Annotated in this window: 38 protein-coding genes and 2 pseudogenes; 31 read left to right on the top strand and 9 right to left on the bottom strand. The window is 38.2% G+C overall.

Features of this window, described 5'->3' with window-relative positions; all coding sequences use genetic code 11:
- Positions 1-136 precede the first annotated feature (136 nt).
- Positions 137-1123, bottom strand: coding sequence for an Abi family protein (locus JCM14932_RS10720; protein ID WP_025024851.1), 987 nt, complete (start codon positions 1121-1123; stop codon positions 137-139).
- 213 nt (positions 1124-1336) lie between these two features.
- On the opposite strand from JCM14932_RS10720, the gene JCM14932_RS10715 reads away from it, so the two are divergent.
- Positions 1337-3274 carry an elongation factor G gene (locus JCM14932_RS10715; RefSeq protein ID WP_025024850.1) on the top strand — a complete coding sequence of 646 codons (1938 nt, stop codon included), beginning with the start codon at positions 1337-1339 and terminating at the stop codon, positions 3272-3274.
- Between the two features lie 178 nt (positions 3275-3452).
- Positions 3453-5576: a collagen-binding domain-containing protein gene (locus tag JCM14932_RS16060; protein ID WP_025024849.1), complete on the top strand. Its 2124-nt coding sequence runs from the start codon at positions 3453-3455 to the stop codon at positions 5574-5576.
- A gap of 37 nt (positions 5577-5613) precedes the next feature.
- Here JCM14932_RS16060 and JCM14932_RS15350 read toward each other — a convergent pair whose 3' ends face one another.
- Entirely contained in the window at positions 5614-6507 is an 894-nt protein-coding gene (locus JCM14932_RS15350; RefSeq protein WP_235700592.1) for an acyltransferase, read from the bottom strand.
- On the bottom strand, positions 6504-6680 hold the full coding sequence (locus JCM14932_RS17250; protein ID WP_235700591.1) for a hypothetical protein: 177 nt from the start codon (positions 6678-6680) through the stop codon (positions 6504-6506). Before JCM14932_RS17250 ends, JCM14932_RS15350 begins: the two co-directional genes overlap by 4 nt.
- Before the next feature lie 112 nt (positions 6681-6792).
- On the opposite strand from JCM14932_RS17250, the gene JCM14932_RS10700 reads away from it, so the two are divergent.
- Both JCM14932_RS10700 and JCM14932_RS16610 read left to right on the top strand, forming a co-directional pair.
- The gene (locus JCM14932_RS10700) at positions 6793-7458 is read left to right on the top strand and encodes a CPBP family glutamic-type intramembrane protease (RefSeq protein ID WP_025024848.1); all 666 of its coding nucleotides are present in this window, start codon (positions 6793-6795) and stop codon (positions 7456-7458) included.
- A gap of 125 nt (positions 7459-7583) precedes the next feature.
- On the top strand, positions 7584-7889 hold the full coding sequence (locus JCM14932_RS16610; RefSeq protein ID WP_025024847.1) for a hypothetical protein: 306 nt from the start codon (positions 7584-7586) through the stop codon (positions 7887-7889).
- Here the strand turns inward: JCM14932_RS16610 and helD are convergent.
- The gene (gene helD / locus JCM14932_RS10690; protein WP_025024846.1) at positions 7862-10150 is read right to left on the bottom strand and encodes an RNA polymerase recycling motor HelD; all 2289 of its coding nucleotides are present in this window, start codon (positions 10148-10150) and stop codon (positions 7862-7864) included. The genes JCM14932_RS16610 and helD overlap by 28 nt on opposite strands.
- Positions 10151-10448: 298 nt before the next feature.
- Here helD and trpS point away from each other — a divergent pair, with 298 nt between their 5' ends.
- From trpS to JCM14932_RS10650, 8 genes are all read left to right on the top strand, one after another.
- On the top strand, positions 10449-11465 hold the full coding sequence (gene trpS / locus JCM14932_RS10685) for a tryptophan--tRNA ligase (protein WP_025024845.1): 1017 nt from the start codon (positions 10449-10451) through the stop codon (positions 11463-11465).
- 380 nt (positions 11466-11845) lie between these two features.
- Complete coding sequence (locus JCM14932_RS10680; RefSeq protein ID WP_025024844.1) at positions 11846-12289, top strand: MarR family winged helix-turn-helix transcriptional regulator; 444 nt, start codon at positions 11846-11848, stop codon at positions 12287-12289.
- Between the two features lie 30 nt (positions 12290-12319).
- The gene (locus JCM14932_RS10675) at positions 12320-13819 is read left to right on the top strand and encodes an MDR family MFS transporter (RefSeq protein WP_025024843.1); all 1500 of its coding nucleotides are present in this window, start codon (positions 12320-12322) and stop codon (positions 13817-13819) included.
- Positions 13819-14541 carry a DUF4811 domain-containing protein gene (locus JCM14932_RS10670; RefSeq protein ID WP_025024842.1) on the top strand — a complete coding sequence of 241 codons (723 nt, stop codon included), beginning with the start codon at positions 13819-13821 and terminating at the stop codon, positions 14539-14541. The genes JCM14932_RS10675 and JCM14932_RS10670 overlap by 1 nt, the downstream gene beginning before the upstream one ends.
- A gap of 143 nt (positions 14542-14684) precedes the next feature.
- Complete coding sequence (locus tag JCM14932_RS10665) at positions 14685-14897, top strand: hypothetical protein (protein ID WP_025024841.1); 213 nt, start codon at positions 14685-14687, stop codon at positions 14895-14897.
- 96 nt (positions 14898-14993) lie between these two features.
- Positions 14994-16199, top strand: coding sequence for a C39 family peptidase (locus JCM14932_RS10660; protein ID WP_025024840.1), 1206 nt, complete (start codon positions 14994-14996; stop codon positions 16197-16199).
- Positions 16200-16209: 10 nt separating this feature from the next.
- Entirely contained in the window at positions 16210-17658 is a 1449-nt protein-coding gene (locus tag JCM14932_RS16055) for an NlpC/P60 family protein (RefSeq protein ID WP_025024839.1), read from the top strand.
- A 69-nt stretch (positions 17659-17727) separates the two neighbouring features.
- Entirely contained in the window at positions 17728-19092 is a 1365-nt protein-coding gene (locus JCM14932_RS10650; RefSeq protein ID WP_268870374.1) for a DUF3329 domain-containing protein, read from the top strand.
- A 42-nt stretch (positions 19093-19134) separates the two neighbouring features.
- Here the strand turns inward: JCM14932_RS10650 and JCM14932_RS15340 are convergent.
- The 4 genes and pseudogenes from JCM14932_RS15340 to JCM14932_RS10625 form a co-directional block, all read right to left on the bottom strand.
- Positions 19135-19967: pseudogene (locus tag JCM14932_RS15340) on the bottom strand (2-keto-4-pentenoate hydratase).
- Between the two features lie 551 nt (positions 19968-20518).
- Positions 20519-21256, bottom strand: coding sequence for a hypothetical protein (locus tag JCM14932_RS10635; RefSeq protein WP_025024837.1), 738 nt, complete (start codon positions 21254-21256; stop codon positions 20519-20521).
- Complete coding sequence (locus JCM14932_RS10630) at positions 21204-22973, bottom strand: hypothetical protein (protein ID WP_025024836.1); 1770 nt, start codon at positions 22971-22973, stop codon at positions 21204-21206. Before JCM14932_RS10630 ends, JCM14932_RS10635 begins: the two co-directional genes overlap by 53 nt.
- 207 nt (positions 22974-23180) lie before the next feature.
- Entirely contained in the window at positions 23181-25583 is a 2403-nt protein-coding gene (locus tag JCM14932_RS10625; protein WP_025024835.1) for a hypothetical protein, read from the bottom strand.
- Positions 25584-25901: 318 nt separating this feature from the next.
- On the opposite strand from JCM14932_RS10625, the gene JCM14932_RS10620 reads away from it, so the two are divergent.
- The 4 genes from JCM14932_RS10620 (at position 25902) to JCM14932_RS10605 (ending at position 29349) form a co-directional block, all read left to right on the top strand.
- Positions 25902-26543 carry an ABC transporter ATP-binding protein gene (locus JCM14932_RS10620; RefSeq protein ID WP_025024834.1) on the top strand — a complete coding sequence of 214 codons (642 nt, stop codon included), beginning with the start codon at positions 25902-25904 and terminating at the stop codon, positions 26541-26543.
- On the top strand, positions 26544-27317 hold the full coding sequence (locus tag JCM14932_RS10615; RefSeq protein WP_025024833.1) for an ABC transporter permease: 774 nt from the start codon (positions 26544-26546) through the stop codon (positions 27315-27317).
- A 92-nt stretch (positions 27318-27409) separates the two neighbouring features.
- A complete protein-coding gene (locus JCM14932_RS10610; protein WP_235700590.1) occupies positions 27410-28330 on the top strand; it encodes an aldo/keto reductase in 921 nt (306 codons plus the stop codon).
- A 95-nt stretch (positions 28331-28425) separates the two neighbouring features.
- A complete protein-coding gene (locus JCM14932_RS10605; protein WP_025024831.1) occupies positions 28426-29349 on the top strand; it encodes a Ppx/GppA phosphatase family protein in 924 nt (307 codons plus the stop codon).
- On the opposite strand, the gene JCM14932_RS10600 is transcribed toward JCM14932_RS10605, so the two are convergent.
- Positions 29346-29858, bottom strand: a complete 513-nt coding sequence (locus tag JCM14932_RS10600; RefSeq protein ID WP_025024830.1) for a YbhB/YbcL family Raf kinase inhibitor-like protein — start codon at positions 29856-29858, stop codon at positions 29346-29348. The genes JCM14932_RS10605 and JCM14932_RS10600 overlap by 4 nt on opposite strands.
- 45 nt (positions 29859-29903) lie before the next feature.
- Here JCM14932_RS10600 and JCM14932_RS10595 point away from each other — a divergent pair, with 45 nt between their 5' ends.
- The 15 genes and pseudogenes from JCM14932_RS10595 to JCM14932_RS10520 all read left to right on the top strand — a co-directional run bounded on the left by JCM14932_RS10595 (position 29904) and on the right by JCM14932_RS10520 (position 46923).
- Positions 29904-30860 carry a hypothetical protein gene (locus JCM14932_RS10595; RefSeq protein ID WP_025024829.1) on the top strand — a complete coding sequence of 319 codons (957 nt, stop codon included), beginning with the start codon at positions 29904-29906 and terminating at the stop codon, positions 30858-30860.
- A 39-nt stretch (positions 30861-30899) separates the two neighbouring features.
- Complete coding sequence (locus JCM14932_RS10590; RefSeq protein WP_025024828.1) at positions 30900-31601, top strand: NAD-dependent protein deacylase; 702 nt, start codon at positions 30900-30902, stop codon at positions 31599-31601.
- Between the two features lie 60 nt (positions 31602-31661).
- Entirely contained in the window at positions 31662-33680 is a 2019-nt protein-coding gene (metG, locus tag JCM14932_RS10585; RefSeq protein ID WP_025024827.1) for a methionine--tRNA ligase, read from the top strand.
- A complete protein-coding gene (locus JCM14932_RS10580; protein ID WP_025024826.1) occupies positions 33680-34444 on the top strand; it encodes a TatD family hydrolase in 765 nt (254 codons plus the stop codon). The genes metG and JCM14932_RS10580 overlap by 1 nt, the downstream gene beginning before the upstream one ends.
- Positions 34444-35013, top strand: coding sequence for a ribonuclease M5 (gene rnmV / locus JCM14932_RS10575; RefSeq protein WP_034543246.1), 570 nt, complete (start codon positions 34444-34446; stop codon positions 35011-35013). The genes JCM14932_RS10580 and rnmV overlap by 1 nt, the downstream gene beginning before the upstream one ends.
- Positions 35000-35890 carry a 16S rRNA (adenine(1518)-N(6)/adenine(1519)-N(6))-dimethyltransferase RsmA gene (rsmA, locus tag JCM14932_RS10570; RefSeq protein WP_025024824.1) on the top strand — a complete coding sequence of 297 codons (891 nt, stop codon included), beginning with the start codon at positions 35000-35002 and terminating at the stop codon, positions 35888-35890. Before rnmV ends, rsmA begins: the two co-directional genes overlap by 14 nt.
- 79 nt (positions 35891-35969) lie before the next feature.
- Positions 35970-36257 (top strand): Veg family protein, encoded by a 288-nt coding sequence (locus tag JCM14932_RS10565; protein ID WP_025024823.1) that lies wholly within the window; start codon positions 35970-35972, stop codon positions 36255-36257.
- A 138-nt stretch (positions 36258-36395) separates the two neighbouring features.
- On the top strand, positions 36396-37982 hold the full coding sequence (locus tag JCM14932_RS10560) for an SLAP domain-containing protein (RefSeq protein ID WP_025024822.1): 1587 nt from the start codon (positions 36396-36398) through the stop codon (positions 37980-37982).
- Between the two features lie 136 nt (positions 37983-38118).
- Positions 38119-39762: an SLAP domain-containing protein gene (locus JCM14932_RS10555; RefSeq protein WP_025024821.1), complete on the top strand. Its 1644-nt coding sequence runs from the start codon at positions 38119-38121 to the stop codon at positions 39760-39762.
- Positions 39763-39903: 141 nt separating this feature from the next.
- A complete protein-coding gene (locus tag JCM14932_RS10545) occupies positions 39904-41526 on the top strand; it encodes a bacterial Ig-like domain-containing protein (protein ID WP_025024820.1) in 1623 nt (540 codons plus the stop codon).
- 77 nt (positions 41527-41603) lie between these two features.
- A complete protein-coding gene (locus JCM14932_RS10540) occupies positions 41604-43055 on the top strand; it encodes an SLAP domain-containing protein (protein WP_025024819.1) in 1452 nt (483 codons plus the stop codon).
- A gap of 155 nt (positions 43056-43210) precedes the next feature.
- A complete protein-coding gene (gene purR / locus JCM14932_RS10535) occupies positions 43211-44053 on the top strand; it encodes a pur operon repressor (protein WP_025024818.1) in 843 nt (280 codons plus the stop codon).
- 75 nt (positions 44054-44128) lie between these two features.
- Positions 44129-45516 (top strand): annotated as a pseudogene (gene glmU, locus JCM14932_RS15335) (bifunctional UDP-N-acetylglucosamine diphosphorylase/glucosamine-1-phosphate N-acetyltransferase GlmU).
- Positions 45517-45528: 12 nt separating this feature from the next.
- Positions 45529-46506, top strand: coding sequence for a ribose-phosphate diphosphokinase (locus JCM14932_RS10525; RefSeq protein ID WP_025024817.1), 978 nt, complete (start codon positions 45529-45531; stop codon positions 46504-46506).
- Positions 46507-46731: 225 nt separating this feature from the next.
- Positions 46732-46923: a hypothetical protein gene (locus JCM14932_RS10520; RefSeq protein ID WP_025024816.1), complete on the top strand. Its 192-nt coding sequence runs from the start codon at positions 46732-46734 to the stop codon at positions 46921-46923.
- Positions 46924-46925: the final 2 nt, after the last annotated feature.

The following is a 46925-nucleotide window of genomic DNA, read 5'->3' as shown; positions in this document are numbered from 1 at the left end:
AAGCGTTTTATTGAGTTTTAGCTAAATTTCGAAGTTTCTAAATCCTGTTAAATCAGTATTTAGAGACTTTTTTGTTTTTTAAAAAAAGATCAAATTGAATAAAAGTAAAAGATACTTTGCACGAATTTTGCACGGACTATTTAGGAATATTATTTAAACGTTGAATAAAATCCTGGGGGATTTTTGAATTACTTAGAAATTTTGTGAACAACTTTTTATCGTTAATCGTCCCAGTATTGGTTTTTTCCCATTCTTTTAATTGAATTATTAAATTATCTAGTTGAGTACTTTTCATGGTTATAGATAGTACTACTAGGAATGCGAATGGATCATTTGTACATAATTTGTCTGTGTAGAACTCATTCTTAGTGATGACATTAGGAGTTATAAAAAGTTTCAAGCTCTTATATTTAAGTTTAGTTTTTGAGTTAAAATGAACCATTCTTCTCCCGTGGGCCAAGGTATTTCTAAAATCTGAAATAATTGAAATTATATTACGAGTGAATTCTATTAATTCTTCTCTTTCATTACGATTATTTGAAAATATTTCTTTGTTAGGGGATATCAGTTGTTGAGCCACATAGTCGGATTGGTCAAATTTAAACATTGAAAACAACATTCTAGTTTGTCCCAGTGTTATGTTATTTACTAGCACCCATGGTGGGATATCGTTGTAATGATTTTTATAATATTTAACCGGATCGTCATGGCAATCAATAATCTTTTTATTTATAAATCCTGTTATTTGTTTTGCTTTATTTTTATTTCTATAATTATAAGGATTGAGATAATCGGATGTTCTTATTCCAATATCCTTTGAAAGAGTGTAGGATATGGATTCTTTGAGCTTTTGTTCAAATATAATAGTGTATTTAAAAAGAATATTTCTGAAATCAGTCTCTATTAGTTTATATTTATATAAATCGTTAATAGATGTATCGCGCTCGAAGAGAGATTTGTTAGAAATGTAAAAATCACCTTTGTATCTATTGATTAACGTATAATAACCATTTTCTTTTAGGAGATTTATAGCATCAGTTTCATTTTCTATTATCATATTTTTTGATCTTAAGTTTTTTATCAATGAACCGTATGTTTGAAATTTGGGAATGTTTTTGGACAACGAAAAACACCTCACGGTAATTAATTACCATGAGGTGTTTTCACGACCTGAATATGAATACAGGCATTTCAACATAGTCAAATGATAATTTAATTATTATTTTTTGTCAATTAAGTTGTACATTATTTAGAACCACTCATTAATTGACACGTTACTTTAAATTACGTAACCATTTTCAATTATTTTTAAAATAAATATATAAGAGGTACTAAAATGAAACGCATAGTAGCAGGAATAGTCGCACACGTAGATGCCGGTAAAACAACTTTGTCAGAAGCAATGTTGTACCAAACTGGTGAATTGAGAAAGCTAGGTCGAGTGGATAACGGCGATGCTTTTTTGGATTCTGACAAGTTGGAGAAGCAACGTGGCATCACGATTTTTTCTCACCAAGCTAGTCTAAAATATAACGACTTGGAATTAACTTTATTAGATACACCAGGTCATGTGGATTTTGCATCACAGACTGAACAAGTTCTGAGCGTCTTGGACTATGCGATTTTAGTTGTTTCTGCGACTGACGGTATTCAAGGTTATACGCGCACTCTTTGGCGATTGCTGGAACACTACAATGTACCAACATTTATCTTTGTGAATAAGATGGATGCAACTGGCGCTGATCAAGGTCGTGTGCTGCAACAGTTACAGGATACTTTTTCGGCTGGTTGTATTGCCTTCAATGAAACAATGTCAGAAGAATCTTATGAAGAAATCGCTATGCAAGATGATGATGTTCTAGAAACATTCTTGGATTCTTCACAAGTGTTTGATGATGTTATCAAAAAAATGATCAAGCAACGAAAAGTTTTCCCATGTTACTTTGGCTCGGCACTTAAACTTGAAGGTGTGGAAAACTTTTTGGGTGGCATGGAACAGTGGTCTAGTGAGGACAACTATCAAGCGGACTTTGGTGCACAAGTTTTTAAAATCTCTCATGATGAAAATGACGAAAGATTAACATGGGTCCGTGTGACGAGTGGAGTTTTACCAACTAAGTCGGTAGTTGTCGATGATCAAAAGGCCAATCAGTTACGTGTTTATAATGGTAACAAGTTCACGCTTGTACAAGAGGTAGATGCCGGTGGAGTCTGCGCTATCACAGGGCTGACACAAACTTATCCAGGGCAAGGTCTAGGTAATGCTCAGAATGCTCAATTGCCGGAGATTCAACCAGTTTTAAATTATGCACTCGATCCAAAGGACAATGATATTCATAATTGTCTAACGGCATTGAGGCAATTAGAGGATGAAGATCCGCAGCTGCATGTCTCTTGGTCCAGTCATCTTCAAGAAGCACGTGTTCAAATCATGGGTGAAGTTCAGTTGGAGATTTTGCAACAATTGATGTTAGATCGATTCAATTTAGATATCGGATTTGGTGAAGGCAGCATTCTCTACAAGGAAACCATCACGAAGCCAGTTGAAGGGGTTGGACACTTCGAGCCATTGCGTCATTATGCGGAAGTTCATTTGTTGCTGGAACCCGAGGCACCAGGCACGGGACTCGTATTTGATTCCCAATGTAGTTTGGAGATCCTAGGTAAAAATTGGCAGCATCAAGTTCTAACTAATCTTGGTGCCAAAGAACAATTGGGTGTATTAACTGGCTCACCGTTAACGGATGTCAAGATAAGTTTAGTCAGTGGTAAGTCTAGCAATGTTCATTCAGTAGGTGGCGACTTCCGTGAGGCCACTTGGCGTGCAGTCAGACAGGGATTGATGGAACTAAAAGAACGTAGTGCCTGTCAGTTATTGGAACCTTGGTATCGATTCAGATTAGAGGTTGAACAAGATCAAGTTGGACGAGCAATGAGTGACATTCAGCGGATGAATGGTAGTTTTGATACGCCAGATGGTGGAACGGGAACGACCGTACTTACTGGTACTGCACCAGTTTCTGAGATGCGAGGCTATGCGCAGGAAGTCAATGCTTATACACATGGCCAGGGATTATTTGAAGCGGTCGTTGATGGATATCGACCTTGCCATAATGCACAGGAAATAATCGATGGCTTCGACTATGATCCAGTTTCAGACTTGGACAATACGCCAGGGTCAGTCTTCTGTGCTCACGGTGCTGGTTATCCGGTCCATTGGGATGAAGTTCCACAGATGGCACATATTCCTTATACTTATCCGTTAGGGAGTTAGGATTATAACTATGCAAAATCAAATGAGGACATCACAACTACCGGTTGTGGTGTTTTTTTGATATGAAATTGACGTAAAAAAAAATTAGCGTGATAATGAAAATATTAATAATATTTTATATTCAACACTAATATGCCGGGTCCGGTTTGACGTATTAATGCTTCGAGGGGGATCTATAATGAATACTAAAAAAGGAACTAAGTGGGCTTTGTCGTGTGTGGCAACTAGCGCCGCTGTATTGTCATTCCTTGTTGTTTCAAATAATGTGTTAGCTGATAATACTAATGCTACACAAAATGCTGATGGAAGTAATCAAGTTGCTCAAACGCAAGCTGTTAGTGGCCAGGCTGTAGCTAGTGAAACTGCAACGCAAAATAACCCAAGTACACAACCAGATTATTCTGCTGTCTATGCCAAGATTAATCGTCAGAATAGTGGTCAAGATGCGCAACAAACTGAGGGTAATGTTCAAAATGGTAACCAAGGTAGAATGGCTTTTAGATCTGTTCAAGGTCAACCATTGAGTCAAGCTACTGCTAGTGAACCTGTTACTACAAGTACCGTGCCGGCTAAAAGTCAAACAGTTCAGCAACCTACTACAAAGTCAATAAATAATTACGATGTCAAAGATGGTGGAACATTCGCCAAGGATGTTGCTTCATATAGTAGCAGTAAAAATACCGGATATGATTTACATCCCGAGAATAACGAATTAGGTTATGCTGCATATTTCCATATCTTCGCTAATGAGGCTCATTTGAAAGCTCATACTAATGGTAATGTTGCCGTAGGAAAGCTTGACGGTGGAGTAAACTTCGGTACTAATCTTCAAGAAGAATTAGTAGATTACGATGTTTCTTATATTCAAGCTATTCAAAACATGGCAAATAGTTCGTTTGTTTCTGGTGGAACAACACGTACTAACAAAGTTGTCTTTGGTCAAAATGTTGACGTCGATGTTTCTGACACCAATAGGCCAATGGCTGATGGTATACAGATTGATCATTTAACTGCTGATGAAACTTATCAAGATCATGATGGTAATGTCTATATTGACTTTGCTAAGATATTCAGCGAATTGGATAACAAGTCGAATTCTTTGACGGAACTACCACCAAGTTACTTGGTGGGTTCTGATGAATATGCAGCTGAAATTAATAATAATACATTTAGTGATATGAATAATCGTGTCATTGATTTGAGTGACTATAAACCTAATGCCGATAATCAAATCGTCATTTATCTATCTCCGGAAGTATTGCAAGGTTATACGCCATTGACAATTAAGGGAATCTCAAAGGACGGCGATGGTAGTAACGTAATCATTAATGTTGATACACACGGGATTGATCCTTATGAGATTAATTCTCAAATTAACATCAAATACAGTGATGGCTCTGATAGAAACAGTCAGGAAACTACATACTTTGGTGACAATCATTTACTATGGAATTTTTATGACAGTAATGCATCTGACAAGCTATATAAAGGTATCATTAATACAAATAGAGTATTTCAAGGAAGCTTGTTAGCACCTGAAGCAACCGTAAATGCAAATGCTAATCTCGATGGTAATATCATTGCAAATGAGGTCAATGTTAATGCTGAAACTCACAGATGGGATCTTCAAGATAACAATGATAAAGAAACTGACTACGAATACGAAACAGCAGTTCCAATCCCAGGAGAAGTTCCTGGATTACCCGTTATAGACTATCCAGACCCTGGCGATACAGATGGATGGGAATTACCAACACCTCCAGATCCAGATGAAAACAATGGAAATGAAGGCGGCGGTGATAACGAAGGTGAGAATCCTGACACTGAAAACCCAGATACCGAAAAACCTGGTGAACCCGACAAGCCTGTAACAATTCCCGGAGAAGTCCCAGGATTACCTGAAGTTCCCGGAATCGACACAGACGGTGACGGTAAGCCCGATTACCCTGGCATTGATACAGATGGTGACGGCGACCCCGATTATCCTGGTATTGATGTAGACGGTGATGGTAAGCCTGATTATCCTGAAATCGACACAGACGGGGACGGTATCCCTGATACTCCCGAGATCGATACAGATGGCGATGGTATTCCAGATACACCAATTACTTTGCCTGGAACTGAATCACCATTTAAAGGTACTGAAACAACAACCTCAAGTTCTAATTCAACTAATGCAACAGCTTCAAACTCAAACAAAGGTGCATTCCCACAAACAGGTGCAAAGAGCTCTGCTTGGTTAAGTGCTGTAGGTTTGGCATTGTTAGCATTCTTAGGAATTAAGAAACGTAAAGAAGATTAAATTAAAAAGACATCGCAACTAAAAAGTTGCGGTGTCTTTACTTTTTACGACTACCGGTCAATAAATAATTAAGTCCAGGGATCAAACTGATGATCCAAATGATCAATGTCGAAGCAGCTGCGACAGCAATGTAGCGAATAAAGGTTGCGGCCAGTCCACCAAATGGTAGGACTGACATGAACCATGGTTCCATGTAGAGAATCAACAAGTTGTGAATCAAGTAAATTCCAAATACCAGCGGTGATAAGAATTCAAAAGTTCTAATGACACCAGTTGAATTAATGCGTTCACCCCATTTTTGCAATAGAATGAAGGCGGCAACTGACATAATAGGGATGAAAATCGATGTTACATAATAGCCGTTAAAAGCATCGAATATTTTGGGAAATACTTCAGAAACATAATTACCTGCAAAGCCAGCAACTAAGGCTACAATCCATAACCAGATGTTGCTTAATTCGTGAATATCGATTTTTGTCAGTAAATATCCTAGAATGAAGTAACCAGTGAAACCACCGACCAAGTAGAATTGAGCGACTGGATAAATTGTTAGAGCATCGACCCAATTCTTAGGCATGACATTGGCGAGTGATGGTAATAGTGAGTTAGTTACTAGCCAAATCAAGGTTACGTACCAGAGCATTTCTCGATTGGCACTCTCAACAAATGTACGAATTATCGGTGAAAGAATGTAGATACCGATCAATGGATACATGAACCAAAGGGTCGGTGAGGTTGGTTGATAGAGCATCATTTTGACTGATGCAGCAACGTTATGCGCCGATAGTGAGTGTGCATAGATACCCACGACGATTGGTGAGATAATCGACCAAAGTATGAATGGAATCACGACTCTGGGAATTCTTTGTTTCCAAGTATAGCTGATAGATTTAGTCTTTTTGATATTGAGTAAGAGTGAACCGGAGATCATGAAGAATAGTGGAACACTGATGTGTGCAAAATAATTGATGATCTTAGTGATCTGCCACTGAGTACTGCGACATGCAGCGTCGTATCAATGGCGGAAACGTGGATGAAGATAACTAGAAAAATTGCGATAACACGAATAAAGTCTAGATAAAAAATTCGTTTGTGGTTATTCATTATAAAAATCCCTCCGTATACCTAACTAATAATAGATGAAAACATCACAAAATTGAAGTATTCGTATATGATATAATAGCAAAGTAAAATTATTGATTGGAAGATATTAATTATGCGTGTAGGAGAATCTCCGGGAACAGATTTAGTCAGATATTTAATTTGGATTATATTTTCTATAATCACATTGAGTTTGAAGAACATCGCCGCTACTGATAAGGGCTTGAATGTTATTTTAGCAGTAGTCTTTTTTGCAGTCGGAATCGTGTTCTTATTCTTAATGGCAAGACGATACTTACGTGAGAGACGTTCATTCTCTGACAATCCCCGCGGATTCATGAGTTCTTTAGTTTCAAACATTGGATTAGTAACACTGATGATCATCCTTGTATGTGCATTGAGACTTATGATCAGTTATTTGCAAGTAACTGGCAAGTTGCCTCAGTTCAAGAATGATGATGTTGTTAGTTCAGATCAAAAAGTATTTATTTTTAATATAATCGCAAATGTATTTATTATTACTGTCCAACAACAGTTGGTCCAAACAGGATTCTTCTTCAATTATTTCTTTAGAAAGAGCACTCCTTCTAATGCAGTTATAGGAATCATCTTCAGCGGTATCATCGCCGGAGCACTTAGCTTGCCAGGGTCATTGTTACAATTCTTTATGATGATGGCGCTAGGCTGGTGTTACGCATTGACTTATCTATATACACAAGATGAGAAGATGGCGATGTTAGTAGCCATTGTGAGTGCAATTGTTGGAACAATATTAATTTAAAATAAAAGGGTTGCCGATGAATTACAAATTTCATCGGCAACCTTTTTTATTTTACATAAAATTTACACTAAATTTACTGAACATTTACATTGCTCGACTATCATTTTGATAAGAGGGTGGAGTCAATGTTCGATTTGTCTAACATATCAATTGTAATGTTTCTTTTCCAGATTTTTGAAGCAATCTTGATAGTTAATATTTCTCGATCACGAGCCATGATGACATTGTTATTTTTGTTGATGCTTGATTCACTTTTTGTGGACGACGTCTTGATGCCACTCATGGTTATTTTTGTGATGGGCGTGATTTTGACATACCTTGGTTACACTCGGAGGAGTAAGTTACAGTTGATTTTTGGACTATCCACTTGTGCATCGTTAGCTAGTATTTTGTTATACGAAACTTATTTGATTGCAGAAGAAGTGTCGTAGTCTGCTAATTTGACGTTGTCTAGAAGTGGCGAAGGTGTTTTATCAATACAGATCGTCAAGTTGTGCATAGCACGAGTACAAATCGTATAGAGCGTGTCGCGGCTTCTTGCATCAGGATAATTTTGAGCTGAAACATTATGTCCGATAACGGCATCGAATTCCAATCCTTTGGCAAGATAAATTGGCATGACGATGATTCCCTTCGGAATTGAACGGAATCCAGCATCGACTAGTGTAATCAGCGATTCATCACTGAAATGAGCATATACTTGTTCGGCCTGTGCTTGATTTCTAGTTAAGATAGCGACCGTTTCATATTTTTCAGTCAATTCACGGGCAGTTTGTTTCAATCCTTGATAATAGTCGGTGTCGTCATCAAAGACTTTGATAGTAGGAATTTCACCTTTTCTGGAGAAGGATTTGACCTCATCGGCGTTAGGTAATAGTGACTTGGCGAAGTCAGTGATTTCAGCAGTTGAACGATAGCTTTGGTTTAGAGTTATCGTTGTGACCTTTTTGCCTTGATACAATTCACAGATGGCAGTGATAACGTCTTTGTTGCGATATGAACTAGTCAGCACGTCTTGAGCACGATCACCAAGAAGTGTCATCTTAGCGTTAGGGAAAGAGTGAGAAATATACTTCAGTTGGGCCATAGTATAATCCTGAATCTCGTCAATGAAGATGTGTTGGATGTTGTGGTTGATGCCACTTTCGGTGATGAAGTCACGCAAATAAAGAATGGCGACTGAGTCACTCAAGCCGAGTTTGTGAGCTTCAACAGCGTGGTCGATCGACTCGATCATTGTTTGCCAAACGCTGTCAGAGACTAAGTTTTGTTTCATATTTGATAGTAGGAAGATGTATTCCTTGTATGGATCGAAGAAATAATTATTGATCAGAGCATTGTATATCGGAGCATAACGTTCCTTCAAGAATTCTTCAGCGATAATTGAACGCTGATTAGTTGATTCCTCAATGTTGTGATCAGTGATGATTTGTTGGAAGTCCTCGTCATCGAGATTGTCGATTTCGGCTTGAACCCAATCTTCGTCACGATCATTATGGATACGTCTTTTGAGACGCTTGATCAAGGTATTCTTAGTTTTTAAGAATCTATCCGGGATACTGAAGGCTGTATTTTGTTTATCGTAAATTTCAGAAATTTCTTCTTTGGTGAAGAATGGTTTGCCTTCGAAGATGATATCTTCAAAATACAAAGTATGGTCTTTATTTTCTTTTTCAGTTTGTTCCAGTGTTTCAAGGAAATCAGCACTTTCCTTGAATAAGCGAATATCAACAGTTGTTTGGGGAAGATTGCGTTCGTCTTTTTCATAACGTTCGAAGAGGGTCTCAACCTGAATACCGGTCAGACGCAATGATACGAATTCATTGAAGGTTACCTGACGCATATTTCTTTCACCCAAACTAGGCAAGACTTCAGAAATATAATTACTGAAGAGTCTATTTGGTGAGAATAGTACGATCTTGTCAGCGTCAAGAGTTGAACGACTGTGATAGAGCAGATAAGCAACACGCTGCAAGATGGCAGAAGTTTTACCACTTCCAGCAACCCCTTGTACTAATAAGACGTCAGAATGAGTATCACGGATGATAGTGTTCTGTTCATGTTGAATCGTTGCCACAATATTTTTCATATATTCATCACTATATTCACTCAGAACGGATTGAAGAATTTCATCGCCAACGGTTTCGTTAGTATCAAACATATTTCTGATTTTGTTATTGATTATTTGGAATTGGCGCTTTTTCTTTAAATCAACTTCAGCTTTGCCATTAGGTGTAGGGTAGCTGACTTTTCCGAGCATACCATTATAGTAGATTCCAGAAATTGGCGCACGCCAATCGTAGATCAAGAACTCTCCATCGTCATCTTGCAATGTGGAGGTTCCGATATAAAGTGTGTCTTCTTCACCGTCTTCAACGATGTCGATACGCCCAAAATATGGAGAGCCTTGTAGGTTTTCCAATTTGAGTTTATTTGATTCAAGAATATTTTCATTTTCAACGGCTAAGGCAACTAATTGTTTCTGTTGTTGCACAGAAGCATTAGTTTCCATTTGGTCATCGACTTCAAAAGTATTAACTTTGGTATTTTCACCGTAGTTACGGTAAATATTATGTGTTTCAGTATGTGCTTTTTCGAGGTTTTCAGTAGCACGGTTGATTTTATCGTCAATCTTTTGTGCAACTTCATCTACTCGAGCTTGTTCTTGTTCTTTTGTTTCGTTAACGGTCATAAGTTACCTCTCGTTGACAATTTGGTTGTTTTTAATTATGCTTATAGCAATTGAGTACATTAAAGCATAAGCATTTTTGAGTACTAATTCAAGTAAGTTGAATCAGAGAATGACTTCTAGTCTGAAAAAGTCGTCGCTCTTGAGTTAGGAAATGGATATGGCTAGCCGCCTTACAGCTAATGAGTGGTAGAGAAATTCTACAAAACAGGTGGCACCACGTGCAAGCGTCCTATTATATATATTATGATAGGACGCTTTTTTATGGCTTTAATGAATACGTACTTATGGAGGAAATAAAATGAAAACTAATACAATTTTAACAGGTGATCGTCCAACTGGTAAGCTCCACATCGGACACTACTTAGGTTCATTGAAGAACCGTGTAAAATTACAAAACGAAGGCAAGTATAACATGTTTATCATGATTGCGGATATGCAGGCTTTCACTGATAATGCTAGAAACCCAGAGAAGGTTCGTAACAGTTTGATCCAAGTTGCATTAGACTACTTATCTGTTGGTATCGATCCTGCCAAAACTAATATTTTGGTTCAATCACAAATTTCAGCTTTGAATGAATTAACAATGTATTACTTAGATATTGTTAATGTATCTCGTTTGGAAAGAAATCCAACTGTTAAGTCAGAGATCAAGCAGAAGGGCTTCGGTCAAAGTATTCCTGCGGGATTCTTAACATACCCAGTTAGCCAAGCTGCTGATATCACTGCTTTCAAGGCTGACACAGTTCCTGTTGGTGATGACCAGGAACCAATGCTTGAACAAACACGTGAAATTGTTCGTTCATTCAATAGTATTTATAATACTGATACATTAGTTGAGCCAGAAGGTGTCTTCCCTCCTAAGGGCCAAGGACGTCTTCCTGGTACTGATGGTAATGCCAAGATGAGCAAGTCGATCGGTAACTGTATCTACTTGTCAGATCCAGCTGATGTGGTAACTAAGAAGATCATGTCAATGTATACAGACCCTGATCACGTTCACGTTGAAGATCCCGGTAAAATCGAAGGCAACACTGTCTTCACATATTTAGACGCCTTCGCTGATGACAAAGCCAAAGTCGCTGAATTGAAGGAACAATATCAAGCTGGTGGTTTGGGTGACGTCAAAGTTAAGCGTTACTTGAACGATGTCTTGCAAGGAGTACTAGAACCAATTCGTGCCCGTCGTGCTGAGTACGAAAAGGATATTCCTGGTGTTTACCAAATTCTCAAAGACGGTAGTGACCGTGCTAATGAGGTTGCTAATCAAACATTGGCTGAAGTTAGAGCTGCTATTGGTGTTAATTATTTTGACTAGTTTGGCCTCCGGTCGAAAGAGACAAGTCTGCTGTGGGACCGACTTCAGCCGTAAGGCGGTCTGAAGTCTCGCATTTTAAATCCGCACAGATCTGCGGATTTAAAATGTCGTCCAGTTTTATAAGAACGGAAGACCTCCGTTCCTATAAAACTATCACTGCGGACTTATCTCTTTCACCTCCGGCGGTTTTTAACCTGCCGATTTTTATCGTATGCAAAAGATGGAGATATTTTAATATCCCCATCTTTTTTGCGTTTATTTTACGTGGAAACAGTTTCATAAAAATATGCTGTACTTAACTCTTGATTTTATCAACAGTTGGGTATAGCATATTTTTTGTTGCTATTTAGAAATAAATTTTTAATTTTATGAGGAGAACAATGGACGATTACGATTTGGTAGGTTTTGCAGTTAGATTTATGATGCAGCGCAAGCGGCTAATATCAGCCTTTCTTAAAGGAAAGGATTTGAACTTAGCTGACAGCATAATAATGATGATTGTGACGAAGCACTCTGGTTATAATCAGGAAAAAATTGGCGAGGTTACTTTGTTTGATGGAGCAATCATTGCTCGATCGTTGAAGAAACTCGAGGCGCAGGGATTCGTTACACGTGAAGTTGATGAAACCAATCGTCGTCGCAAAATTGTCCAAATTACTGAGTCGGGTAAAGAGTTTGGCAATAAACTCCGAAGCGCGTTTAAAGAATCCAATGAGACAATTTACTCAGGTATCACGGAAGAAGAGTTGAAGCAATTGGATGTAATTATGGCAAAGGTTTATGCCAATCTCGATAAAGTAAAAATTCCCGATAGTAATAAATAGATATAAAAGCGAAAGAAGGAAGTTACTATTATGGCAAATAGTAGTGAACATTTGGATGTCAACGGCAAACCATTCAACCGTAACTTGTTAGTTATGGTTCTGCTTGTCGGTACATTCTGTACTGTTTTGAACGGTACAATTTTAACTACCGCATTTCCAACATTAATGAAAGAATTCAATGTTACAACTTCAGCTGTTCAATGGTTGACGACTGGATTCTTGATGGTTAACGGTATTATGATCCCTGTTACAGCATGGTTGAGTAATAATTTTAGTAATAAAATTTTATACATCATAGCTATGTCAACGTTCTTAATCGGAACAATTATGTGTTTTACAGCTCCAAACTTTGGAACTATTTTAGCTGGACGTTTGATCCAAGCTGTTGGTGTTGGTATCACAATGCCACTTATGCAAGTTATTATGCTTTCGATATTCCCAGCTAATCAACGTGGTACAGCCATGGGATTAGGTGGATTGGTTATCGGGCTTGCTCCAGCCATCGGACCTACATTGTCTGGTTGGATCATCGATAACTTTACATGGCGTGATCTTTTCGGAATGATTATTCCTATCGTCGTGATCGTACTTATTTTGGCCTTTGTTTATATGAGACCAGTTATCCAAACTAAGAGATCAAAGCTTGATGTCTTGTCACTGATCCTTTCAACAGTTGGATTTGGTTCAGTGCTATATGGATTCTCATCTGTTGGTGATAATGGTTGGGGTTCACCGATTGTCTTGAGCACTATCATCGGTGGTGTTATCGTAGTTATCTTATTCGGATATCGTCAATTGAAGATGAAGGTCCCATTCTTGGAACTACGTGTTTTCAAGGAAAAGAAATTCGCAGTCGCAGCTGCTTTGTCATCTGTAACTAATATGGCCATGGTCGGTGTTGAAATGATCTTGCCATTATATCTTCAAATTGTTAAAGGTATGAGTGCTTTCCATTCTGGATTAACACTACTACCAGGTGCTATTTTAATCGGTGTTATGAGTCCTATCACAGGTCGTGCCTTCGATAGATTCGGACCTAAGGACTTAGCTCGTATGGGTATGTTCTTGTTAACAGCTGGAACGATTCCATTCTTATTTTTAACTAAAACAACACCAGTTCTAGATATCGTTGTCTTGTACATGGTTCGTATGTTCGGTATCTCAATGGTCTTGATGCCTGTTACAACTGATGGTATGAACGCATTGCCATTAAGTCTAATGAGTCACGGTACAGCCGTTAATAATACTGTTCGTCAGGTCTTCAGTTCAATGGGTACAGCCATCTTGGTCAGTGTCCTAACTAACGTTACAAACAACTTGAAGCCAGGTAAGAGTATCTTGGCTCAATCACCACTCAATTATCAAGATAAGTTCTTCAACGCCACATTGAGCGGTTATCACGCTGCCTTTGGTGTTGCAATTCTATTCTGTGTGATTGCGTTGGCAATTACCTTCATGGTCAAGAACACTTCAAAATCAAAAGATGTTGATCTAGAATCAATGAACGTTGAAATGGCAGGTGACAAGTAATGATTATCGTATCAATTCTTATTTGTGCCGTTCTTTCATATTACTTTGCAGTTTTTATTAAGAATAAAAAAGTCGGCTATACCTTAGCTGGAATCTTCATCGCTCTCTTCATTGTAAGTATCGTTTTGTTGGTTTCGAATGAATACGGACACTTCGGTATGGAAAAAGTAACGAATGAAAAGACAATGCAGATTCAAACTGTTCAAAAGGGTAGTAATGTTTTGCTCTATAAGAAATTAGGAACTAGCGGCAAGGAGGATGTCTATATTTATCGGACACCTGAAACTGCCAAGACTAAGAATCCTGAGCATACTAAGGCCAAACTTGATGTTACTAATAGTGTTAAGAAGGGTTCAAGTGTAAATACTTTGACTCAAAAGACAACGCGTTGGGAATACAAGAATGGTTTCTATTCATTCTTATTCGGTATTTCTGACAATGACAAAGAATTTGTTAAGCAGGCTAATACATTCCACATTGGGGATGATTGGTTGGTCTTATCAACTACTCAAGCAGCTAAGTTGAGTAAGGAAATGAAGAGCAAGAAGGTTCAAACTCAAATGAAAACTGAGGGTGAAGCCTATGTCAAAGCCGCAGTTACAAAGGCAATGACCGTTAATCCTTCAATGACTGCTGCACAACAAAAACAAGTTATGCAACAAGCTCAAAAAGAATTCAAAGCTCAAGCAATGGCAAAAGTGATTGAAGAAATCACAAAATAGTAAGTAGACAAGTCGGAGAGATCCGGCTTTTTTTGTCGACTTAATCAGTAGTAGCGAGTATAACTAGCCATGAAAATGGAAATAAGGAAAGAATGTACTGAGGGATCTGTTAGTTAATAGGAAGCTCTTAGGAGATAACTATTATGAAAAATAACATGAAATTGTTTTTGTACGGTGGTGCATTATTGGCCACATTGTCAACTGGATTGATAACGACTGTGTCTGCCGCTACCGTGAGTCCTAAAGTTGAGACAGACACTAGCATTCCAGCACCAGAAAAGATTGGTGACAAGGTCGTTGATACTGATGTGAACGTTGCTAACAACGCTATTCAAGCATTGAAAGATTGCAAGTAAAGATTTTAAAATTGGGGGCCGAGCACATCGGCTCTTTTTTGTGTTGAGAAAACGTCTACTTTGCGCGATAATTATTCGTGTGAAGGGGGAGAATAAATGGGGAAAAACAATCTTTTATTAGCGACATTATTTGCTTCAGCAGCTTTATTAACGCCGCAGATCGTCCATGCTGACGCTGTTGATACAGCAACGCAAGCAGATCCTAGTGTTCAAAGTACTCAAGTAGAGCAACAAACGACACCAGATCAGCAAGCAAGCACTGTACAAACACAAGCAGAATCAGCTGATACGACAGCACAAACGAATCAAGATACGCAAGTAACACAAGATTCACAGACTGCACAACCACAAGATACTACCAGAACTCAGGTTGGTTATACCGACCAAGCCGTCGACGGTGTATTCACGGTTAATGGTAATATTGCACACATTTATGATCCAAACGGACAATTGGTTACTAATCGTGCCTTAATGGCAAATACTGATTGGTATACGAATGCTAGACGTTCAGTTCAAAATGGCAAAGTGTATTATCACGTTGCTACTTCGGAATACGTTGATTCAGAGTCAGGAGCTTTTACTAACAATGTTGAATCGTATACTGGAACAGCGGACGTTGTCTATAAGTCCAATTCTAGTATTCATTCATTCAGCGGTTATGGCTCAAAGGCTACATACTTAGGCAATGACTTAGCCACTGGTTCAAGTTGGCAAGTAAATAAGCGTGCCAAGGTCGGTAACAAATATTGGTACCAAATTGCTGCTAACACTTGGATACCTCAAGACAATGTTGTTTTGAACAATACAAGTTATGCTAGTGCCGATTGGGTAACTGGAGTTCCGTTGATCAGTCAGAGACCTGAATTGCCTAATGGCTGTGAGATAACTGCGGTCACAATGATGCTGCAATATGCTGGTGCCAATGTGAATAAGATGCAGTTAGCTCAAGAGATGCCAAGAAGCAGTAATCCTAATTATGGTTACATGGGACAACCTTGGGACAATACAGGTATTACTATCTTTCCACCAGCACTAATGAACTTAGTAGAAAAATATGCCGGTACAGCCAAGAATATGACTGGTGAAACTTTTGATGCGATCAAGTATCAAATCAACATTGGACACCCAGTCGTAACTTGGAACACATTGCATGGATTCCCATATCATGCCTTAGTTGTTACAGGTTATGATGCTAATAATGTTTATTACAATGATTGCTGGACTAACCAAAGTACACAAATGAATATTAACTCATTCATCGCCAACTGGGATACCCAGAACCGACGTGCTATAAGTTATTAGGGAGATTAAGATGAAGAAAAGTACAGGGATTTTTCTATACAGTGGACTGCTATCAGCTGCCTTGTTCGTAGGGGGACAAAACATTGTCCACGCTGATGCAACAAACACTACAACAGCTAGTGAAACAGCTACACAAACTGCACCTGTTGAAGCACCAACAGCTGTAACAAATGCTACAGCTAATACAGATGCCGATGCTACTGCTGCACCAACTACAGATGCACAAGCTGACAATACTTCAGCCGATACAACAACACAAGCAACTGCAGATACTACTACTGCTAATTCTACACAAGACTCACAAACAAGCGTTACACCTATCAAAAATGGTGTCGTAACAACTAATAAGGTAACTTACTTAGTTGATAAAGAAGGAAAATCAATCACTAACCGTGCCTTGATGGCAAATACTGATTGGATCACTGATAAGCAACTATCAATCGGTGCACAAAAATACGACCGTGTCAGCACATATGAATACGCTGATGCTAACGATGTTAAATTGTCATACGGATATGCTGACAAAGGTTCTATCCGTGTTACAAACAACGGTGCTCCTCAATATAACCGTGGTCTAGCTGACTACACTTATACAGGTGCGCAAAACTTGGCCGCAAACTCAATGTGGAAGTATAACCGTAAGGATGAATTCAACGGTGTTACTTATTACCAAATCGCTAATAACCTTTGGATCAACAGTAACGATGCTACAACAGCACCTGCTTACCAAAACCCAAGTGGCTGGCTACAAATTCAAGATACACAAATCAAGCAATCTGAAACACCTGGTTATGATTTATATAACGGTGTTGAAGGTATCAAGACTTGGTTAGTAAGAAGATACTTCGGTTATTCAAATGCTCACACTATCTATGATGGTAATGTTGCTAATTCTGTTAGAGGTCTTCAATCAAGAGTTGGTTTGCCTGTTACCGGAACTGTTAACTTAGCTACATGGCAAGCTATGGGCTTCTCAGAACAATCATGGTATGACTTTGATGCCTACGTTGCTCCACTACAAACAAATGCTACAAGTACTCGTTCAGATCATATTGAAGCTATGATCAACCAAGCATACAAGTATCTTGGCCAACCATGGATCTCTGGTGCAGCTTCAATGCCAGGTTATGGTGTTGACTGTTCAGGTCTAGTTACACAAGCTCTATATGCTTCAGGTGTTGACTCAGCTCCAATTTCAAATATTCAACACGCTTCACCAGGTCACGAATGGAATAGCCGTGACTACTGGGCAGATGGACGTCTCCCACAAATCAGTTTCAATAGTCGTCAAAGAGGAGATTTGATCTTCTTCGCTGACCCATCAACCGGTGTTGTATGGCACGTTGGTATTCTATTGGATCCTCATACAATGATCGAATCATGGCCTTATGCAGTGCAAGTACACTCAATCTATTCAGGTCGTGGTACTATCGTTGGTGTAAAACGTGTATTCCATTAATTTATAAAACTAAAAAAGTCAGTCTCGTGAGAGATTGGCTTTTTTGCTAGATTATTGTGATATTATGTTATGGCAAGCACTTTTAACTGGTTTAGGGGGCAAATTAAAATCAAAAGTAAGGTTAAATTAAATAATGTGTTTTTAGTTTTAGTGTTACTCGGGGTATTCATAGTTATCTTCACGTTGAATCTAAAAACAATGTACACGGCTGACGATTATATTTACAGATTTATTTATCACACAGCGTCACCATTTGGAAAAAAAGAAAAAATCGATGGATTAACCACGATTGCTATTTCACAGTGGAACCATTATTTCAACTGGAACGGAAGATTCGTGGCTCATTCGATAGTTCAGTTCTTTATGCAATATAACAAGATCGTTTTTGATATTTTTAATACCTTTGCCTTTATTGGTTTGGGATTGATGATCAATGGCTTTTCACGCAGACGTAGTGATAAGCATTCTGATGCAATTATTCTCTTTATTGTATTCGCCTTTCTCTGGTTCTTTATTCCGGAATTCGGTAAGAGTGCCTTATGGGTCTCTGGTTCTGGAAATTATTTATGGACTAGTTTGATTTATTTATCCTTCATAATGATGTGTTCACTTAAGAAGGATACGAATGTTCTATTACTAGTGGGATCGATCATAGCGGGCTTCTTAGCTGGTGCTACTAACGAGAATTCTGGTCCGGCATCAGCTTTGATCGTTATGTTGATGATGCTATTAGAATATTTAAAAGATAAAAAGTTTTATTTATGGAAATTATTTAGTGTCATAGCCAGTTTGATTGGATCCATCGTCATGGTTATGTCTCCCGGATCTCAGGCGAGAGGACATATGAGTATGACCTTGGGAGTTCTATTAGGCAATTTCAAGAATTTGGCAAGTCTGTCAATTCACTCATATTGGATTCCCTACGTGGCTTTACTTGTTTTGTACATCTGTGCGTATAGACAAAGAAAACTATTAGACAATAGTACGATCATGAGTTTTATATTTTTGATCGGTCACTTTGCTAGTGTTTATAGCTTGATCTTGTCTCCAGAAGCTCCACCTCGAACTTTGTTTGGTTCAACTGTCTTTTTGGGGATTGCAATTTTTATGGTTGTCTACGATCTTAATAAGTCGACTTATTCGGTTGCTTTGAAGTATATATTGGCAGTTGCTTTGTTAGGTCTATTCTTAAGAAGTGGTTTAACAGCATATCGAGATGTCAACTATACCAACCTGCAAGTTACACAAGAATATAGAACCATCACTGATGCCAAGAAGGTTGGCAAAGATACCGTCACTGTTAAGCTCATTTCTGAGCCTAAGAGTTTGTACAATGCCTTTGATGGTACGGCCTATCTTCAAAAAGATCCTGGTGCTTGGATGAACCTCTGGGTCGCTAATTACTTTGGAATGAAATCAATATCGGGTAAATAATTCAAAAACCAATCTCATTTGAGATTGGTTTTTTGTTTGGAGCTATTTAACATCGAGGTCAACATTGCCAAGGCCATTATCGAATCTTGCTTGCCATGCACCTTTTGTAAGTGATGGTGGTAAAACGAAAGTACCTGACGATACTCGTTGATCCTTCTTCAAAGTTTTATGTTGGGTTGCTAATTTATCGACTAACCACTTTAGTGACTTAAGTGGGTTGCCTAGTACTTCTGTTGATTTACCTGACTTCAGTTCCTCCCCGTCGTGAAGCAAAGTGCAATTAACATTCTCTAGTGCATCAACTGTCTTGAATAACTTAGTATCGAATTCATCCCCATAAACGACTAAGCCTCCTACAGCAGCGTCTGACATGACCATGTACTTCGATAGACTAGGGAACCAGTCCTTGAATCTTGAATCTGGCACCTCTAGTGCTGGCGCAACGGTTGTCTTGTTTAGGAGATCTTCCAAAGTGTCATCTGGACTCAGGTCTTCTTTGGCACGGAAGCAAAGCTCCACTTCAACGAGTGGTTCCATTAGGTCACTCAGATTAACTGTTGTTGGAGCATGCAGGAAGTGACTTGCCAGTTGAGCGCCATACAGTGTTCATCAGAATCGAACATATCTTGAGTTTGCTTGCTGGTAAGTGAAACTTTGTAGCCACCGACTGGCTCATTCTTTAGTCTGGTTAGTTCATCTTGTACACGATAAGCTGTTTCGTCGTCGGTTGCGTAGTTTGACCAATCATCTTCGTTCAGTGGATTTTGAGTTCTCCATGAATTGTAGAGTGCCTGAGTTAGTTCAGCCTCGTTTTCTGATAATCTAGTGTTTGTTAAAGTTTCAGTTGTATTTTGTGTCATAAGTGGAGCCTCCATTTGTTTTTGTAATATTTAAAATTCTAATCTGACCCTTAATCTGAGATTCACTAATATTTGCTTCCATAGAGACTCACCTCTTTTAATTTAATTTTAATTAATAAAAACAAAAAGACGCCCTAAGATGAACTAAATCATCAAAGGACGTCTAGGACGTGTTACCACCTTTATTCGTACGTGCATTGCTGCATGTACCTCAAACAAACTATAATAATTTGCCGGCACGATAATGGGTGCAACCAGTGACTTCTACTACGGTAATACCGATTTGAAGCACGACTGTCAGGTGATAATGATTATTCAGGTAATGTGTTGTCTCGCATCGACCGACAACTTTCTGAGATACCTGGAATAGCCAAGTTCTTGATGAACGTCTTTTTCGTTTGTTATTGATTGGTTGTAAATTTAGACTCTTTTATTAGATATGTCAACCTTAAAATTAAAATAAATTAGTTTATTTTTAATTTTAAAGCATATAAATCCTTTTATATCAGGCAATTGAGAAATAAAAAAACATTATCAGCTTTTTTCTGATAATGCTTATAATCTCATCAATTAGGCACATCTTCCATTGCCCAAGTTAGAGTTCCGGTATATTTACCGGGTTTGGCCTGTGAGTTGACTGCTAATTTCCAATCTCCCACACCGACATAGTTTGTCAGATTAGGTGATGTTGCATTGAAGAAAGTGGATTGAATCGGTGTACCACTTGATGTTATAGGTTTCCAAGTTCCCGGAACGGTTGGATCTGATTCACGTTGTTTGATGAACATTAAGCCATCAGATGAAGGTGGTAAAGTATCGCCAGTTTCATTTTTGATTTTTGTATTGTCGTCGTCATTATCATAAGCAACGGAAACTTGATAATTGGTCGGCGCTGAATGATTGATTAGGAGTTGACCAATAGTTGAAATATTAGTTAAAAGGCGATTTTCTGGACTGTAATTGATTTTTCCAAAGTCTATCAATGATGGAGTTTGGACGAAGCCACTGATATTCGTGTCTTGGACTACTACGTTAGCGATATTGGTGTGGAGCGTGCCGAGGTTTGCACCACCACTAGTAGTTACAGGGGTTATCTTGGCGGTATTGCTAATTGATCCCGAGGCCGTTTTTGTAACGGTAGCAGGAAATTCCATTGTGATGCTGTTACCAGGATCAATTTTTTGAATCCAGGCGGACATGTTCTGAGTGTCTGTGAATGATGTTTGCCCATTTAAAGCTGGATTAGTGTATTCAGTTTTTACGGCTGATCCAATTTCTCCAACTAGTCCCTTTGGCTGATCCAATTTCTCCAACTAGTCCCTTTGGTAGTACCTCGTAAATAAAACTATTTTCATTAAGTGAGTTGGCACTGGCGGGATTGACTGTAAATTGTGTCTTGAATTTAATGGTGTCTCCTGGCTTGGCGTTAGTACTGTCTTTGTAGGTTGTCTCACCATTGGTTACATTTCTGACTTGCTTAGTAAAGACATAGTCAAAGGCTGTTTTTTCTATAGGTATATCGGCTGTGGCTGTGTAACTTCTTTCCTCAGCGTCATCTGATCCGGCATCAATACCGGAGAAGATACCGAGGTTGTGAATCGTAGTACCACCAGCATTGGAAAGTATTGTTGTATCAAATTGAATTGAGGCAGATTTACCATCGGGAACAGTTAGAGCCGGTGGAATCGTCAACGTCTTTGTAGTTGCATCGTAGTTTTCGGAAGGTAATTTACTAGTGGTACCGTCAGTATTTTTGAGGACTAGACTATTGGGGTCAATTTGTAATCCGTCGGGAATTTGGTCGACCAATTTGGTAAAGGACCAGTTACTGTTGTATCCGACGTTCATTATTTTTAAGTCAAAATTTAATTTGTCACCGATGTGATTTTTGCCGTCAGTACTAGTTTTATTTGTGTAAGTTTTAGTGACTTTTGGAACAGCATATTTTGGTTGAGAGACACCGACTGATGATACATAGTGAGCTGTTTCGCCAGGCTTCAAAGTGGTGTAGGGCCACTTCATTGTGTATGAGGTGTCGATACCACCTGAACCGCCCAAGATGAGATCACCATATTTTAAGTTTTTAGTCTCAGTACCGGTACCTGAGAAGTTAGCGGGACTGAAGCCTTTGGTCCAATCCATACTGGCGGAATTATATTGTGATACAACATAGTTTGAAGGTCCATCTGGTAGACTTCGATCGAACAGTAATTTGTATTGTGAACTTTGGATATAAATACCGTTGTTTTTTTCAAGTGCATATATTGGTACGGCATCGTTGCCGTTAAGTTGAGTATCTTCGCCGTACAATATTCCAAAGCTCTGTGTAGATCCAGAGACGTTCTTAACATATAACTCACGTTGGACGATGGCAGCATTACTTGGTGAAGGCCGTAGAACTACTTCCATTCGTAAATCATAGTGTCCAAAATTGTTATTTCGTATAAAATCACCGGCAAACTTATAAGTTGGTTTCCCATTGGCATCAGTTCCTTGATAGTGTTTTTTCCCGGATAAGAAATTAGTCAAAATGGAATAATCAGGAGTTGAGACTGCTGATGATGTTCTGTCAGGGACCAGCATAAAGTCTCCTGAAGAGGGGGAAGTTGATTCGAGTTGTGTCATCTGTGACTTCCAGCCTTGTTGGAACAAAGCACTAACATATTTGTCATTATCATCTAGAAAGGTATTTATTTTAGAATAATAGGTACTTTGGTTGTTTCGAGTTGAATCCCTGATGACGGTATCGTCACCACCGTAGATGACTTTGCCGTTAGTGTCTTGTGCTAACCCAAAAGTATAATCTAGACGAAGATCTTTACTGATATCTAATTTACCGACGTAATTAACTCTAGAATATTTCCAATTATCTATACCATCATTAAAATTCGTATTAGGATCCCAAGTTATTTTTTGTGAATCTGCAATAGTGATAGTTTCATTTGAAATAAGTAAAACGAATATAAGCGAAAAGATGAATAATACAAAAAATAGAATCTTGAATTGCACTTTACCTTTCAAAGTAATATCCCCCAGGTTAGTTAACGCATTTTTTTGATTCGTCAACAACATGGTATATTAATTTCACAGCCATTTCAGTAGTTATAAAAAAGCTTTTAAAGAATGTTTTTGGGATATAAATCAGTGGTATCAAATAATAAAAATAAAAAAATACGTTCAGATTTGTAGCATATAGCTAAAAGTCTGAACGTATTTTTGAATTAAATTTTAAATTGAATCTGCCATTGACCACGTCAACGTACCGTTGTAAGTACCTGGTTTGGTGTTGGAATTAATGTTTAATTTCCAATCACCGACACCAATGTAGTTAGTGAGGTTCTGGGTCCCGTTGAAGGTCCCAGTTTGAATTGGCGTACCGCTAGGAGTTATCGGTGTCCATGTTCCCTTATCGTCAGGAGAGCTGGTACGTGATCTGATGAACATCAATCCATCAGATGTAGGTGATAGGGTGTCACCGGCACTATTTTTCATTTGTGTGCTGGCGTCGTTATCATAGGCTACTGAAACAGTGTAGTTGTTGTCAGTGGGGTGATTGGCAATCAGTTGACCGGTCGTGGCAACGTTCTTTAAGGTTTCTTGTTGTCCGGTAAAATTGATTGATCCGAAATTGATTAGACTTGGTGTTTCGGTGAAACCAACTACGTCAGTTACATTGACAGTGGCTGTATTGGAGACTATGTCACCAGGTGAGGCACCGGAACTTGTTGTGCCAGTTATTGTAGCGGTACTACTAATGATACCAGCAGACGCTTTGGTAACTTTAGCTTTGACATCCATGGTTACAGATTCTCCGGGAGTAATTGCTTTCAAACCCTGACTATCTACGTTAGTACCTATTGAGTATGTATTTCCATCAGGTCCAGTCATTTTTGCACTTACTATTTGTAACCCATTTGGTAAAGGATTTTTCATGTAGCCACCACTAACTAGTGAATCTTTACTATTTGAATTAACCGTGAATTTTGTTTGGTAATTAACTATATCTCCAGCTTTAGCCTTTGTAGACTCGGCGTAATTTTTTTCGCCATTAGTTTCATTTTCTACGAGGTTCGTGAAATTATACGTAAATGAAGATTTTTCAACTGGAATATTTACAGAGGCATTGAACTTCTGAGATTCACTGGTTGTAGTTGTTCCAACGTCTTTACCAGTAAAGTAAGCTGTATTATTCAAAGTCAATCCACTAGCATCATGCGTTATAGTTGCTTCAAATGTGACAGTGGCAGATTGTGCATCGTTAATCGTACTTTCAGGATTTATCGTTAATGTTTTAGTCAAGCTATCATATGAAGCCGGATTGATTGAAACATTTGAGGATAGAGGTGTATTCATTTTTATAGAATTGGGATCAATTTGTAGGCCATCGGGTATCCTGTCTTGTAATTCGTCGAAGCTCCAGCTACTTCCATAACCCTTATTTAGCATTTTTAGATTAAACTTTAGTTTGTCTCCGACACGATTTGTTCCATCGGAACGAGTTTCATTAGTATATGTTTTTGATGGTATTGGTACTGCGTAAGGATCTTTCGTAACACCGATTGCAGTAGCGAAGTGAGCAGTATCACCGGCAGCAAGGGTGGTGTATGGCCATTTTTGTGTGTATGATGAATCAACATTAGATAGGATGGTGTTATTAGCGTATGTTTTTGATTCTGCACCACTTCCAGCAAAGTTTGCCGGTGAAAATCCACTTAGCCAGTTCATCATACTACTACTGAACGGTTGAGCAGCATAACTTGTAGGACCATCAGGTAACTGATTGTTTATAAAAAGTTTGTAATCGCCATTTTGAATTGACATACCACTTTTATCATCCATATCCTTAATAGTTACTCTATCAGCATAACTGCTTCCAGATATGTTAAGTGCAGTGTCTTCACCAAATAGAACACCAAATTTCTGTGTGCTAGATGTCGCATTTTTTACATACATTTCTCTTTGAATTACTGGAGCATTTGTTGGTGACACCCTCAGTAATAATTCAACTTTCAATGTATAAGTTCCAGGGTTATTTGTTCCAGATGATTCTCTATTGAAGTCACCAACGATCTTGAAAGCCTTATTCTCATTAGCGTCCTTTCCAAAATAATATTTTTTATTAGTTAATTTATTTAAAAGAATAGAGTATGATGCGTTGCTAACACCTGCTAGTGGTCCAGAGGAATCTTTTTCAGGTACAATGGCAAAATCTAAAGAAGATAGTGAAACACTTCTAGCAGCTGTTAATGGATTAGATGCAGTATAACCCGATTGTGCAACTGAAGATATATATTTGTTATTATCACTCAGGAATACGTTGAATTTTGAAAAATATGAATTACTTTGACCACCTTGACTGTCGGAAGTGATGGTTGGATCATCCATTTTGGCAACATTTCCACTGGTGTTTTGTGCTAAACCAAAGGCATAACCAATGGATAAGTTACCACCAATTTTTTTCAAACCAATATCATTGTGATCGGTTTGTTGCCAATCAGTGATTCCATCATTAAAGTCGGAACTTGTCGTAGCTGCCTGTGCAGTCTTAACTAAACCAAAAGATAAAATTAAACTTAAAAAACAGAAAAAGATTAAAAAAGCTTTTCTGAAGTATTCTTGTCTCCTCATCATAATATTGCCCCTTGCTAATGTTTTTTAGAATGCTTCTACGTGTTAATTAAGGTGCCGTGGTAGCCCTTAATTGCGTTCAGTGTCATTGTATATAAATATAATGATGTATAGGAGTCAACTTTTGTAAAAATAATTGTTTAATATTATTAACCGTTCACATAATTTGTATTAATTGCCTAATATAGCGGTTATTAGTGGCTTTAGATTTTTGTCTAAATTTGAAGTAAGTTATTGGCAATCTGTCATCAAATGAAAGATAATCATATGAGTAACGTAAACAACGTTAAGGCTTTCAAAAATATTGATGGGGTGAAACATTTGAAAAACATTTTTGAATTAACTGACCTTTCTTATCAGGTAGGGGATAAGAAAATTCTAAAAAATATTAACTTAAATATCGAGCAGGGTAAGTACATTACATTTGTCGGTCCTTCGGGTAGTGGTAAGAGCACTTTGATGCGTATTTTGGCATCGATGATCAGCGCTACGTCTGGCGAAGCACTGTTTAATGGCAAAAAAATAAGCTCATACGAGCCTACAGAATATCGTCGTCGAGTTTCTTATGCTTTTCAGCAACCAACGTTGTTTGGTAAGACGGTCAAAGACAATTTGGAGTTTCCTTATATTGTTCGTGGCAAGGAATTTGATTGGGAGCAAGTGACCAAGTTTTTGAATTATGTCAATTTGGATGAGAGTTACATCGACAAGAGTGTTAATGATGTTTCTGGTGGGGAGAAGCAGCGTATCGCCTTGTTACGAAACCTGATTTTTCCACCAGAAGTATTGATTACAGATGAGGTCACGACTGGTCTTGATGCAGATAATAAAGAAATAGTTCATAATATTTTGAACAAATTCAACCAAGACGACGGTCTAACGATTCTTCGGGTCACACATGATGATTCAGAGATCGAACAAGCAACGGACAAAGTTACGGTCAAGAATGGCGAGGTGATTTAGATGTCTAATTTAACAGTTTCTAATTCAACATTAGCATTAGGATTTATTTTGGTTATCATTGCCTTAGTTATTGGCTATTGGCAAAAACTTCAGATCGACAAAGATATTATTATCGGTGTTGTTCGAGCGATTATTCAACTAACCATTGTCGGCTATATTTTGAAGTTCGTGATCAAGGCAAATGATGTTTGGCTGACGATGGCATTCTTCGTGGTCATCGTCATTAATGCTTCGTGGAATGCTGGTAAACGTGGAAATGGTATTCCTAAGGCATTTCAATTTTCTCTGTTAGCAATTTCAGTCGGGACGATAGTTACGCTAGGAACACTGGTTTGGACGGGTTCGATTCAATTTATTCCGGAACAGATCGTGCCATTCACAGGGATGATTGCCAGTAACATCATGGTTGCCATCGGACTCTGTTATCGTAATATGAAGCAGTCGTTTACCGACCGCCATCAACAGATCCTCGAAAAACTTGCCTTGGGTGCTGACATCAAATTAGCCTCAGAAGATATTATTCGTGAGAGCATCAAGAGCGGTATGCAGCCAACAATTGATTCGATCAAGACACTGGGATTAGTCGCATTGCCAGGAATGATGTCTGGTCTGATCATTGCCGGAGTTGACCCGGTCAAGGCCATTAAGTATCAGATCATGGTTACATTTATGCTGCTTGCTTCGACAAGTATCGGATCATTTATTTCTTGTTATCTCGCTTATAAGCAATTTTATAATGAACAAAAACAACTCAATTCTCATTTGCTTTCGTAATTAATACTATAATTGATTCCATAAAAGTATTAGTTGAGGAGGACAAATAATATGGTAAAACTTGATAATGAATTAAATATTCCACCGATTGCTTGGGTACCTGGTCATGGGGTTCAGGTAATAATGGTGGTGATCAAATCTTTGGTAATCATTTGAACAAGGATAATCTCAAGTCAGTTTTTGACGCTGGGATGAAATGTGGCTTGAACCTGTGGGACACTGCCGCAGTTTATGCGATGGGTGATTCCGAAACAATCTTAGGTGATTACTTACAAAACGTTGACCGAAAAGATGTGATCTTGTCGACTAAGTTCACACCTAGAAGTGCTCAAGATGTAGAACATCCCATGGAAACGATGTTGGACGGCAGTTTGAAGAGATTGCACACTGACTATACAGATATTTATTGGATCCACAATGCCGCTGATGTGAAGAAGTGGACACCGCAATTAGTTCCGTTGGTTAAGTCAGGCAAGATCAAGCACATTGGATTGTCGAATCATAATTTGGCGGACTTGAAATTAGCCGCCAGTATTTTGGCAGAGTCAGGATTGAAGATTTCAGCGGTTCAAAATCACTACAGTCTCTTATATCGTGCCTCTGAGAAAGCTAAGATTATTGATTACTGCAAACAGAATAATATTATCTTCTTCTCATACATGGTGCTCGAGCAAGGTGCTCTGTCTGGTAAATATGATATGAATCATCCCTTGCCAGAAGGAAGCCGCAGGGCTAAGGAGTACAATCCGATACTTCCAAAACTGGAAAAGTTGATTCAAACTATGCGTGAAATAGGTAAGGACAAGAACCTATCAGTTGCACAAGTTGCGACCGCTTGGGCTATTGCTAAAGGAACTGTACCTATCTTGGGTGTAACCAAACCAGCTCATGTTGAGGATGCTTTAGCCGCAAGCAAAGTAGCTTTAACTGAAGACGAATGTCTATTAATGGAAAAATTAGCCTATGAAACGAGTGTCGATACTCGTGGTGTTTGGGAAAAACCAATGATTTAAATAAAAAATCAACTAGTTTTTATAACTTTGTGAAGATAGACCTACTATGTAGGTCTTTTTTTTTATATAATTATCACAATGGGATGTGATGCAATGTGAAGTTAGCAGTGATAGAAATAGGATCTAACTCCATCAGAACATCAGTGTATAGATCTTCAAAGCGGAATCGTTTTAAAACCTTGGATCGATGGCGTGAGCCTGTCCGGTTAGGCAAATCGATTGCACATAGTCGATTATTAACGAATGAACAAATTGAAGAAACAATTGATGTTCTTAAGAAGTTTCAAAATAGGATCCAAAGATATGAAGTAGATAGAATTAGTTTAATTGCCACGGCAGCTGTGCGAATGGCAAAAAATCAAGAACAATTAATTTTTGCGGTTCTAAAAGAAACAGGACTGCAACTGCATATTATCGATGAGCAAGAAGAAGCCTTCTACGATTACGTGGCTGTCCGCAATACGATGCGGGTCAAGGATGCCTTGATCGTGGATGTTGGCGGTGGAAGTAGTGAGATCAGCTTGGCCAAAAAGGGCCGTTTGAAACATGGATTAAGCATACCGATCGGGGCAATATCCATTTCTGATCTCTACTTGAAGAGTGATCCGATCAAGTCACAAGAGTTGAATGCCGCTAAGCGAGAAATTGGCGAGCACTTGGACAGTTTGCAGTGGATGAATGCCAATGCCACGTTTGTTGGCTTAGGCGGGACCCTGCGAGCTGTAACGAGCATTTTGAATCGTGAGGGCAAGCGTAAGAAGACACTCCACAATTCAATCGTGACGATCGATCAGATCGACAAGTTATTCAATCGCTTGGTCCACGCTTCAAATGAAGAACGTAGTCAGATCAAAGAACTGAGTGATGGCAGATATGAGGTCATTCTGGGCGGAATCTTGATAATTTCTGAGATCATCAAAAAAACCCCCTCTAAAGAAATTCGTTTTTCGAATTTCGGCGTTAGAGAAGGTTATGTCTTTAACTATTTCCATAAGATGAATCTACAGGAAAAAGATTAATTAGCACGACTAGGTAGGGTTATTTGAGCTGAATCAAGAACTTTCCCCTCCATCTTGTGGAGAAGTTCGTTCATCCAGAAACCCTCTTTAATATCAAGAATGTCACTCAAGGCGTATACTTTTAATACGTAATCATGTGTTGCATCAGGTGGGTTAGGTCCGTTGTATCCGACCTTAAGATCGTCATCATTATCTCCCAATAGTGGACTTGCGGAACTGTTCTTTCCTTGAACTACAGAAGCCTTAGCTGTACGGCTGAAGTCTTCAGGAAGTTCCAATTGTTCAGGCGAGATATTAGCAGCTGTCCAATGGATCCATTCGAATCCACAAACTGGAATCGAGTCAGGATCAGTGAATGTGAAGGCAAGTGACTTAGTACTTGCGGGAATATTTGATAATTTAATTGGGAAACTAATGACGGGTTTCCCATTTTTAATATCGTTTGTAGGTGCGAATTTACCGTATTTATCTGGCAACAATCCGTTATCCAAATGTACATTTATTTCCATATAAACCCATCTCCTTAAAAATTTATTTATAACGAGGTAATGATAATGGAACAAATAGATAAAAAAGATTTATCTGATATTATTGTAAATCAGATTCGAAAGATTGAACAATTAGTTGGAAGACCGGTAGTTGTTTATAGCGATTATGCTGAACATGAATATTTGACACTTGATCAAGCTAGTCATTCTAACAAAGACGGTGCGATCGAAGTTATTATCACTAATGAGAAATACAAAGATTTTGTTTTATTACATGAACTTTATCATATTGAATTAGAAAACTCTGGTGAACCAATTATTTCTTGCGCTGTTACATCAGGCAAGGAAGATGATGATGGTCGTATCCTTTCAACCGCTAATTCGTTATTTGAAACTTTAGAGCACGCTGAGATCGTTAAGAAACAAATCGCTGACGGCAGTTATACTCCAGAGATCAAGACTGAATATTTGAAGGGTATCGATCATGCCTTGAATCCACACGTAACACTCGATCTTGCAAACATGAGATTCTATCGTTCCTTGATTATCTTTGACGGAATAGTCTTCGGCGAACATGCCAAAGATGCTGAATGGAAGATGGAATTTCCTGTTTCATATAAGGTTGCTGCAGGTTTTGTTGAACAAGTCGAGAAGAATGATATGACGGTGCCATTCCAATTCAGACGTGCGTTGATCCACGTTCTAGAAGGTTACAATGACTTGATTATTTCTAACGGTTACGAAGGGATGCACTATCACGAGTTCTTGAATGTGACACCAGTTGTATCCAGCCGTCAATTGAGATTGACCTTGAATCAATTGTTCCAGATTAAGCACTCACCATATACTAATCGCGCCACTAAGAAGGATGCGTTCATCTTGCTTGGCGTTAATGATGGTCAGAGTGTCGCAACTTTGAATATTGATCCTAAAAAAGTAACACCTGAGTTTTATAAGGCATACTATCAACAAACCGTTGAAAAGGCATTTGCTCAAAGCGGAGTTAAGTACATCACTAGATAGTTTTCAAAAAACATAAGGAGGATTTTTATGACAGACAAGATTTCAGAATTCAAAGATCTGCTTCAAAGGGCTAAGTTTGTAACATTTTTGACTGGTGCTGGTGTATCAACACCTTCAGGGATACCTGACTACCGTTCTAAGAATGGGTTATATAAGCGTGAAAAGTATGATTTCCCACCTGAATACATGTTGAGTCATGACAATCTGGTTGAACATCCTGATGTTTTCCACGACTTCACAGTCCACAATATGTACTTTCCAGATGCAGAACCAAATATCATTCACAAGAAAATGGCTGAAATCAGTAACGAAAAAGGTGCTATCGTCACTCAGAACGTCGATAAGCTCCATACCAAGGCTGGCGCCAAAAATGTCGTGGAATTCCACGGTAACTTGTATGATAATATTCATTGCTTAACTTGTGGCAAGGAATTCGACTACAAGTACTATCTCAAGGATTATCGTCATCATGAGGATAACGGGATCATTCGTCCTGGTACAACAGTTCTATATGGTGAAAATATTAATCCAGATAACGTTGAACATGCGGTCGAGGATGTCGAATGTGCTGATTTACTAGTCGTTGTTGGAACTAGCTTCAAGGTTTATCCTTTTGCTGGCTTGTTGAGATATGCCAAGAACGACGCCAAGTTAGTCGTTATTAATAAGGAAAACTTGGATCTTGATTCTGAGGTTTTGGCTATTTCTGATGACGCAGTTAATGTTTTTTCTCAAATTTAAAATGATATACTAATAACAACTATTGCATAACTATTTATTTGCGGAGGCTTGAAAATATAAATGACTAAAGATAATAAGACTTTTTACATAACTACTCCTATTTATTACCCATCAGGTAAGTTGACGATCGGTAATTCATATACGACCATTGCGGCGGATACATTGGCTCGTTACAAACGTAATGAAGGCTACGATGTATTCTTCCTAACTGGTACTGACGAACACGGTTTGAAGATCGAACAAAAAGCCGAAGCTAAGAATATGGAACCACAAGAATACGTTGATATGATGGCAGCTGACATCAAGAAGCTATGGAAGACACTTGAGATTTCTAACGACAAGTTCATTCGTACAACTGACGATTATCACGTTAAAGCTGTTCAAAAGATCGTTGAAAAATTGATTTCTCAAGGTGACATTTACTTAGGTGAATACACTGGCTGGTACTCAGTTGACGATGAGGAATACTTCACAGAATCACAATTAGCTGAAGTTTTCCGTGACAAAGACGGTAACGTTACTGGTGGTAAAGCTCCATCAGGTCACGAGGTTACATTAGTTAAAGAACCTTCATACTTCTTCAAGATGGGTAAGTACGCTGACCGTCTATTGAAGTATTACGAAGACAATCCAACCTTTATCGAACCAGAGATCCGTAAGAATGAAATGATCAATAACTTCATCAAACCAGGTCTTGAAGACTTAGCTGTCTCAAGAACTAGTTTTAAGTGGGGTGTGCCAATTCCTAGTGATCCTAAGCACGTTGTCTATGTTTGGGTCGACGCATTGTTGAACTATATCACTGCTCTTGGTTACATGAGTGATGACGATTCACTATTCAAGAAGTTCTGGCCTGCTAACGTCCAATTCGTTGGTAAGGAAATCGTTCGTTTCCACACTATCTACTGGCCAATCATTCTTATGGCTCTTGGCATCGAATTACCTAAGCAAGTCTTCGGACACGGCTGGTTGTTGATGAAGGACGGTAAGATGTCGAAGTCTAAGGGTAACGTTGTTTATCCTGAAATGTTAGTTAACCGCTACGGACTAGATTCACTACGTTATTACTTGATGCGTGCAATGCCATTCGGTAATGACGGTGTCTTCACTCCTGAGGATTACATTGATAAAATTAATTATGACCTCGCTAACGACCTTGGTAACTTGCTAAACAGAACCATCTCAATGATCAACAAATATGACGATGGCAAAGTTGTTTCAGTCGCTGCTGTAACTGACTTAGATAAGGATCTTGAGAAGTCATACGCCGACACATTGACGGACTATCGTGATCACATGGACAAGTTTGAATTCCCAGAAGCACTTGCTAGTGTCTGGGCCTTTATCAGTCGTGCTAACAAGTATATTGACGAAACAAAACCTTGGGTCCTTGCCAAAGATGATGCTAAGAAGGCTGAACTACAATCAGTTCTTGGTCACTTAGCTGAATCATTGAGGTTGATTGCCCTCTTGATCAGTCCTGTTATGACACAATCACCAATCAAGATCTTCGCTCAATTAGGCTTAGATTACGATAATGACAAGAGCTTAGAATTCGGTGACACAGTTGTCGGTAAGACCGTAACTAGTGATCCTGAACCAATCTTCCCAAGACTTGATGCCAAAGAAGAAGTTGAATACATCAAGGGTAAGATGGCTGAAGAACAAGCTAAGAATGGTAGCGGCAAGTTGAGCAAGTCTGCTCAAGCCAAAGCTAAGGCTCAAAAAGAAGAAGAGGATGAATATCCTAAGGAAATCAGCTTCGACGACTTCGCAAAAGTTAAGATGGTCGTAACTGAGATCCTAGATTGTAAACGTGCCGCTAACGCTGACAAGTTGTTACAATTCACTCTTGATGACGGTACTGGCGTTGATCGTCAGATTCTCTCAAGCATGTACGAATTCTATCCTAACTATAAGGAACTTATTGGTAAAAAAGTTGTTGCCTGCATCAACTTGAAACCAAGAAAGATCCGTGGTGAATGGAGTAACGGTATGTTGCTATCAACTGAAATGGGTGACGACGTTAAGTTAGTGCTTGTTGATAATTCACACAAAAATGGAGCAATCCTTGGATAATGAAAATTTTTGATACTCACACACATTTGAATGACCCAGCATTTGCTGGCAAAACTCAAGAGTATATCGATCGAGCTGCTGAATATGATGTCGACGAAATGGCAATCATTGGTCAGAATGAAGAGTACAATATTGAAGCTATTCGCTTAGCTCAAAACTACAAACCACTTCATGCTGTGATCGGCTGGCATCCCGAGTTTGCCAAGGAATATAACGAAGAGCAACTAGTCAATCAGATCAAGTTGCCAGAAGTTGTTGCCATTGGTGAAATCGGTTTGGACTATCATTGGGATGAGAATCCTGAACCAGAAGTTCAAAAGGCTACTTTGTTGAAGCAATTAGATATTGCTCAACAGTATGACATGCCAGTCTCAATTCACTGTCGTGATGCGTTCAGTGATATGTACGATATCTTGAAGCAACATGATATGTCGAAGTCAGGTATTATCATGCACAGTTTCAACGGTAATCTTGATTGGTTGAACAAATTCCTAGACTTAGGATTGATGATCTCATACAGTGGTGTGGTTTCATTCAAGAATGCACCCGAAGTTCATGAGTCAGCTATGAATACACCACTTGATCGACTACTTGTCGAAACAGATGCACCATATCTAGCACCAGAACCATATCGTGGTCACCAAAACGAACCAGGATATACGCGCTTCGTGCTAGATGCAATCGCCAAATATAAGGATATGGATCCCGAAGTAGTTGCCAAGCATACGTTTGAAAACTCACATCGGGTCTATAACATTAAATAATGAAAATAAAAGAAATAATTGTAGTGGAAGGTAAGTCTGACACTAATCGTCTCAAAGATTGTTTGGGCGACGTTGATACGATCGAAACCATCGGTTCAGCGATAAATGATGAAACGATTCAACGAATCAAGCTCGCACAACAAAAGCGTGGCGTCATCATCTTCACTGATCCCGACTTCAACGGGAATCGGTTGCGGACGATAATTGCTCAAGCTGTACCAAATGCTAAACAAGCATTCTTACCAAGAGACAAAGCTGTGCCTAAGAAGAGTGACGGCAGTCTAGGAATCGAACATGCTAGAGATGAAGATATAAAAAAGGCGTTGGCAGCCGTTTATACGACCTCAGATCTAGTTGACGATTATAGTACTGATGACATGATCGACCTCGGTTTGATCGGGGATGCTCATTCGCAGAAGCGTCGCGAATTCGTTGGTGCAGAGTTGAAGCTTGGATATACGAATGCTAAACAATTCTTGAACCGCTTGAATATGTTACAAGTTAATCCACAGGATCTGCTTGCGGCAGTTGAAAAATTTGATAAAGGAAGTTCCCATGACACAAAATAGATTAAGTATTGCTGACCCGATCCGCACCAATGATATTCTTCGCAAATATAAATTGCGTGCTAAGAAGAGTTTGGGACAAAATTTTTTAACGAATGAAACAGTCTTAGATGATATCGTCGATGCAAGTGACTTGCACTCAGACGAAATCGCCATCGAAATCGGACCTGGTATCGGTGCTTTGACTGAGAAATTATCACAAGTGGCTGAGAAAGTTTACGCATTTGAAATCGATTCAACCTTAATTCCAGTTCTAGAAGATACCTTAAGTTATTACGATAACATCGAAGTTTTCAACGAAGACATCCTAAAAGTTGACTTGGATGAATTTGTCACAGAGCATCACTTGGAAGGTAAGACAATCAAGGTTGTTGCCAACTTGCCTTACTACATCACGACACCGATCATGCTTAACTTGATCAATAGTGATTATCCATTCCAAGCACTAGTATTGATGATGCAAAAAGAAGTTGCTGAGCGAATCACCGCCAATCCGGGGCACCGTGAATATGGCTCACTAACAATTGCGGTCCAGACACAAATGGACGCTAAAATTGCTCGTATCGTTGGAAAGAATTCCTTCATTCCTAGACCAAAGGTCGATTCAGCTGTGGCTGTTTTGGAACGAAAACCCAAAGACGAGATAAATATTGAAGATCCAGTTTTCTTTAACAAAGTTATTCGTTCGGCTTTTGCTCAAAAGAGAAAGAGTCTGATGAATAATTTCTTAAACTGGCTTGGTCGAACAGATGAAAATCGTGCGCTGATCAACGAAGTTTTCACTGACTGTGAAATCGCTGAAAACGCACGTGGCGAACAGGTTTCAATCGAACAATATAAGAAGATGGCAACTGAACTTAAACAAAGAACTAAAAAATAATTAGTTTATAAAATGATAATCTTCTTGTAATTTTCAGGAAACCGTGGTAGAATTGCACTCCTAAGGAGTGATTTATAAAATGCCAACGTCATTGAAATCAATTAAGAGTCGTCTAGATGCTCATTTAGGCGAGAACTTAACGGTTGTAGCACAAGCAGGTCGTAAAAAAGTTATCCGCCGTCGCGGAACTTTAGCAGAAACATTCCATTCAGTTTTTGTAGTTGATTTGGATCAAAATGAAAATTCTTTTGAAAGAGTTTCATATAGTTATGCTGATCTACTAACAAAGTCTATTGATATTACATTCGATAGTGAAGAAACAGAAGCAGATTCAAGCGCCGATGCAGAAGTTGCTGACGCTGAATAATAGATACTAAAAATAGGATTGCCGAGAGAAGGCAGTCCTATTTTTTTCGTTCTTTTTTGTTTTAGCGTGACAAGGTTACAAGTATTTTTATAAGATGATATCACGTTAAAAAAATCACAATAAGGGAAGTGAGATTTTATGAGTAAGAGAAAAATAGTTTTGGTGGCTACTGGGTTGTGTGCGGGGATGTTGGTTACGTCTGGCATTGTTAATGTGCCTGTAATTTCTGGGACGGTAAGAAGTGAAAAAGTTAAAGCTGCTACTGGTAATAAGAATATTGATATACCTGATCCAAAGCTGCACGAAGCTTTGGACGAACATTTTAAGGACTTGGATGGAGATTGGACCATGGATGATTTGAATAAGCCAACTAGAAGTATGAACTTAGAGGGTTATGGTATAACGGATTTAACGGGATTGGAAGACATAAAGGTTGAGTTTTTATATCTTGATTATAACGATATAACGAGTATTGGGCCACTTTTGTCAGCATCAATAAATCAACTTAATATTGGCGATAATCGCATTTCAAACTTTGATGAGTTTCATAATCTTAAGGTAGATCTTGTATATTCATCTCGTCAAAGAGTGGATCTGGGTACAAAAGTATTTACATCCTCAAATTTATCATTAGATTTAAACGAACAATTTGGAAGTAAAAAAAATATGGTGAATATATATTCGATACGTATTGATGATGGTGATGATTTATTACCAGGAGAATATAACTTTTCAGAAGATAGAATATTGGATATTGGTAGTGTGGAAAATAATAAAGGAAAAGTAAGAATGAATTTTAAATTAGAAAATACATTTGGTCCAAATGATTATTCACATCCGCGTGGAGGAATAGTTATGGATTACATAATTGATACGTCAATAAGAATCAACACTTATGACACGATCACTATAACTGAAGGCGACGGATTCGATGAAATGAGAGGAATAAAGGAATTTACTGATGCTAATGGTAATGTAGTTGAAGTAGACCCTAGTCTTGTTAATATTGAGGGAAGTGTCAATATTAATAAGGCAGGAACCTATCCATTGACTTATACGATTAAGGATAATCCTGGAGAAGGAAAGACGACTGTTATTGTGAAAGAGAAGCCAGGTACGGGTGGTAATTCTAATATCGAAGATATCGACTCCAAAAATGTTATGACTGATAAAAAAGAAATCGATACATATAACGAAAATGGTAAAAAGGTTGGAACCAAAGACTTATTAGGAGTAACGAATTTCAAAGTTACCAAGATGAATACTATTGATGGCACTAAGTATTACCAAATCAGTACTAATGAATGGATCAAAGAAAGTGATGTGAATGAGTTCCATTCTAATCCAGTCGTTATTCAGACCCATCATAATACTCATACCACTCTTAGCACTTTGAGTGGTAACACTGTTACTAATCGTGCGTTAGCTGCCAATAGTAACTGGTATGCTAGTGGACATGTATTTATTGATGGAGAAAAATATTACCGTGTTGCAACTAATGAATGGATCCATGTTGATCATGGAGTGGAATACGAAAAGATTAGTGGTGTTGTTACAGCAAAAGAGACAGCACAACTTTATAGCAGTAAGGGTAAGAAGACTCACCGTGCATTGATGAAGAATTCAAAGTTTGTGACTGATAAAGTTGGTACTATTAATGGACAAACTATGTACCGTGTTGCTAGTGATGAATGGGTGCCGGAAGAATTAGTTAGTCTTAATTAGAATGTAAATTTGTGGAGAATTGCGAAAGCAGTTCTCTTTTTCTATTTCCAGAGTTGTGTTTAAACATGACAGAGTTACAAGTATTTTTATATACTTTTATTACGTTAATTAATTCACAAAAAAGGAAGTGAATATTATGAAAAAGAGAAAAATAGTTTTAGTGGCTACGGGGTTATCTGCGGGAATGTTGCTTAGTAGCACAGTTGTGAACGTGCCTATTGTTTGGGGATTGAGTTCGGTTCAGGTGGTTAAGGCGGAGGAATTAGACAGAGGTGGTATGAAAGATTATGAATTGATAAAGGCTATTGGTGATGATGCCAATTTGGGTAATCCCAATTGGACATTAGATGAATTAAGGAAGCATGGTAATGATCTTAGTTTATATGATCGGGATATTTATGATGTAACAGGTTTAGAAAATGCTATAAATTCTGAGCAAATACATGTGGGTGATAATTATATATCCAATTTTAATGCACTATTTGAACTTCAGAATGAAACAGATTTTGATGGTAGGATTGTTATTGGAAATCAAAGAATCGAGTGGGGGTATGAAAACTTCCAGCGATCTTTAAGTAATCATGTTAGAATAAAATGCAACTATTTTGATGAAAATAAGCCGGGTATTGACATTAAAATAGGTAAAGTAATGAATAAAAATACTAATACAGAAGAAATAGGTATTCGATTTGAATCTGCATATGATCAACCTTATGAATTTGATCTTTGGTTTGATAACGGACTTGGTATTTACGATGTTGAAATAATCTTTGAAGTAGATATAGGAGCAGAAGGACCAAATGCAATAGGGACAGTCACGGTTCCTTATGAATTTCATATTACGCAAGAACCAAGCATGTCTGTGAAAGATATAATAGTTAACGTTGGGGATCCTATAGATTACGAAAAAGGTTATAGTGATGCAATTGATGAGAACGGGGGTATCCTTGATAAGAATAGAGTTATTTGGGAAGGCACAGATAATATCAATACTGCATCTCCTGGTGAACATAAATTTTATTATTATGTTTCTGGTTTTCCTTATATCCAGTTTCCTTCAAAGGTTATAGTTCTCTCTAACGAGGATTCTGGTGATGTAGATGATAATGATGATGGTGATCCAAATGGCAATAACACCCCAGGTTCAGGCGGCTCCAATTCCGGAGGTGGAAGCTCAAGTAAAATTGAAGACATAGCTCCAACCAACATCATGACTGACAAGAAGTCACTTCCAATCTATAACGTAAATGGAAATAAATTAGAACCCAAAACTCTAACAAAGCAAACAACTGATTTTGTAACAGAGAAGCTCAATACAGTCGGGGAGAATAAGTTTTATAGAATTGGTGAGAACGAATGGGTTAATACTAAAGATGTGAAAGTGTTCCATTACAACGATGGATTCAAACAAACACACGGGGATTCACACAAGGAGTTAACTCAATTCCGTAATAGGGGAATGGTTGAGAATCGTGCATTGAAGTCTGCTAGTAGTTGGGTAACTGACAGATATGCAATGTTCGGAACAGAGAAGTACCACCGAGTTGCGACTCACGAATGGGTTCATGATGATCACGTGGTTAAGTACACACCGATTAGTGGAATCGTGGAGGCTAATGAAAATGCGCAACTATACAATAGTCGGGGAAATAAGAGCAATAGAGGCTTGATGCAAGGATCCAGATTCGTTACTGATAGAACTGCCACAATCAATGGCGAGTTGATGTATCGAGTTGCGACCGATGAATGGGTATCCGCAAGTTTAGTAACTTTAGATTAAAAATTATAGATTCAAAAGGAGGATTGCGATGGCAATTCTCCTTTTTGCTGCGCTCAAGTTGTGTTTAAAAATGACAAAGTTACAAGTATTTTTATATAATTTTATTACGATAAAAAATTCACAATAAAGGAAGTGAATATTATGAAGAAAAAGATAATGTTGGTAGCTACTGGATTATCTACAAGTTTAATATTGGTGTCTGCTATTCCGGGGAATGTAAACCAATTTTGGAATGCAGTTGGGATTGAAAAAATTCAGGCGGATGATTCAGATGATATTGAAACTTTGATACCAGATTCTGCGTTACGTGCAGCAATGTATAGAGATATATATAGGAAATATGATGAATTGACTATGGATAATATTGGTGAAGTAACAAATGTTGGATTACAAGGGAAAATGAATCTTGAAGGATTAACTTATGCTCCAAATATTACATATATATCTATGAGTGGCCCCTTTGATAATTTAAGTATTTTAAAAGATATGCCTAATCTTGAGAGTGTGAGAATAGGTAATATACATATTTCCAATTTTGATATATTTGAAAATATACCGCTACCTAAAGATGATGGCAGCAGGCCAGATAATCAAACTATAGGTGAACCAGAAATAATTGTTACAGACAATAAATTTGAAATTGATTTGGATTCGTATGTAGGAAAAGAATATGTAGTGCCAATAGGTAATGTTTCCGTGATGATCGGCAATATTAAAATGGACAGTTCTTATGATCCAGATACACGTAAAGTAACATTGACGGACATAACAGAAAAACTTAATACCGATGATAATACGACTGATCAAATTAACGAAGATCTAACTGTGAAGTTTGATGAAACAGTTAGATTCAGTAATAGAGATTCTAAAGTAACAGTTACAATCACTCAGCCGTTTGTAATTTATATGCCTGTAGTAAGGGTAAAAGATGTAACTATGTATGTTGGAGATATTTGGAATAATGATATGGGATTGGTAAAAGCTCAGAATAACTTGGGTAAAACCTTCAAGGCAAATGAATTAGATGTTGAAGGAGATGTCGATACAACCAAAATTGGAGATACCGAAATAACATATCGACTTAAAGAAGATCATAGTGTATTTGATACTGCCAAGGTAAAAGTAGTAAAACGACCAACTGGTGGCGGAGGAGGCAACAACAGCAAAATCGAAGATATCAAACCAACTAACATCATGACGGATAAAAAATTACTGGACGTTTACAACGTAAGTGGAAAAAAACTAGAACCAAAGACTTTAACAAAACAAACAACAGATTTTGTAACAGAAAAGATCAACACAATTGGCAAGGTACAGTACTACCGAATTGGTGAGAACGAGTGGGTTAAAACTGATGACGTAAAAGTTTTCCATTATAACAATGCGGTTAAACAAACCCACGGCGATGACCACAAAGAATTGACTCAATTCAGAAATATCGGTCAAGTTAGCAACCGTGCGTTGAAGCCAATTACCAATTGGGTGACTGACAGATATGCTTACTTCAAAGATGAAAAATATCATAGAGTTGCGACTCACGAATGGGTTCACGATGACCACGTGGTTAAGTACACATCTATCAGTGGTGTAGTAAAGGTTAATGAAGATGTTCCACTATACAACAGTCAAGGGAAGGCAAGTAATCGAGGTTTGATGAACAATTCAGAATTCATTACTGACAAGTCAGCAATGATCAACGACCAACTAATGTATCGTGTGGCAACAGACGAATGGGTATCAGCGGAATCAGTTACTTTGAAATAAATTACAGACTAAATTAGGAGATTGCCGTAGCAACCTCCTTTTGTTTACCAAAATTCAGAATAAGGGAAGTGAAAACTATGAAGAAGAAAAGAGTGATAATAGTCTCCACATTGTTGTCAGCGGGAATAATTACCGCAGCAGTTGTGGTTGATAATACTAGTTTGTTTTCGAATCTTAATGTTATTGAGAATGTTAAGGCTGATGATAAGGATGAAAATGATATTAATAGTTGGATGCCAGATGAGAATTTACAGCAGATTATAGCTGATATATATAAAGTTGATATAGAAGATTTGACATGGAAGATATTGGAAGAAAAACCGGCTCATAATAAAGGAGAATCATTATTTGTACATCTGGAGGGTGTGGAAGATCTGGATGGATTACAGTATGTAAAAAAAATGACTGGAGTTCGTTTTTATAATCCTGTTAAGAATATTAATGTTTTAAGTGAACATGATTATTTAAATAATTTACAGATTGCAAATGTAAAGACAGCTAACTTTGATCCGTATCTGTTTGACTTGAAATATGATAGTAGTCGTAAACCGGGTACATCTAGAAGTGGTCAGATTTTTACAGGTGAGATGATTAAATCAAGTAAGGATTTTATATCGATAGATTTAAAAAAATATTTTGGAGATACATTTATTGGGATTTTAAATGATGAGGTGAACGTAATAACGGAAAATCCAAATGCAACATCTTATTTTGATAAAATTAATAAGATTGTAGAAGTTTCTAATTTGACTAGGGAAATGGAGTCAGAAGATGGTAGTTATACAGGTAATATTAAAATAGAATTTGTAGAAATTGCACATTTGTTTTCTGTAGAAATGGAGCCAAGTACGGTAACAATTCAAATTACAATTCCATATGAAATTACTCCAAAACCTAAGCCAGGTGGTGGCGGCGGAAAACCAACCAACAAAATTGAATCTATCGATACAACTAACATTATGACCGACAAAAAGGCCATAGATACATACGATGCCTATGGCCAAAATAAAAAAGAAAGAACATTAACAAAACAAACAACCGACTTTGTAACTGAAACAAAGAATACTGTTGGGAAAACAGAATACTATCGAATTGGTGAGAATGAATGGGTTAAAACCGATGATGTAAAAGTTTTCCATTTCAATAATGCAGTTAAACAAACTCATGGGGATGACCATAAGGAGTTAACACAATTCCGCAACAGGGGAAAGGTTGAGAACCGTGCATTGAAGTCGTCTAGTAGTTGGGTAACCGACAGATATGCTTACTTCAAAGATGACAAATACCACCGAGTAGCGACTCACGAATGGGTACACGATGACCATGTACTTAAGTACACGCCAATCGATGGTGTGCTCAAGGTCAATGAAAATGTGCCACTGTACAATAGCCAGGGGAAGGTAAGAAATAGAGGGTTGATGAACAATTCGGAATTCATCACTGATAGAACTGCCACAATCAACGACCAACTAATGTATCGTGTGGCAACAGATGAATGGGTTCCCGCAAGCTCGGTAACATTAAAGTAACTAATCAAGATGGTTCTGATTAAATATCAGAACCTTTTTTGTATCCAATTAGGCAAAAAGCTTGAAAATCTTAACAAGTTAGTGGAAAATGAATTGATTGTTATGTAATTTACTTTATAATTTTAATTGAGACAGGTTTTTTAGGAGAGAGATATATGAAAACACGAAGAAGCGAACGATTAATCGACATGACTCGTTACTTGTTGGAGAGACCGCACACTCTGATTTCTTTAGCATTTTTCGCTGACCGATATGAATCAGCCAAGTCATCGATTTCTGAGGATCTAGGTATTTTAAGACGAACATTTATGATTCGTGGCATTGGTGCCTTAGAGACATTGCCCGGTGCAGGTGGAGGGGTTATTTTTACACCCGGTATTTCTAAGAAGGAAGCCACGGATTTTGTCGACACGACAACTAAGAGATTAGAAGAGCCTGACAGAATTTTGCCCGGTGGCTATTTGTATCTAACCGATTTATTAGCTGATCCAGAGGTTTTGAGAACTATTGGAAGAATGATTGCGACGCAATATTCACAAAGTTCAATTGACGTGGTCATGACTGTTGCTACTAAGGGAATTCCTATTGCCCAAAGTGTTGCCAGTTTCTTGAACATCCCATTTGTGATTGTTCGTCGTGATTCGAAGATCACTGAAGGTTCAACTATCAGTGTTAACTATGCCTCAGGGTCATCTGATCGAATTGAGAAGATGGAGTTGTCCAAGCGTAGTTTGCCAGAGGGTTCACGTGTCTTAGTAGTCGACGACTTCATGAAGGGTGGCGGTACTATAAATGGTATGCGCAGCCTTATTTCAGAATTCAATGCGATTTTTGCCGGAGCAACAGTCTTCGCCGAGAATATCAATGTGAAGTCAGAGTTCAGAGATAACAAAGTTACTTCGATTTTTAAAGTCGAAGAAATCGACACGGTCAACCGTATTCTCAAGATGGAATCCGGAGATTATTTAGCAAAAACAGATTTCAGTTATTTTGAGTAAAAACATAATTGAGTAGAGTATGTGAATAATGCTATTATATATAAGGATATTTGAGTGACTGAAAGGGAGTTTCCAATGTCGAATCGTTATGTAATAATTCTCGCTGCCGGCAAGGGCACAAGAATGAAATCAAAATTGTACAAAGTATTGCATCCAGTAGCTGGTAGAGCTATGGTCGATCATGTTTTGACTCAAGTAGAAAAAATCAATCCTACTATAGTTGAAACTGTTATCGGTAGTGGTGCCGAAAAGGTCCGTGATTTACTCGGTGACCGTACTAAGTATGCCTTGCAAAAAGAACAACTAGGTACTGCCCATGCTGTATTACAGACTGAAGATGTTTTAGCTGGTAAAGCAGGAACAACACTGATCATCAATGGTGATTGTCCACTATTTACTGCCGAAACTTTCGAAAAACTATTTGCTTATCACGAAGAACAAAATGCTGCCGTTACTATTTTGACAGCACATGCGGATAATCCATTCGGATATGGCCGTATGGTTCGTGACGCTGATGGTAATGTTGTGAAGATCGTCGAACAAAAAGACGCTTCAGAAACTGAAAAGAAGATTCAAGAAATCAACACAGGTGTATTTTGCTTCGACAACGAATTGTTGTTCAGCAATTTGCACAATGTCAATAATGACAATGCTCAAGCGAGTATTACTTGCCAGATTTAATCTCCATGTTCAAGGATCAAGGTAAAAAAGTTGCCGCATATCAAATGTCAGACTTGTCTGAATCAATGGGTGTTAACGACCGTGTTGCCTTATCACATGCTGAGAAGTTGATGCAAACACGTATCAATGAAGCTCACATGCGTGATGGTGTAACAATTATCGATCCTGATAACACTTATATCGATGTTGATGTTAAAATCGGCAATGATACTGTCATCGAACCAAACACTAAGATTTTTGGTAAGACAACAATTGGTTCTAACTGTTTGATCGGTTCAGGTTCAAGACTTGAAGATGCTACAATTGAAGACAACGTTAAGATCATCAGTTCAACTGTCGAGAGTGCTATTATGCATACTGGCAGTGACTTGGGTCCAAATTCACATTTGCGTCCAAAAGCTGAAATCGGTAAAGACGTTCATGTCGGTAACTTCTGTGAGATCAAGAATGCTAAGATCGGCGACCGTACTAAAGTCGGTCACTTAACGTATGTTGGTGATGCTACTTTGGGAACAGATATCAATGTCGGCTGTGGTGTTGTATTCGTCAACTACGATGGTGTCAAGAAGTGGCACAGTACCATTGGTGACCACTCATTCATCGGTAGTAACTCGAACATCATTGCCCCAGTTGAGATGGAAGATCATTCCTTCATCGCTGCTGGTTCAACGATTACCAAGGATATTCCTAAGCACGCTATGGCAATTGCCAGAGAGAGACAAACAAACAAAGAAGATTTTTGGAATAGATTACCATTATCAAAAAGTGAAGATTGGAAATAAGGGTGGAAATTAATGTCATATCAAAATAACGAACGACCAATGAAGATTTTTGCGTTGAATTCAAACAAACCTTTGGCAGAAAAAATCGCTAAAGAAGTTGGAATTCCGCTAGGAAAGTCATCAGTTACACGTTTTAGTGACGGTGAAATCCAAATCAACATTGAAGAGAGTATTCGTGGTGCCGAAGTATTCTTGATTCAATCAACCTCAGCCCCAGTTAACGATAACTTGATGGAATTATTGATCATGGTCGATGCTTTGAAGCGCGCTTCAGCTCACTTGATCAACGTAGTTATTCCTTACTACGGTTATGCTAGACAAGATAGAAAGTCACGTTCACGTGAACCTATCACTGCTAAGTTAGTTGCTAACATGTTGCAACGTGCCGGTGTTGACCGTGTACTCGCACTTGACTTGCATGCTGCACAAATCCAAGGTTTCTTCGATATTCCTGTTGATCACTTGATGGGTGCACCACTTCTAGCAGATTACTTCCTAACAAATCATCTTGAAGAAGATGCCGTTGTTGTTTCACCTGATCACGGTGGTGTTACTCGTGCCAGAAAACTTGCTGAATTCTTGAAGACACCAATTGCTATCATTGATAAACGTAGACCTCGTGCTAATGTTGCTGAAGTTATGAATATCATTGGTAACGTCAAAGGCAAACGTGCCATCATCATCGATGATATGATCGATACTGCTGGTACAATTTCATTAGCATCACAAGCATTGATCGACGCCGGTGCTACTGAAGTTTATGCATGTTGTACACACCCAATTCTTTCAGGCCCAGCTATCGAAAGAATTGAAGCTTCACCAATCAAGAAGTTGATCGTTACAGATTCAATCAATCTTCCTAAAGAAAAAATTATTGACCGTATGGTTCAAGTTTCAGTTGGACCACTTATCGGTGACGCCATTCGTCGTATCCATGACAACGAACCAGTTAGTCCATTGTTCGATACACGTTTCAAGCGTAATAAATAGAGCGTAAAAAAACACGGTTAGCTTTCGAGTATAACCTAAAAAAGGCCACTGAATTTACATAGTAAATTTAGTGGCCTTTTTGTAGTTAAACGGAGGAAGTTGTGTTTTTTTGCGCGTTTAGGAATTTTGTTGCCAAGAAGTACATTCTGAGTCGATATTTTGATTAACCTGTTTCAATGGAGTATTTTTTAAAAACAAAAAGTACTTTTATTGGTGGTGTTGACGATGATTCCAATGTTCTGGACCTTTACTATGATTATGGTTATTTTGACGCTTTGTTTGAAGAGTGAACGTTATGCGCGCAATGTCAAAACTTATAAATCAGATTTAATAACGGTGGGACTGGCGATTGGCATTACGACGGTTATTTGTCTGACGTTCTTCGTCGCTAGTGGACACACTTACATGCTATTTTGATA

The sequence above is a fragment of the Companilactobacillus nodensis DSM 19682 = JCM 14932 = NBRC 107160 genome (assembly GCF_000615905.1).
Lineage (GTDB): Bacteria > Bacillota > Bacilli > Lactobacillales > Lactobacillaceae > Companilactobacillus > Companilactobacillus nodensis.
The sequence above is the reverse complement of the archived record's forward strand: the minus strand, read 5'-3'. Positions and strand labels throughout refer to the sequence as shown.

Coding starts and splice junctions, on each gene's coding strand:
- JCM14932_RS10715 (WP_025024850.1), top strand. CDS start 1,337: ATGAAACGCATAGTAGCAGGAATAGTCGCACACGTAGATGCCGGTAAA.
- JCM14932_RS16060 (WP_025024849.1), top strand. CDS start 3,453: ATGAATACTAAAAAAGGAACTAAGTGGGCTTTGTCGTGTGTGGCAACT.
- JCM14932_RS15350 (WP_235700592.1), bottom strand. CDS start 6,507: ATGATCTCCGGTTCACTCTTACTCAATATCAAAAAGACTAAATCTATC.
- JCM14932_RS17250 (WP_235700591.1), bottom strand. CDS start 6,680: ATGAATAACCACAAACGAATTTTTTATCTAGACTTTATTCGTGTTATC.
- JCM14932_RS10700 (WP_025024848.1), top strand. CDS start 6,793: ATGCGTGTAGGAGAATCTCCGGGAACAGATTTAGTCAGATATTTAATT.
- JCM14932_RS16610 (WP_025024847.1), top strand. CDS start 7,584: ATGTTCGATTTGTCTAACATATCAATTGTAATGTTTCTTTTCCAGATT.
- helD (WP_025024846.1), bottom strand. CDS start 10,150: ATGACCGTTAACGAAACAAAAGAACAAGAACAAGCTCGAGTAGATGAA.
- trpS (WP_025024845.1), top strand. CDS start 10,449: ATGAAAACTAATACAATTTTAACAGGTGATCGTCCAACTGGTAAGCTC.
- JCM14932_RS10680 (WP_025024844.1), top strand. CDS start 11,846: ATGGACGATTACGATTTGGTAGGTTTTGCAGTTAGATTTATGATGCAG.
- JCM14932_RS10675 (WP_025024843.1), top strand. CDS start 12,320: ATGGCAAATAGTAGTGAACATTTGGATGTCAACGGCAAACCATTCAAC.
- JCM14932_RS10670 (WP_025024842.1), top strand. CDS start 13,819: ATGATTATCGTATCAATTCTTATTTGTGCCGTTCTTTCATATTACTTT.
- JCM14932_RS10665 (WP_025024841.1), top strand. CDS start 14,685: ATGAAAAATAACATGAAATTGTTTTTGTACGGTGGTGCATTATTGGCC.
- JCM14932_RS10660 (WP_025024840.1), top strand. CDS start 14,994: ATGGGGAAAAACAATCTTTTATTAGCGACATTATTTGCTTCAGCAGCT.
- JCM14932_RS16055 (WP_025024839.1), top strand. CDS start 16,210: ATGAAGAAAAGTACAGGGATTTTTCTATACAGTGGACTGCTATCAGCT.
- JCM14932_RS10650 (WP_268870374.1), top strand. CDS start 17,728: ATGGCAAGCACTTTTAACTGGTTTAGGGGGCAAATTAAAATCAAAAGT.
- JCM14932_RS10625 (WP_025024835.1), bottom strand. CDS start 25,583: ATGATGAGGAGACAAGAATACTTCAGAAAAGCTTTTTTAATCTTTTTC.
- JCM14932_RS10615 (WP_025024833.1), top strand. CDS start 26,544: ATGTCTAATTTAACAGTTTCTAATTCAACATTAGCATTAGGATTTATT.
- JCM14932_RS10600 (WP_025024830.1), bottom strand. CDS start 29,858: ATGGAAATAAATGTACATTTGGATAACGGATTGTTGCCAGATAAATAC.
- JCM14932_RS10595 (WP_025024829.1), top strand. CDS start 29,904: ATGGAACAAATAGATAAAAAAGATTTATCTGATATTATTGTAAATCAG.
- metG (WP_025024827.1), top strand. CDS start 31,662: ATGACTAAAGATAATAAGACTTTTTACATAACTACTCCTATTTATTAC.
- JCM14932_RS10580 (WP_025024826.1), top strand. CDS start 33,680: ATGAAAATTTTTGATACTCACACACATTTGAATGACCCAGCATTTGCT.
- rnmV (WP_034543246.1), top strand. CDS start 34,444: ATGAAAATAAAAGAAATAATTGTAGTGGAAGGTAAGTCTGACACTAAT.
- rsmA (WP_025024824.1), top strand. CDS start 35,000: ATGACACAAAATAGATTAAGTATTGCTGACCCGATCCGCACCAATGAT.
- JCM14932_RS10565 (WP_025024823.1), top strand. CDS start 35,970: ATGCCAACGTCATTGAAATCAATTAAGAGTCGTCTAGATGCTCATTTA.
- JCM14932_RS10560 (WP_025024822.1), top strand. CDS start 36,396: ATGAGTAAGAGAAAAATAGTTTTGGTGGCTACTGGGTTGTGTGCGGGG.
- JCM14932_RS10555 (WP_025024821.1), top strand. CDS start 38,119: ATGAAAAAGAGAAAAATAGTTTTAGTGGCTACGGGGTTATCTGCGGGA.
- JCM14932_RS10545 (WP_025024820.1), top strand. CDS start 39,904: ATGAAGAAAAAGATAATGTTGGTAGCTACTGGATTATCTACAAGTTTA.
- JCM14932_RS10540 (WP_025024819.1), top strand. CDS start 41,604: ATGAAGAAGAAAAGAGTGATAATAGTCTCCACATTGTTGTCAGCGGGA.
- purR (WP_025024818.1), top strand. CDS start 43,211: ATGAAAACACGAAGAAGCGAACGATTAATCGACATGACTCGTTACTTG.
- JCM14932_RS10525 (WP_025024817.1), top strand. CDS start 45,529: ATGTCATATCAAAATAACGAACGACCAATGAAGATTTTTGCGTTGAAT.
- JCM14932_RS10520 (WP_025024816.1), top strand. CDS start 46,732: ATGATTCCAATGTTCTGGACCTTTACTATGATTATGGTTATTTTGACG.